Below are 57,671 nucleotides of genomic sequence, written 5' to 3'. Positions count from 1 at the left end.
TGGTAGCCGCCGAAGCGGGTGACCGGGCTCCAGGACGGCGACACCTCGGGCAGCTCGGGGGCCAGCCCCTGGTGCTCCTGGACGGCGTGGACGATGCGGCCGCCGACGACGGTGAGGACGGACTCGATGTGCGGGATGTCGGCCTCGGGGACGGTGAAGTAGTCGGCGCTGAGCAGCGCCAGGTCCGCGTAACTGCCGACCGTCAGACGCCCCTTGACGTCCTCCTCGCCGGTGAGCCGGGCACCGCCCAGGGTGTAGAGCTCCAGGGCCTGCTCGCGGCCGAGCCGGTTGTGCCCGGCCGCCAGGCGCCGACCGCTGACCGCCCGTCCGGAGACCAGCCAGTGCAGGGCGACCCACGGGTTGTAGGAGGAGACCCGGGTGGCGTCGGTGCCCGCCGCGACGGTCAGGCCGCGGTCCAGCATCGCGCGCAGCGGCGGGGCCTCGGCGGCGGCCGGGGCGCCGTAGCGCGAGACGAAGGCCTCGCCCTGGAAGGAGAGGCGGTTCTGCACGGAGACGGCTCCGCCCAGCGCCGCGATCCGGTCGAGGCTGTCCGGGCTGACGGTCTCGGCGTGGTCGAAGAGCCAGCGGTTGCCCTGCGGAAAGAGGCCCTCGGCGGCGAGCTTCTCGAAGACGGCGAGGTCGCGGCGGATGGTCTCGTCGTAGGTGGCGTGCAGCCGGAAGCCCCAGCCGTTCTCCATGAGCAGCCGGACGGCCTTCTCGAACTCCGTCTCGTAGGCGCCCAGTTGCGGCCGGGGTTCGGTGAAGTTCTCGAAGTCGGCGGCGGCCCAGGTGAGGTTCTCCCCCGCACCGTTGAGGCACAGCCACGCGTCGCCCTCGCCGGGGCGCACGGTGTCGACCCACCGGCGGAGGTCGTCCAGTTCCTGCCCGGCGGTCTGCGGGAACAGGTGGTAGGCGATGCGCAGGCTCAGCTCACCGCGGCGGGCGAGTTCCATCACGGTGCCGTAGTTCTCGGGGAAGCTCTGGAAGCCGCCGGCGGCGTCGATCGCGGAGGTGAGGCCGAAGCGGTTCAGCTCGCGCAGGAAGTGCCGGGTGGAGCCGATCCGGTCGGCCTCGTCCAGGGTCGGCGCCTTGGCCAGGGTGGAGTAGAGCAGCAGGGCGCCGGGGGCGGCGATCAGCAGGCCGGTCGGCTCGCCGTCGTGTCCGCGGACGATCTGGCCGCCGGCCGGATCGGGGGTGTCCCGGGTGAAGCCCGCGGCGCGCAGCGCGGCCTTGTTGAGCAGCGCCGACTGGTAGAGGTGCAGCACGAACACCGGGGTGTCGGGCGCGGCGGCGTTGAGCTCGGCCAGGGTGGGCAGGCGCCGCTCGGCGAACTGGTCGGCGGACCAGCCGCCGACCACCCGCACCCACTGGCCGGGCGGGGTGCGCTCGGCCTGCAGCCGGAGCATGGCCAGGGCCTCGCGCAGCGTCCGGACGCCGTCCCAGCGCAGCTCCAGCACGTAGTTGAGGCCCCCGCGGATGACGTGCAGGTGCGCGTCGTTGAGGCCGGGGACGGCCCGGCGGCCGAGCGCGTCCACCACCCGGGTGCCGGGGCCGACCAGCGGGACGACGTCGGCGTCGTCGCCGACCGCCTGGATCAGTCCGTCCCGGACGGCCACGGCGGTGGCCTGCGGGCGACGCGGATCGTTGGTGTACACCTTGGCGTTGCGCACGACGAGGTCGGCGGGCTGGTCGGGGGTCCCGGGGCGGATTCCGGCGACGGGCATGGTGGACAAGGGGGGTCCCTTCGTTCAGTGCTGTTTCGGCGCGGGGCCGCGGGGGCGCTCCGGCGCGGGGGCGCTCCGGCGCGGGGGCGTTCCGGTGCGCGGTCGCGGAGGTGTCTCGGCGCGGGCCGCGGGCCGTTCGGGCGCGGGGCCGTGCGTCGAACCTAGGCAGCGGGCGGCACGGAAGGGACTTCGCAGCGCATGACCGGTTGCCCGGCAGTGCACTCCGGTGAGCGGGGGGCCGGGGCCGGCCGGTGGTGCGTTGTCGGAACAGTCCCGGGCACAGAGCGGGCAGAACCGCCGGAGCGCCGCGGTCTAATGTCGTCAACGTGACGCCGAGCCGATCCGGCCAACGTCTGACGCAGTGTCAACTCCCTGCATTCCCAAGGAAAGAGAACCATCATGGTCGACTTCGCCAACGTCCACGCCGCGCCGAGCCCGGACCTGCTGACCCCGGACAACGCGATGATGCTGTTCGTTGACCACCAGCCGCAGATGTTCTTCGGCACCGGCAGCGGCGACCGCACCGCCATCATCAACTCCACCGTCGGCCTGGCCAAGGCCGCGAAGATCTTCGACGTGCCGGTGGTCCTGTCGACCGTCGCCGCCGAGTCCTTCTCCGGCCCGATCCTGCCGCAGCTGAAGGCCGTCTTCCCCGACCAGGAGGTCATCGACCGCACCAGCATGAACGCCTGGGAGGACGAGGCCCTGGTCGAGGCCGTCAAGGCCACCGGCCGCAAGAAGATCATCCTGTCCGGCCTGTGGACCGAGGTCTGCCTCGTCCTGCCGGCGCTGTCCGCGCTGGACCAGGGCTACGAGGTCTACGTCGTCGCCGACGCCTCCGGCGGCGTCAGCCCGCTGGCCCACGAGCACGCCCTGCAGCGGATGACCGCCGCCGGCGCCGTGCCCGTCACCTGGGTGCAGGTCCTGCTGGAGCTGCAGCGCGACTGGGCCCGCAGCGAGACCTACGTCGCCGTGACGGACCTGGTCAAGGAGCACGCCGGCGCCTACGGCCTGGGCGTCTTCTACGCCCAGTCGATGATCAACCCGCACGCCGCCGGCTGACGGAGCCTCCCATCATGAACACGGGTCTACTCCTGCTGCGCCTGGTCGTCGGCCTGCTGATCGCGGGCCACGGCGTCCAGAAGGTCAGCTTCCACCTCGGCGGCGGCGGACTGGAGGGCGGCAGCGCCGAGTTCCGGGGCGACGGCTTCCGCGGTGGCAGGCTCACCGCGGTGGCCGCCGGCGGCACCCAGATCGGGGCCGGGCTGATGCTGGCCGCCGGCCTGCTCACCCCGCTGGCCGGGGCGGGCGTCATGGGCGTGATGACCGTCGCCCTGACGGTCAAGTGGCCCCACGGACTGTGGGTCCAGCACGACGGGTACGAGTTCCCGTTCGTCCTGATCGTCATCGGCGCGGCGCTGACCGCCACCGGCCCCGGCCAGTGGTCACTCGACGGGGCCCTCGGCCTCGCCGCCTGGCCGCTGTGGTGCCTGCCCGCGGCCGTGGTCGCCGGTGTCGGCGGCGGCCTGGCCACCCGGCTCGCGCTGCACCGCCGCTGACGCGGCGCATCACGGCCGAAACGGCGCACCACGGCCGAAGCGGCCGGGACACAACGGGCTCGGGCCCCTCGGAAGGGACACCTTCCAGGGGGCCCGAGCCCGTTGGGCGCCCCGGTGTCGGCCTCTGGAAGCCGACGTCCCCTGGAAGGCCTTCGGCCCCCTGGAGGAGGGAGCACCCGTGGGCGCTCCCTCCTCCAGGGGGCCGATCCGCGCTCCCCCACCGGATCCGGTCTCAGCGACCGTCCACCAGTCGCCTCGACTCGGCGTCCCAGTCGATCAGTTCGGCCTCGCGACCGCGCGGCACGAGGGCGAAGCTCTCGCGCAGCCAGCCCTGCACCGGCCCGACCGGGACGTCGATCGAGGCGGTGCCGTCGTCCCCCCGCAGCGTGATCCGCAGCCGCCGGCGGCCGTGGCAGCGGCACGGCGGGGAGATCCGCACGTCGCCCGTCCCGGCCGGCCGGTGCAGGCCCTTCCACAGCAGGTCGCGGGAGAACTCCCAGGTGCCGACCGCGGGATCGGAGCCGGGGAACTCCATGACCACGGAGAACGGCTCGGCGCCGCGGTAGCCGAAGCGCACCGGGAGGTCGATGAACTGCCCTTCCCCGATGTGGAGTTGAGCGGCGACGGTGAGCACGGCACAGTCCGCGCCCGCCGTGGGGCCCTGGTCGGGGAACGGCTGGCGTCCGGGCACGGGCACAGGACCTCCGGGGGCTGGGGACGGAAACGGAGAAGTGCCGGGCCCGCCGACGAACGGGCCCGGCACTGTGCGGAGCCGGGCCTGCCGACGAACAGGCCCGGCCCGCGGTCACTCCCCGGTACCGGGGGTGACGACCAGGTGCTCGGCGAGGAACCAGACCTGGGTCTCGCCGGTGCGGATGATCTGCGAGACCAGGAGGTCCTGGGTGCCGTCGTCGCCGAGCTTCGCCGTACGGGCGGCGGCGTCGCGGACGTCGGCCAGGATGGTCTCGTGCGCGTCGAGGAGCCGCGAGAGCATCGACCGCGCCCCCTCGACGCCGTCCGGCGGGCGCGGCACGCCGGTGATCTGGGCGGCGTGCCGGGGGTCGCCCACCGCGACGCCGCCGAGGCTCTGCACCCGTTCGGCGAGCGCGTCGACCAGCTCCAGCTGCTCCTGGGCGTGCTTGTCGAAGAGCAGGTGCAGCTGGTAGGCGGTCGGCCCGCGCATGCCCCAGTGGTACTTCTTGTACAGCGCGTACAGGAACTGGGTGTCCGCGAGGACCCGGTTGAGCCGCTGGCACGAGTACTGCCGGGCGTCGTGGGAGAGCGCGATCGGCAGCTGCGTGACGGTGCCGAACTCCTGGATCTCGGGACCGTGCTGGTGGAGGCGTGGCTGGCTGGTCATGGGTGCTCCTGGGGCTGGGGTGGTTGCGGGGACGGTCAGTTGGCCGTGGACCGGACGGCCTCGCGGATCACGTCGGCGACGCGTCCGGGGTGGGAGAGCATCACCAGGTGCGAGGAGTCCACCTCGACGGTGGTCATGCCGGCCCGCTGGTAGCCGAACCGCTGGACCTCGGGGTTGAGGGTCCGGTCGGCGGTGGCGACGACCCCCCAGGACGGCTTGGTCCGCCACGCGGCGGTGGGCGCGGCCTCGCCGAACGCGGCTGCGGCGAGCGGACGTTGGGAGACGGCGAGGACCCGGGCCAGCCCGGGGTCGACGTCGGCCGCGAAGATCGCCGGAAGGCGGTCGACCTCCACCGACACGTCGGTGCCCTCGCCGTCCCCGCCCTCCAGCGGGAAGGGGGCGTACACCAGGGCGGAGGCGAGGTCGGAGTCCGGGAAGCGGCCCTGCAGCTCGCCGAGGCTCTCGCCCTCCTCCAGCGCGTAACCCGCCAGGTACACCAGCGCCTCGACGTTCTCCTCGGTGCCTGCCACGGTGATCACCGCGCCGCCGTAGGAGTGGCCGACCAGCACCACCGGCCCGGGGATCCGCCGGACCACCGACGCGAGGTACGCGGCGTCCCCGGTCAGGCTGCGGTTGGGCACCGCCGGCGCCACCACCTCCAGCCCGTCGGCCAGCAGTTCCGGGATGACCTCGGCGAAGCTGGAGGCATCGGCGAAGGCGCCGTGCACCAGTACGACGGTGGGCGTGTCTCTGGTCGTCATGAAGGGTCCTCACTGGGGCCTCGCCAGAGGCCTCCGGATCACTGGCGGCTGTCGCCCCCAGGCTAGGAACGCGCGGGCCCGGGGCCTGTTCCGACGGCGCACTGCCTGCGGTCGGCCAGCGCACCGGGCACCGGGGCCGGGGCCGGATCCGGGGCCGGGCCGCCGGTGCGCCCGGCCGCAGCGCTCTCGGACGATTCGGGGTGCTCTCAGAGGCAACCGGCCGGCGGCGGCCGGGCCTAGCGTGGGCCACGTCGCAGCCAGACGCTGCCGCAAGGAAAGGAACACCCCCCATGCCGTACATCACCGTTGGCCAGGAGAACTCCGCCTCCATCGACCTCTACTACGAGGACCACGGCACCGGCCAGCCGGTCGTGCTCATCCACGGCTTCCCGCTGAACGGCGCCTCCTGGGAGCGCCAGAGCGCCGCCCTGCTGGACGCCGGCTACCGGGTCGTCACCTACGACCGCCGCGGCTTCGGCCGGTCCTCGCAGCCGACCACCGGCTACGACTACGACACCTTCACCGCCGACCTCCACACCGTGCTGAAGACCCTCGACCTGCGCGACGCCGTCCTGGTCGGCTTCTCGATGGGCACCGGCGAGACCGCCCGGTACGTCGCCACCTACGGCTCCGAGCGGATCGCCAAGGTCGCCTTCCTGGCCTCGCTGGAGCCCTACCTGCTGAAGACCGACGACAACCCGGAGGGCGCCGCCCCGAAGGAGTTCTTCGACGGCGTCGTCGCGGCGGTGAAGGCCGACCGCTTCGCCTTCTACACCGACTTCTTCAAGGACTTCTACAACCTGGACGAGAACCTCGGCACCCGGATCAGCGAGGAGGCCGTCCGCAACAGCTGGAACGTCGCCGCGTCCGGCGGCGCCTTCGCCGCCTCGGCCGCGCCGGCCACCTGGTACACCGACTTCCGCGCCGACGTCGCCCGCATCGACGTGCCCGCTCTGATCCTGCACGGCACCGGCGACCGCACCCTGCCGATCGAGAACACCGCCCGCGTCTTCCACAAGGCGCTCCCCGCCGCCGACTACGTCGAGATCGAGGGCGCCCCGCACGGTCTGCTCTGGACCCACGCCGAAGAGGTCAACGCCGCGCTGCTGGCCTTCCTCGCCAAGTAGCCCGGACGGCCGCCACACCCCCGAGCGCGGCCGTCCGCACCCACGCCGGTACCGCCGTCGCCGCCCCCCGGGCCCGGGCGACGGCGGTACCGGCCACCCCCGACCCGCGCCAGGCACCGCTCCCAGCGGACGCCGGGCGCGCGCCACGACCAGGAGGTCCCCGTGGAACCCCGCTTAGCCCGTCGTCTGGTCCCACTGGTGGCGGCGCTCGCCGCCCTGACGGCCGCTCCCGCCGCCTCGGCGGCCGGGAACGCCCCCGCCGCGCAACCGCCGGGCGCCCACCGGCAGTTCGCCGTCGGTCCGCAGTACGACTCCACCCACGTCTACGTCGAGCCCGGCACCGAGTAGGCCTTCGTGACCAGCTGGACGTCCACCTTCGGCGGAACCACGATCGGCCCGGTCTCCACCCAGGTGACCCCGACCCCCAGCCGGACCCTGTCGGAGCTGGTGGTGTCCCCGGTCGGCACGCTGTCGGTGTTCGACTTCACCACGCCCGTCCCGTACCCCTTCGGCACCGAACGCACCGGCTGGCTGGTGACCGACCTCGACCAGGCCGTCCGCGCCGCCCGGGCCGACGGCGCGACCGTCACCGTGGCGCCGTTCGCCGACCCGATCGGCCGCGACGCCGTCGTCCAGTTCCCCGGCGGGGTCAGCGCCCAGCTCTACGTGCACACCACGCCGCCGTCCTACCCCGCCCTGGCGAGCGTGCCGGAGAACCGGCTCTACCTCTCACCGGACGCGGTCGGCGCCTTCCTGCACAGCTACCTCTCCTTCACCGGCGGCCGGATCGTCTCCGACGACCGCAGGGCCGACGGCGCCGCCCTGGGCCTGCCCGGCACCACCTACCGGCTGATCCGCCTCACCTCCGGGTTCGGCACCACCACGGTCGCGGTGACCGACGGCCATCTGCCCCACCCGTTCGGCCGGGAGCTCACCGGCTACGGCGTGCCGGACGTCGCCACCACCCTGGAGCGGGCGAAGGCCGCCGGCGCCTCGGTGCTGTCGGGGCCGGTCCGGGCGGACGGCCGGGACAGCGCGATGGTGCGGTTCCCGGGCGGCTACATCGCGGAGATCCACACCGCTCGGTGACCGGCGGGATCGCGGACGAGCGGATGGGCGGCCGGGCACAGACGTCGCCCGGCCGCCCGCCCGCGGGCCTCCGCTCGTCCGCGTCCGCCCCCGTCAGGTAGCGCTCCGCCCCCGTCAGGTAGCGCTCCGCCCCGCCACCCGTCAGGTGCCGTACCCCTCGCCCGCGTTCCTCCCCGGCCGGGCCGAAGCCGACCTGGCGGCGTCGTGGATGAACTCGGCGACCGTGCTCGGCCGGGAGACGGCCACCGCGTGGGAGGCGTCCGGCAGTTCGAGCACGACGGCGCCGGCCCGCTCCGCGGTGAAGCGCTGGATCGACGGCGGCAGCGCCTGGTCGGCCCCCGTCACCAGGGCCCAGGAGGGCGTGGTGCGCCAGGCGGCCACCGTCGGCACGTCGGTCAACACCCGTTCCGCGGCAGGGCGTTGGAGCGCGGCCAGCACCCGGGCCACCTCCGCGTCGAGGTCGGCGGCCACCAGCGGCCGGAAGCAGTCCGCCGGCACGGTGAGCTCCGTCGCCCGGTCGGTGCCCCCGACGGTGAACTCCGAGCGCCGCAGCCGCGGGATCAGCGGCGAGGGGTCGAAGCGGCTCGCGAGCACGTCGTAGCTCTCGCCGACGTCGGGGAGGTAGGCGGCCACGTAGACCAGCGCCACGACGTTCGGGGCGCCCCCGGCCTCCGTGATCACCATGCCGCCGTAGGAGTGGCCGGCCAGGACGACGGGGCCGTCGATGCCCGCGACGACGGAGGCCAGGTAGGCGGCGTCGTGGGCCAGTCCGCGCAGCGGGTTCGCGACGGCGAGGACCGTCAGGCCGCGTCTGTGCAGTTCGGCGATGACGCCGAACCAGGTGGTGGCGTCGGAGCAGCCGTCGTGGACGAGCACGACGGTGGGCCGGGTGGGGTGCATGGCTGCCTTTCGGATGGCACCGGTGCCACGTCCCGCCGGTCGACGGGCGGGGCCCGTCGTCACCGGTCGGCGGTCGGCCCGTCGTCACCGGTCGACGGGACGTGGCGTCGGCTGAACGTGGCGTCGGCGGCGCCGGGCGGAGGGGGTCAGGAGGCCGGACTGCGGCCGTCGGTCTGCGCGGCGTAGGCCTGCCACTCGCGGGGCGAGACCCCGTAGGCGTCGCGGAACGCCCGGCTGAAGTGGGAGTGGCTGACGAAGCCCCACCGGTGCGCGACGGCGGAGACGCTGGTCTGCCGGCGGGACGGGCGCTCCAGCTCCCGGCGGCAGGCGTCCAGCCGCCGCTGCCGGACCCACTGGCCGACGGTCGTCCCGTCCTGCTGGAAGAGCTTGTGGAGGTAGCGCACCGAGATGTGCTGCGAGCGGGCGATCGACTCCGGCGCGAGGTCCGGGTCGGCGAGGTTCTCCTCGATGTGGGCGCGGATCCGCGCCAGCAGTCCGGCCGAGCCGCTCGGGTGCTCCGGGCTCTCCCGTTCGAGCAGTTCGGTCACCAGGATGGCGACGATGTCGGAGACGCTGCGGGCGAGGTGGTCGCCCGGCCGGGCGCGGTGGGTCCGGGTCCGGGTGGCGAGGGTGCGCAGGAACTGGGAGGCGAGCGAGCCGACGCCCTCGCTCCCGCGCGCCATCAGGCCGCCCGTGCGCCGGACGTCGCCGTGCCGGACGCCCAGGTAGAAGCAGGGGACGCGGAAGTGGACCATCCGGCACCCGACCTCCTGCAGCAGGCCCGCCGGGTGGACGGTGGTGCCGATCAGCAGGTCCCCGGGGGCGAGCGCGGTGCTGACGCCCTGGCGGCGGACCGAGGCCGCGCCGCGGACGTGCAGGGCGACGTAGAGGCAGTCCTCGGGATCGGTCCCGGGCGGTGGGGAGAGGACGTCGATGACGCCGTTGCCGCTGTCGTGGGCGACCCCGTCGAGGGGGTGGACTTCGGCTTCGGGCGCGGGGGTTTCGGGCATGGGTGAGGGACCCGACGGGATCACGGGAGGCTCCGACCGGTTTCGAATCGTTCAGGTGCAGGGGAAGTGGCCCGCCGCGCCGCTGGGCCGACGCGGCGGCGGGGCGTTCAGGAGAGGAACTTCTCCACGACGGCGTTGAACTCGCCGGGGTTCTCCAGGAACGGGAAGTGCGAGCTCGCCACGGACTTCGGGAACACGTGGAGGCGGGCGCCGGGGATCCGCTCGGCGATGAAGCGCTGGGAGGCCGGGTCGACGTGGCTCCCCTCGCAGCCGAGCACCAGGGTCGGCACGTCGACGCACTCGAGGACGTCGCGCCAGTCCTGGGCGCAGTGGTCGAAGAGCAGCGGGACGCCCGCGTACGCCGGGGTGGCGCGGATCTGCTCGGCCACGAAGGCCAGCAGGCCCGGGTCGGTGTCCCCGCTGAACATCGAGCGGACGAAGTCCTCGCGGACCTTCTCCCCGTCCGGGCCGGCCAGCGCGGCGCCCAGCTCCAGCAGCCCGGCGACGTCGAAGATGGCGCCGGACTCGCGCTGCTCCCCCTCCGTCATCCAGGGCACCGCCGCCACCGCGGCCGGCTGGTCGACCAGGACGAGCCGGCGGATGCGGCCGGTGCCCTGCTGGTCGATGAGGCTCCACCACACCGAGGCGCCCATCGACCAGCCCAGCGCGTCGAAGGCGTCCAGGCCCAGGTGGTCGACCAGGCCGAGGACGTCGCGGGCCAGCCGCGCGATGCGGTAGCCGTGGCGCGGCTTGCCGGAGCGGCCGTGGCCGCGGAAGTCCACCGTCACGACGCGCCGGCCCGGTGCCAGCCCCCCGACCTGGTGACGGAACATCTCCTGGGTCTGCCCCCAACCGTGGAGCATCACCAGCGGGACTCCGTCGCCGCCGCTGTCGCGGTAGGCCAGGCGCACACCGTCGTTCGTGATCAGTTCGTGCATGGTGCTCGTTCTTGTCCGTTCGTTTCGGCTCGCGGGTCCGGGGAGTCCGGGACCCGCGGGCCGCCGGGGGATGAGCGGCAGCTCGTGGTGACGATTCTCGCGGTGGGCTGAACCCGTTGGCCACCGACCGACGTAGGGATTGCCCGACGAAGCTTCATCGCTCTGTAGCAACCGGGGGTTTCGGCGCCGCTTCCGGACCGGCCTCCAGCAGGTCCCGCAGCCGCAGCCCCATGTGCAGCACCAGGCGGTGCGCGCCGTCGTCCAGGTCCAGGCCCGTGATCTCCTGGATCTGGCGCAGGCGGTAGTACAGCGAGGTGCGGTGGACCTCCAGGGCCTCCGCGGTCTTGGGCACCGAGCCGGCGTTCTCCAGGAAGCAGCGCAGGGTCTCCTCCAGCCGGGCGTTGCCGCCGCCGTCCAGCAGGCGCCGCAGCGGCACCGGCAGGAGGGAGGCGTTGAGCGCGCTGTCGGGCAGCTGGAGGAACACCGCGTACTCCCCGAGCCGCTCCCAGTCGGCGATGCCCTCCAGCCGGGGCAGCCGGCGGGCCGCGCGGGCCGCCACCCGGGCCTGGTCGTGGGAGATCCAGGCGTCGGCGAGCGCCGTCCGGCGTCCGCCCACGCCCACCACGGCGGCCGGCTCCGGGCCCAGGAAGGTCCTCAGGGAGCGGACGACCGCGCGGCACTGCTGCTCCAGGTCCTCCGCCGCCGGTTCGCGCTCGAAGACCTGCACCAGGACCGCCCGGTCCTGCTCGACCGCCGCCAGGCCGCGGGCCGTACGGGTCTGCCGGAACGGCTCCAGCGCACCGCGCAGCGCCACCGCGATCTGCCCGGACGGCCCCCGCTGGTCGGAGACGGCCACGCTGGTCACCACGACGTGCGGGCCGGCCGGCAGCAGCCCGTCGTCCAGCAGCCGCTGGTGCGCCGCGCAGCGCCGCGCCGAGTCCGAGCCGACCAGCTGGTTCACCAGCCGCCGGATCTGCTCCTCGTCGTCGTCCGAGGCCAGCTGCTCGGCGTACATCTCGATCGCCACGGCGCGGGCGACCCGGTCGATGGCGGCGGTCTCGGCCGCGGTGAGGGGCTCCCCCGCGGCCACGACCATCAGGATGCCCAGCATGTGGCCCCGCTCGCGGACCGGGACGCAGTAGCGCGGCTGCAGCCCCAGGTCGTCGCGGCCCGGCAGGACCCCGGGCCTGGTCCACTGGGCGACCCCCTGCGACAGCACGTAGCGGATGGCCTCGTCGTCCGCGATGCCCTGCAGCAGCGTGCGCACGCGCACCCGGTCCTCGTCGCCGAAGTGCCGGCTGGTGCAGACCATCCGCACCAACGGGTCGTCGAGGACGACGGAACGTCCCAGTTCCTCGGCCAGGCCGTCCACCAACGTCTGGAGCGCCTCGCCTCCCGAACGCGAGCGCTGGTTCCACCTCTGCATGATCAAAATCCTCCCGGCGCCCTTCATACAAGGAGCGAAACGGGATGGACAAACCTTCGACAAAGCGAGGAATCGGCGGTTCCACGGACGGCGGCCACGGCCGGACAAGGCCCCGCACGCGCCGCTCCTGGAATTCCATGGTCCGCCAATTCGCCTTTCCTGTAGCCCAGTTGATGACGTGCGCAACAGCAGGACGGCCACCGGCCGCGCCGCCCTCCGACCGCGTCCCCACGCGGACACCACAACGAGGAGCCCCCGCCCGGCCCTCCGCACCGAGCGAACGGTGCGCGGAACGTCAGCTCGCGGTGCACGGCCGGAACATCCGGGCCGACCGCCGCTTCCTAGCCTGGGGAGCGATTCCGCCTCACCCTGCTCCTCGGCAGCTCCCAGGGCCCGAGGCGAGAGCGTCGCGCGCCGCCGCCGGCCCCGGCCGTCCGGCGCGCCCCGCCCCGAACGGGCGGCCCCCACGCGGCCCCGCTCGGCTCTCGACCCCCGCCCCGACACCGCCCCCAGGAGAAACCCGTGCCCACCCACCACCCGCTCCCCAGCCCCCAGCCCCGCCCGGAGGCCACCGGCACCGACCTCGCCCTCGACGCCCGGCTGGTCCTCGGCGAGCACCAGTCCGTCGACATCCCGGTGCGCCTCGGCTACCGCAGCGACGACCCGCTCGCCGTCGCCCTGGAGTTCCTCGGGCCCGCGGCGGACGCGGGCACCTGGCGGTTCTCCCGCGACCTCCTGTGGGAGGGCCTGCAGAAGCCCGCCGGCCTCGGCGACGTCCGCGTCTGGCCGCCCTGCACCTGCCACGGCCGCGCCTCGCTGCGCATCATGCTCCGCGGCGTCCACAGCGTCGTCCTCGTCGACCTCCCCTCCCGCCAGGTCCGACGCTGGCTCCGCCGGGAGACCTTCCCCCTGGTGCCCCAGGGCTCGGAGGGCGCCCTGATCGACTGGACCACCGAATTCGACCACCTCACCCCATGACACCCCGGCCTCCAGGGGAGCGACCGGCAGTAGCTCCGAGCGGGCAGCGCCACAGCACAGCCGCGCACCTCGCCGAAGCCGGCGCCTGCTCCCGGTGGAGCCGTACCGCGGCCCGCGGCCGGCGGCTACTGAAGGTCTCGGCGCCGTTCGGCGAGGCAGCGCGACCACAACGCACAGGCAGAACGGGCCTCCTTCAACGCGGCAGCCGTGAACTCCTCGTCCACGAAGCCTTGTTCCACCATGTCGGCCACCACGGTCGTCAGGTGCCGGGCGACCTGCGCCGCCCGCTCGGCGTGCGCCCGCTCCGGGAGTCTCTCGGCTTTGGCTTCCAGCATGCTTGCGAGATCCTCGTAGTGCGCTCCGTCCTCCTCTTCGTAGAGCGTGGGCACACGGGGAAGCTGCTCCTCGGCCAGGTGCGGCACCGTCCGGGACGCCACCGGCGCTTGCTCGCCCTGACCCAGGATCCGGCTGACCACGGCCCGGATCTCCTCGGACTGTCGGACCCGGTCGGCGAGACCCTGCAAGCGGAAGAGCAGCCTCGGGACCTCGTGCTCGTTCTCGGCGACCAGGCAGCGGCCCAGTTCCTCGGCGATCGACCTCGCCTTCATCGTGGCCCGATCGAGCACCTCATGGCAGGCGTCGAGTGCGTCGAACGCCCTTCCCGCCGTCTCCACCGACTGCCGCAACATGGCTGTGGCGTCGCCGTCGAACCGTCCCGCGGCCCGGAGGAAGTCCCTCCTCGGCATCAGTACCGCGAACGGCCAGTCCCCCTCCGGTGCAACGCCCGTCGACTGTCCGGAACCCATGGCCCACCCCTTACCTCAGTGCCCGCACTCCTTCAGGGGCGATCATGGAGCAGTCCCGTTCGGCGTGCCAACCGACGCCCCGCCCACCGATGCTCACCGACCGCCCTGTCGCACCGTCCGGATACGATCTTCGGCGACACCATGCCATCAGGGGCGGGAAGCAACATGTCCGAGCACTATCCGGCGTTCCAACTGCGCCTACCGAAGGGCGGCCCGGTCGCGCACGGCCGTCTGCTGGCCGACGGGGCCAGTGGGATCCAGAAGTTCGTGATCAGGGCGGGGTCGCCGGCGCGCTCCGAGGTGGTGCCGTCGTTCGCGCTGGGAACGAACACGTACCACCGGATCCGGCAGCAGCTGATCGAGGACGGGACGATCCAGCCGTCCGAACAGTGGCCCGGATGGCTGGAGGTCTCCGAGGACGTCGAGTGCACCTCTCCGTCCGCCGCCGGTTCGATCCTGACCGGCAGCAGCGTCAACGGCTGGGAGGTGTGGAGGACGGCTGGCGGCCGCCCCTTGTCCGACTTCATGGGGCAGGATCTGGGCACCGGATCGCCCGCCGCCGCACTTCGCGAGGCCGAACTGCCCGAGCCCGGGCAGGATCTCGCCGACGAGCTGCACGTGCACGACCGGGCATGGCTCCAGGAGATCCGCGATCTCCTCTGCGACGAACAGCAGCTGGTCCTGTACGGCCCTCCCGGCACAGGGAAGACCCACCTCGCCCTGAAGCTCGCCGAATTCCTGAGCGGCGGCCCCGAACGGGTCAAACTGGTCCAGTTCCACCCCAGTTACACCTACGAGGACTTCTTCGAGGGCTTCCGGCCTCAGGAGGACCCCGACTCCCGGGAGGTCGCGTTCCGCCTGACACCCGGACCGCTGCGCGAGCTGGCCGACCTCGCCTCCCGTGAGGGCAACCAGCACGTACCGCACTTCCTCGTCATCGACGAGATGAACCGGGCCAACCTCGCCAAGGTCTTCGGCGAGCTGTACTTCCTCCTGGAGTACCGGGACAGGTCCGTGCGTCTGACCTACTCCGGGGACGACTTCGCGTTGCCGCCCAACCTGTTCGTGATCGGCACCATGAACACTGCCGACCGGTCGATCGCCCTGGTCGACGCAGCCATGCGTCGCCGTTTCGCCTTCGTCGAACTGTCACCCCGGGTCGAACCCACCCGCGGACTGCTGCGGCGATGGCTCAGGGCGGTCGGCAAGGACGACGAGCCGGCCGACCTCCTGGACGCCCTCAACGCACGGGTCGACGATTCGGAGTTCATGTTCGGCCCCTCGTACCTGATGAAGAAGGGCGTCCACCGCGAGGGCGGGCTCGAACGCACCTGGCGCACCAAGATCCTTCCCCTGCTGGAGGAACACCACTACGGCGAGGGCGTCGACGTCGAAGCCCGCTACGGGCTGGAAACCCTTCGCGCGGCGATACGTCACCGCCGCGGCGCCTCCACCGCATGACCGCCATCGAACTCGTCGAGCACGCCCGCCCGGTTTCCTTCCCCATCGCTTCCGCCGCCGGCCGGGCACTGGCCGCCTCCCGGATCATCACGGCAACACCCGATCCCGATCGTCCCGGCCACTGGCTGCTGAAGGCCGGCAGCAAGGTCGGCGCGGTGACGGTATTCGTGCCGGGTGGCACGCCGACACTGCTGCGCATCACCCCCAAACTGAAGATCACCCGGCTCTTCTTCCTGCTCGGGTACGCCCTCGACCCCAGGGGCTGGAAGGACGACCCGGTGGAGCTGGCCGAGCAGGAGGGACTGCTGCCGGCCATCGCCCACGCATTCGAGCGCCTGCTCCGCGTGGCCCTCCGCACAGGACCGCTCAAGGGCTACCGCGCCACGGACGAGAGCAGCCTGGTCGTGCGGGGCCGCATCCGCGAGGGCGACCAGATCCGCCGCCGCCTCGGCTCGATGCTCCCGGTGGAGGTCACCTACGACCGGTTCACCATCGACACGGCCGAGAACCGCCTGCTCCGCGCCGCCACCGAGCGCGTGCTCCGACTGCCGGGGGTCGCTCCGGCCGTGCGCCGCCGACTGCTGCGCCAGCACGCACGGTTGGCGGACGCGACCCGTCTGGTTCCCGGCCGGGCCCTGCCCGACTGGACGCCGTCACGGCTGAACGCCCACTACCAACCGGCGCTGCGCCTCGCCGCCGCCGTCCTTCGCGGCGGGTCCGTGGACCACCGCGCGGGCGATGTCCGCACCAGCGGATTCCTGTTCGACATGAACAAGCTGTTCGAGGACTTCACCACGGTCGCCCTGCGGGAGGCGCTGCGCGACAGCGACGGCTACTGCCGCCTCCAGCCGCACCACCACCTCGACGATCTCGGCGCCGTCCGGCTGCGGCCCGACCTCGTCCACTACGGCCCCGACGGAACACCCCGCGGCGTCGCCGACGCCAAGTACAAGGCCGAGAAGCCCGCCGGCTATCCGGATGCCGACCTCTACCAGATGCTCGCCTACTGCACCGCACTGAGGCTCACCGAGGGTCACCTCGTGTACGCGAAGGGCAGCGCCCGGCGCACGTCGCACCGGGTGCGCCATGCCGGAGTGACGGTCCACCAGCATGCCCTGGATCTGGAGCGGCCGCCCGCGGAACTCCTGGCCGAGATCGCCGCGATCGCCCGGCACCTGGAGCCCCACTGAACCATCACCGCCGGCTGCCCGGTCGCGTCTCCCGATCCACCCGCTCGACCGGACGGCGTCCACTACGGTGGCCACAGGACGTATCCGATCAGCACCACGACGAGGATGGGCGTGCACACGACTAGTCCCCTGAGCCCCGAGGACCCGCCCGAGATCGGTGGCTTCGAACTCCTTGCCCGGATCGGCCAGGGGGGCATGGGTCAGGTCTACCTCGGCGAGTCCCCCGGTGGGGAACAGGCCGCGGTCAAGGTGATCAAGCCGTCCCTGGTCGACTCGGAGACCCGGCTGCGGTTCGCCCAGGAGATCGAGGTCCTGAAGACCGTCTGGGGGAACCGGGTCGCCGCCTTCCTGGACGCGGATCCCGAGGCGGAGCCACCGTGGCTGGCCACGGAGTACGTGGAGGGCGCCGACCTCCGCAAGCACGTGGCCGCGTACGGGCCGCTCCCGGCCGTCCTGGTCGCCTCGCTCGGCGCGACTCTCGCCGAGGCCCTTGCCCTGGTGCACAAGCAAGGACTGCTGCACCGGGACCTCAAGCCCGCGAACGTCCTGCTGGGACCCAACGGCCCCAAGATCATCGATTTCGGCCTCGCGGTGTTCGCCGAGTCGGGTTCATCGCTCACCGCCCCGAACACGGTCGTCGGCACACCCATGTGCATGGCGCCGGAACAGGCCAACGGCGTGAAGCCGCTCACCGAGGCGGTCGACGCGTACGCGCTGGGCGCGGTCCTCCTCTTCGCGCTGACCGGCCGGTACCCCTACCAGGCCGCCAACGTCCACGTGCTCTTCCACATGGTCACCGATCCGGAAACGCCTCCGGACCTGACCGGCGTCCCTGCCGAACTGTCGCCGGTCCTGGCCTCGATGCTGGCCCACGAGGCCGGGGACCGGCCGTCCCTGCCCTCCGTGGTCCAGCAGTTCCGCTCCGTCATCGAGGCCCAGGGGCTCAAGGTCGCCCAGGCCCGCCGACGGCTGACGGCGCTGACCTCGGCGCCTCCGGCCCCCGCGCCCGGAACGACGGCGCCGGCCGTCCAGGCCCCCTCCCCCACCCCGGCCGACGCGACCACGGTGACGACCCCAGCACCTGGCGGCTCCGTTCCCACGCCTGCCGACGTCCCGCCGCCGGGCCCCGCACCCCACGGCGATCACGACTACACGCCGACGCGCAAGGACGTCCCTGCGGTGCCGGCCCCGCCCGCCGATGCGCCGCCCGCCCCGCCCTCGGCACCGGCGCCCCGCCCGCCCCGACGATCCCCGCAGGCCCGCCGCACCGCTCAACAGCTGCGCGAGGCCTACGCGGCCAAGGCCCCGTTCTGAGTGCGGCCCGCCCTCCCCCGCACTCGCCGTAAGCTCTTCACCTGGTGCGCTGTCCCCAGCGGACGGCCGCCGCCACCGCACGACACGATGACCACAGGAGGCAGCGGGTGACCCCCGAGCTGAGCAGCGCCGAACCGACCGGGACCATGGAGGACCCGTATCCGGCGGGCGCGCAGGTCTTCGTTCGGGACGAAGTGTGGCTCGTACGGAACAGCTCGCTCACCGAGCACGACGGCGCCCGGGTCGAAGTGGTCGGCGTCTCGGACTTCGTCCGCGACCAGGAGGCGGTCTTCTTCACCGCCCTGGACGGGATCGAGCTGGTCGATCCCCGGCAGACGAAGCTCGTCGCCGACGACTCGCCGAACTTCCGCCGCTCCCGCCTCTTCCTCGAAGCCGTCCTGCGCCGGACCGCCCTGCCCCAGTCCGAACGCGGCCTCGCCCTCGCCGACTCCTTCCTGCTGGACCCCCTTCCCTACCAGCAGCGGCCGGCCCAGCTCGCCCTGTCCGGGCGCAACCTGCGGCCCCGGATGCTGATCGCCGACGTGGTGGGCCTCGGCAAGACCCTGGAGATCGGGCTCACCCTCGCCGAACTGATCCGGCGCGGCCGCGGGGACCGCATCCTCGTCGTCACCCCGCAGCACGTGCTGGAGCAGTTCCAGCACGAGCTGTGGACGCGGTTCGCGATTCCGCTGATCCGGCTGGACTCGGTCGGCATCGAACGGATCCAGCGCGAGATCCCCGCCGGCCGCAACCCCTTCACCTACTTCAAGCGCGTCATCGTCTCGATCGACACGCTGAAGAACACCGACCAGTACAAGCACCACCTGGAACGGATCAGCTGGGACGCGGTCGTCATCGACGAATCGCACAACCTGATCAACCGCGGCTCGCTGCGCAACCAACTCGCCCAGATCCTGGCCCCGCGTACGGACGCCCTGATCCTCGCCTCCGCCACCCCGCACAACGGCGACGCGAAGTCCTTCGCCGAGCTCATCGGTCTTCTCGACCCGGCAGCCATCCGCGACCCGGAGAACTACCGGGCCGAGGACATCGAGCACCTCTTCATCCGCCGCACCAAGATCAGCCAGGAGGTGCGCGAACAGATGAAGGGGCAGTGGGCGGACCGCGGCCCCTCCCGATCGGTCCGCTGCGCGGCCACCCCGGCCGAGGAGAAGGTCTTCGAGAAGCTGGCCGAGGTCTGGCTGCCCTCCAACGGCCGGAAGTCGGTCAGCGACGTACCGCTCTTCCCCTACACCCTGCTCAAGTCCTTCCTGTCCTCGCCCGCCGCGCTGAAGGCCACCGTCGAAACGCGGATCAAGACCCTGGAGAAGAAGGAGAGCCAGTCCGCGGTGGCCGCGGAGCGGGAGGCCCTGCTCCGGCTGCGCGACCTCGCGGGCGCGATGTCCGACACGGACTCGGCGAAGTTCACCGCGCTCGTCTCCGAGCTGCGGGCGATCGGGGTGGGGCCTGGCTCCGACACCCGCGTGGTCGTCTTCTCCGAACGCGTGCAGACCCTGGAATGGCTGCACTCCGTCCTCCCCGCAGCACTCGGCTTCAAGGGCCGGGCGGGCGCCGGAGCCGTCCGCCTCATGCACGGCGGCCTCAGCGACGAACAGCAGATGCAGTGCGTCGAGGACTTCGGCCTCGCCGACACCCCTGTACGCGTGCTGCTCACCGGCGACGTCGCCTCCGAAGGCGTCAACCTCCACCGCCAGTGCAGCCAACTGGTGCACTACGACGTGCCGTGGTCGCTGATCCGCATCGAGCAGCGCAACGGCCGCATCGACCGCTACGGCCAGGCCCACGCACCCGAGTTCCGTGCGCTGATCCTCACCAGCGAGATCGAGGGCGCCAAGGACGACACCCTCGTCGCCGAGCGCCTGCTCGACCGCGAACGCGAGACCCACCAGAAGCTCGGCACCGCGGAGGCCGTCACCGGCCTCTACCGCGCGGAGGCCGAGGAGAAGTCGCTCATCCAGGACCTGCTGCGCGGCCGCACGGTGGACGAGTCCCTGGAGGCGCACCGCCCACGGGCCGACCAGGCCGGCGAGGCCGAAGGCATGGACGACTTCCTCGCCGACTTCTTCGGAACGGTCGGCGAGGAGCCCACCGGCGAGGACACCTCCGTGCCGCGCGCCGACGTCCCGCGCCTTTTCGCCTCCACCCGGGAGTTCCTGGACGAGGCCCTGCGCGAGGTCTTCCCGGACGCCCAGAGCACCCTGGAGATGGACCGCGACGAGACCTCCGGCCTGATCTCCTTCCGCCCGCCCGCCGACCTCGTCCACCGGCTCAAGGCGCTCCCGCTCGACTACGTCCGCGAACAACGGCTGCGCGAGCGCCTGCTCGTCACCCTCAACCGCCGCCTCGCCGAACACTCCCTCCAGCGGGCCCGCGAGTCCTCCACCTCCAGTTGGCCGGAGATCTCGCTGCTCACCGACCTCCACCCGGTGGTGGAATGGCTCACCGACAAGGTGCTCGTACGCCTCGGGCGCCAGGAGGCGCTGGTCATCACCGCGGACGTCGCCGAGCCCACGTACCTCATCCAGGGCGTCTACTCCAACGCCCTCGGCCGGCCCACGGTGGTCAAGTGGATGGCGGTCACCCGGGACGGTGCCGTCGACGACGACATGGTGGCGATACTCCGCCGCGCCGGCGTCGGGCCCACCATGGCCAACCCGCTGAAGCACTGGCCCGTCGACCGGCTCCAGGACGGCATCCCCGCCGCGCTGGAGCGTGCGGAGGCGTTCCTGGAGCACCACCGGGAGGCCTGGGACGAACCGCTGCGCGAACCGATCGAAAAGTACCGGCTCCGCCTCGGCGCCTGGGAGCAGCCGACCCTCGCAGGTGAGCGCACCAAGCAGCGGCTCGCCGGCATCGCCGACTCCCTGCTCACCACCGGCCGGCCGCTGCTCCGCGTCCTCGCCGTCCTCGCCCCCACGCCGCCCCAGGCCGTCTGACCTCTGAGAGATACCCGTTATGACGTACGACTCCCTGGTGAACCGCGGCGACTACTTCTCCGCCCACTACCTGGCCGAGGTCCTGCCCAAGGACCTCAAGTCCGGGCTGCTGAGCGTGTGGAAAGAGCGCGAGGAGGCGGCGAAGGCTGCCACTGCGGCCGATGACGCGGAGCAGGACCCGGACGCCCTGCCCGTCACCCCGCGGGCCGGCCTGCGGGCCCTGCGCCGCCCCTACTTCCGCTCGCGGGCCGGCTTCGCCGGGGCGGAGGCGGCGGACGACGGCCAGGCCTCGGCCGATGACGACACCACCACCTACGGCTCCCCCGCCTGGTGCGAGCGCGTGCGTGCGCTCAACGCGCGGGTGCTGCTGGCCCTAGGCTTCGACGCCAAGCCCGGGACGATCACGGTCGAGCGGGCCGACCAGGCCCACCAGGTGCGGGTTGCCCACAGCGAGAAGGGCCTCGTCGCGTTGGACTGCGGCTGGGCCGCCGAGCCGGACGCGGCCCTCGACCCGGACGGGTCGGGGCGCCTGCTCGAACCGCTGGTGCTGGACGGGCAGCACAGCCTCGTCACCGGGTCGAAGCTCGCCTCGTTCCTGTTCGCGTGCGAGGACGCGCCCCGGTACGTGCTGCTGCTGGTGGGCGGTGTCGTCGTCCTCGCCGACCGGATGACCTGGGGTGAGGGCCGCTACCTCGCAGTCTCGCTGGACGGCGCCCTGGAGCGCAACGACACCAAGGCCGGCGGCGAACTCGACACGGTGGCCGCGCTGTTCGGCGCCGACTCGCTGCGCACGCCGGAGGCGGGCGGCGAGAACCCGCTCGCGGAGCTGGTCGACAAGTCCACCAAGCACGCGGTGGGTGTGTCGAGCGACCTGCGCGACGGACTGCGGGCGAGCGTCGAGCTGATCGCCAACGAGGTGCTGGACCGCATCCGTGAGAACGACGGTGTCCGGCCCGAGGACGTCATGGAGCTCCCCGAGCTGGGGAGGCAGCTGACGCGGGAGTCGTTGCGGTATCTGTACCGGATCCTGTTCCTGCTGTACGCGGAGGCCCGTCCGGAGTTGGGCATCCTGCCGGCGGACTACCCGGAGTACCAGCAGGGGTACGGGCTGGGGCGGCTGGGCGAACTCGTCGCCGAGCGGGATTTGGTGGACGAGAAGTCGCGTCGGGGGTTCTACCTGTACGAGTCGCTGGACCTGCTCTTCGGGAAGGTCCAGGAGGGCTACCGGCCGCGCCGGACGCACGGGGTCGTGGAGGAGAAGGCCTCGGAGGACATCGGGCTTCGATTCGAGCCGTTGCACTCCAAGCTGTTCGAGCCCGAGTCCATCAAGCTGATCGGCGCGTCTTCGGTACCCGACCCTCGCTTCGACGCCGACGAGACGGGCGAGGAGCGCTACCTCGACACGCGTTTGCGCAATGCGACGCTGTACAAGGTGCTGCGCCTGCTGATGCTCACCAAGGGGCGGAAGGGCGAGCGCGGCGGGTTCATCTCGTACGCACAGCTGGGCATCAACCAGTTGGGCGCGGTGTACGAGGGGCTGATGTCGTACAACGGCTTCGTCTCGGACAAGGAGCTGTACGAGGTCGCGAAGGGCGGGGACCCGAAGGACGGATCCTGGCTGATCCCGAAGTCGAAGGTCGACGAGTACCCGGACAGCGTGTTCGTGCGGACCCGGGACGAGGACACCGGCGAGGAGGTGCCGGTCCGACACAAGCCGGGCTCCTTCGTCTACCGGCTGTCCGGTCGCGACCGGCAGACCTCCGCGTCGTACTACACGCCGGAGTCGCTGACCAAGGTCACCGTGCAGCTCACCCTCCAGCACCGCCTGGACCAGGACGGGACGACTACGGAAGCCCGCGAGCTGCTGGACTGGAAGATCTGCGAGCCCGCGCTCGGGTCGGGCGCGTTCCTCAACGAGGCGATCAACCAGGTAGCGGCCGAGTACCTGCGGCGGCGCCAGGACGAGCTGGGCGTCGCCATCGACACGGAGAAGTACCCGGTTGAACTGCAGAAGGTGAAGGCGTACATCGCCCTGCACAACTCGTACGGGGTGGACCTCAACGAGACGGCGGTCGAGCTGGCCGAGGTTTCGCTGTGGCTGAACACCATGCACCCCGGTATGGAAGCCCCCTGGTTCGGCCTGCACCTGCGGCGCGGCAACTCGCTGATCGGTGGGCGGCGGGAGGTGTACCCGGCGGAGAAGCTGAAGAAGGGTGGATGGCTGGGGACGACGCCCGAGCGCTTCCCGCTAGCGGATGCAGTGAACGGGGTTCCGCTCCCCGAGGGCTCGGTCCACCACTTCCTGCTGCCGGCGAAGGAGTGGGGCGCGGTCGCTGCCGAGAAGGAGGCGAAGGCGCTGGCCCCTGAGGCTGCGAAGGCGCTGGGCGCGTGGCGCCGAGCGATCACCAAGTCTCCCAACGCCAAGCAGGTCACCCGTCTCCAGGGCCTCGCCCGGCGAGCCGAGTACCTGTGGAGCCTGGTGGTACGACGCCTGGAGATCTCCGAGCGTGATATTTCCAGGCGCATCGACGTATGGGGTACCGAGGAGGAGTGGCTGCGCAGCCCCGAGGTCGCTGTGCAGCGGGAAGAGGTCCTGGCGGACCTACTCGCGGTCGACACCCCGTACTGGCGTCTCAAGACGCTGATGGATGCATGGTGCGCGCTGTGGTTCTGGCCCGTCCAGGAGGCCGCGCTATTGGACGGCAGCGCAGACCGGTACAAGCGCGTGCAGGATCCCCCCGTCTCCGTGGCTGTCGAAGATGGCTCGCCACAGGTCCTCCTGTCCTGGGAGGCGGAGGACCTGTTCGGAGGCTTCGGTGAGTCCGGCGAACTGACTATGCAGGCGCTCGAACGCCGCCGCAGGACAGGCCGCCGCAAGGAGGCAATCCGAGAAGTGCGGCGTTCTGTGATCGCCCTCGCTTCGTTGGACGATTGGCTCGACTTCGCTGAGGCGCTACTCGGTACTCACGAAGTGCCAGCCGAGTCCCTGGTGTCGGCCTTCGAAACCCTTGAGGAGCTGACCCCCTACGAGGACGGGCTGCCCGACCTCATGGGCATGGATCGCGCCCACTGGCTAGAGTCCCGTTTCCCGTGGGCCTCAGTCGCGCGGGACGTGGCCGAAGCGCTGGGATTTTTCCATTGGGAGCTGGAGTTCGCGCAGGTCTTCGCCGTAGGCGGATACGACCTCCAGGTGGGCAACCCTCCGTGGGTTCAGCCTGACTGGCAGGAGGCCCTGATACTGGCCGAGATCGAACCATGGTTCATTCTTTCAGATAATCCCAGCGCAGAAGATTGGAAGACACGGTCGACGAAAACGCTGGAAAATGACCCGCGGGTAGTCAACTTCTTCCTTTCGGAGCGGTCCGCCAACACAGGCACGACCGCCTCGCTGAGCAGCAGATCTACCTATCCACTAATAGAAGGAACCCGAACCGACTTCTATCGCGCTTTTATGTGCCGCGCATGGAACAATCTAGCAGCCTCCGGAACCGCTGGCCTCATTCACCCGGACACGCATTTTGGCGGAGTAAAGGATGGCAGGATTCGCAAGGCCGCATACGCACGCCTGAAGGTTCACGCCGGTTTCGTGAATGGGGCAAACTGGGCATTCCCGAAGCCTGTAGGTGACACCACCTCCTTCGGTATCCACATCTACGGACATGCGGGACGCATCCATTTTGACCACCTGAGCCACCTCTACGCGGCCGAAATCGCAGTCGAATCCTTCACTCATGATGGCTCCGGAGAGCCCCCTGGGATTAAATTCCAAGGGGCATGGGATATTCGCCCACACATTTCCAGAATCATCAACGTCGATGAAACTCGACTTAGCAGCTGGAGCTCCCTGACCCAACAAGGCGCCACCACAGCCAGCGAAGCCGCCATGCTTCACCCAGTGACAATCGTTGAGCAGCCCGCGATCGATGCAATGTCGCGATTTACCGATCGAATTGATTCACTGGAGCCGAGCTTCACTCAGGGCTACAACGAGTCAACCGACCGGCGAAATGGGATAATCCGCAAGATTCTCTCGACCCCAAGCATAGCCGAAGAGGTCATCTTGCAGCCTGCCCATATCGCAGTGGCAACACCCTTTGCCAAACAACCACCGAATTTCGGCAGCTCCGATCGCCCAGTAGACCTATCACTGCTGCCCGAGAACTCTCTATGGGTGACTAATTTTTATCGAGCCTGCGAAGAGACTCGATACACCCAGGAACAAGACACTTGGGATGGAACCCCTTACACAAGCTATTATCGAATTGCATGGCGGAAGAGGACTCCCTCAAATGGCGAGCGAAGTCTATTCGCGAGCATCATTCCCCCTGGACCTGCACACGTTCACTCGGTCTACTCGATGAAGCTTAGGGATTTGAGGTCCACTTCCCTTAACGCGGGGTTCTGGGCATCGCTGCCCTTGGACTATTTCATCCGCATCGCCGGCTGGGGCGACCTTACGCCATCAGGCGTTCGCCAAATGCCCGCAGCGTCCACCAATCACCCTCTCGCTGGGCCACTTCTCCTTCGCACATTGCGCCTAAACTGCCTCACCGCGGCCTATGCGAGCCTATGGCATGATCTTTTCGATCCAATGTGGCCTGAGCGGGAGACATGGGCCACCGATGGTTGGGAAAATCTGGCACCACTGGCCGAGAACCTCACACCTGAGTGGGGATACCACACGCCACTACGCACCGAATATGAGCGCCGAGCAGCACTCACAGAGATGGACGCTCTAGTCGCCGTCTGGCTAGGGATCACAGCAGAGCAGCTAGTTACGATTTACAGGTCCAGATACCCCGTACTCTATGATTACGAGGCTGGCATGTATTTTGATGCCAAGGGTCGCAAAATCGCCAGCAATCACAATGCATTCGGTCACGGCCAGGGTAAGGACGCCTTCTCCACCCTCCTCGATCACGTAAATGACCCAGCATACATCTCGCCACCCGAGGGCTACACCGCGCCGTTCTACAAGGCCGACCGTGAGGCCGAAATGCGCGCCGCCCACGCGCACTTCCAAGCGCGCCTGGATGCGGAGATCGCTGCCGGCCGGTGGACCCCGCTTACGCCCGACGAGGATGGATCATGACCGACAGCAACAACCTCCCGGGCCGGAAGTCCAAGTACCCCGCACCGGACACGCTCTTCGCGTTCGACGAGCGCGGAACCCAACTCCCCGTCGAGTTCGACGACGGCGGCAAGAGTTCCGGCGTCGAGTCCGAGGACATCGGTGAGCGGATCGCCAGCCCCTTCGATCCCAGCAAGATCGAAGTGCAGACCCGCACCCCCACGGTCTCGCTTCTGCTCAACCGCATCCGGCGCGACACCATCGACCTCGCCCCGGATTTCCAGCGCCGTGCCGGCATCTGGACAGCCAAGGCCCAGAGCAGGCTGATCGAGTCGCTGCTGCTCCGGATCACCCTTCCGACGCTTTACGCCGCCGAGGTGGACGAGGAGTCCTGGGCGATCGTGGACGGCGTGCAGCGGCTCTCCACCATCGCCCGCTTCGTCGACCCCGCCGCCATCGAGGCCGAACCTCTCCGCCTCACCGGCCTGGAGTACCTCACCGAGTTCAACGGGTGCTCCTTCGCCGACCTCCCGGGCCGCCTCCAGACCCGGCTCGAAGAGACCGAACTCGTCGTTCTCCTCATCCGTCGCGGCACGCCGGAGGAGGTCAAGTTCAACATCTTCGCCCGCATCAACACCGGTGGCCGCCCGCTGACCCGCCAGGAACTGCGCCACGCACTGATCCCGGGCCGGGCCCGCTCCTTCCTGTACGAGCTCGCCAACACTGAACCGTTCCTCAGCGCGACGTCCTACAGCGTCTCCCCGGAGCGCATGTCGGACCGCGAGATGTGCCTTCGCTTCCTGGCGTTCAGCCTCAACTCGCCCGAGTCCTACGCCTCACAGGACTTCGACGGATTCCTCCGGTCCGCCATGCACGGGATCAACTCCCTTTCGCCCGAAGAACTCGCCACCTTGAAAGGCCAGTTCGCCCACTCGATGAGGGCGGCGGAGCGAATCTTCGGCGCACACGCCTTCCGGAAGAGGTTCCCGGGGTACAACCGCCGTTCTCCGGTCAACAAGGCCCTGTTCGAGATCGAGTCGGTCAGCCTGGCTGCCATGCTCCCTGACGAGGTCGACCTCCTCGAAGACCGCCGGTCGGTCGTGGAGGAGAAGTTCATGGAGCTGATGGACGACCCCACCTTCATGGGTGCCGTATCGGCCGGCACCGGCGACGTCGGCAAGGTAAGGCACCGCTTCCGCGAGATGAACCGGATCCTCCAGGAGACCCTTGATGCTTGAGCGCCTCGGTATCACCAACTTCAAGGCCTTCGCACGCCAGGACATCGCCCTGGCCCCCTTCACGCTCCTCACCGGCCTGAACTCCTCCGGCAAGAGCACCGTTCTCCAGTCCCTCGCACTCCTCCGCCAGTCCCACGAGGCCGGGCTCCTCCACCTCTACGAGGACGGCGGCGGCTTCCTCCTCAACGGCGAACTCGTCGAGCTCGGCACCGGCCAGGACGTACGACACGACACCTACGTACGCCACGAGTCGGACACCGTGGACGACCGCAGCATCACACTCTCCGTGACGTCCGGCGGAACCCGCCACGACTGGTCCGCGGCGTACGGCCGGGAGGACGACCTGCTGAGGTTGACCGACTGTCCGATGGGCCCGGACGCCCACGAAGCGGACGAGTGCTCGCTCTTCCAGCCCGGCTTCCAGTACCTCAAGGCTGACCGGATCGTCCCGGCCGTCAGCTACCCGCGCTCCCACCAAGCGGCCGTGGGCCGTGGATTCCTGGGTTCCCGGGGAGAGCACACCGTCAACTTCCTCCGCTCCCACCAGGACGACCCCATTGCGGCCGGCCCCCTCCGGCTGGACGACACCCAGTCCGCGTCGCTCCTCTCCCAGACCGAGGCCTGGATGCAGCGGCTCTGCCCCGGCGTCAACCTCCAGGCCGTGGGCATCGACGGGACCGACACCGTACGCCTCAGCTACGGCTTCGGCTCGGGCATCTCCGCCTCCAACCGCTACCGCCCGACCAACGTCGGCTTCGGGCTGACCTACGCCCTGCCGATCGTCGTCGCCTGCCTGTCGGCCCAACCGGGGTCCCTGATCCTCCTGGAGAACCCCGAGGCGCACCTTCACCCGCAGGGTCAGACCTGGCTCGCCTACCTGGCCGTGGCCGCCGTCGCCGCCGGGGCGCAGGTCCTGCTGGAGACCCACTCCGACCACGTCCTCAACGGCCTGCGCATCGCCGTGAAGGACGGACGCATCCCTGCCGCGTCCACCGCCGTCCACTTCTTCCGACGCCACGAGCAGACCGCCGAGGTGATCAGCCCCGTCATGGGCGAGGACGGCATGCTCTCCGAGTGGCCGACCGGGTTCTTCGACGAGTGGGAGAACTCCTTGGAGAAGCTCCTCGACTGACCTCCGCACCACGTTCCGCAAGTCGATCCTCAACAGAACCCCAGGGGTGGGAGTGTCACTGACACTGTTTCTCAACGAGCTGTCCTGCGAGTCCGACTCCGGTCCCAGGGAGGTGGACGCCGCGATGGCCGGATTCGTAAACACCTTGCGGCACGTCAAGAAGTGGCAGTCCATCGAGCTGGTCACCAAGAGCCCCCTGCCGGCGACCGAGTTGGCGCGCGGCTACCTCTACCAGCAGTGGGTGAACGCGAGCGGACAGAATCGAGATCGGCACCGGTACCTTCTCGCCCTGCGCAGTCGCTCACCGTTCAGGGGTTCCGTCCAGTTGACGCTCGATCCGGACGAGGTCGAGTACCAGCACGACGGCCGCACCGTCGAAGGCATCGCCTTCGCGCACCTCACCGACGGGCTTGCCGTCAGTCTCCCGGTGTCGCCCACGTGGGCAACTTCCTGGCTCGACGTCGGCATCCAGCACCTCACCGAGGACGGCATCGAGAGCAGCCGCGACCGTACGCGGCACTGCTCCAGCCCGGACGAGGCCGACGAGCACAAGGCTTGGGCGCACGACACGGCGACGGCCTCGCTCACCTCCCCCGCCGCGATCCTCGACGCCTGGGACGAGTTCTTCCCGCATCTCCAGAAGATCCCCCGCTTCGAACGCTGCCTCCGCCGCCTCGACATGAAGTGGCTCCGGCCGGTGCGGAAGCTGCTGATCGACCTGGAGGCGACCGCCGCCACCTGGGACCCCGCGACCTCACCCGAGCCCGACTGGCAGCACCCGCACATCACTCCGGAGTCCCAGAGCCGCCAGAGCTTGTGCACCTTCACCGATCTCGACGGCGAGAGTCGCTGCTTCTCCTGGCACGGCCGCTTCACCCCGGGGGCCGGGCGGCTGCATTTCCGTCTCGTCCCCGAGGAACGGAAGTTCAGGCTCGGGCACGTCGGAGACAAGCTCGGCAGTGACGCGGACTCCTGAGAGACGGCGGTACGCAGACCGGCGCGTTCGCCTGCGGCGCAGCGGGCGAACTCACGCCCACTACGCCGCCGATGCACCGCCCACCGCACCGCGCAACAAGCCGCGCGCGCGTTCGGCGCCGCGCCGGTTGCGTGCCACAGCCACCGCATCCGGCCCGGTTTCAGGAGGCGCAACTCCCGCACAGCGTCGGCAGACGGCGCGTCCCCCCGTCACCGGGTCCGCGCACGTCGCACATTCGTCTACGCCACCGGCGGTGTCGCCACCAGCGATGACCACTGCCACCGGCATCCGCCGTTCCAGCCGCGTCCGCACGAAGCCCGCCGGTGCCAGCACATGCGAGGGCAGGTTGCCCAACAGCGCTTCCCGCAGCCGCCCCTCATCCGGATCCCGGGCGAGCCAGTCCGCCACCAGCGGTGCGAGGTCCAGGACTTCGGGCGCCCCCAGCCGCACGCGACCGTCCCTGGCAGTCAGCCGACCGAGGAGCCCAGCCGCAGCCGCCCGCGCCTCCCCGCCGTTGTCGTCACCCTCGACCGCGCCCGCGCGGGAGGAGGTGTTCTCCTCGTTCTTCTCCCCCTTGGGGGAAGTGCCGACCTCCCGGCCCTCCCCCTCACCGACTGCCGGGTTTCGGACCGCAGTGCGCCAGGCCGCCTCGATCTCGTCCGCCTCCGTCAACGGCACGCTGCTGACGAGGACGCGCGTCGTCCACGTCCCCTTCGTCGGGTGCTGGGAGCGCCGGACGTGCAGGAAGCCCTCCTCGATCAGTTGGGCCCGCGCCCGGGCAACGGCCGTGCGCCCCTCGGGCATCCGCCTGCCGATGGTGAGGACGGTGTCCCGGCTGCCGGGCGGCAGCGACAGCGCCCACAGCAGTAGCGTCTTCGCCGTGGCCCGCAGACGCGGGTGGCGGACGATCTCATGTGACGCCCGCACGTAGCGTTCGGGCGCGATAAAGTGCACGTGCATGAGGAGGTCCAACTCCCTGTGCCTGGCCCCGGGGTGTTCCCGCACCGCCGGGGTCACCTATTGATCTGTAGTCGGACGGTAGCACGCGGTGACCACTTCCCGCCTCCGAATCCGCGATCCATGTCCCCTGGCCGACGCGCTCGTTGTCCCCAGCGTGGAGCAGCCATCGTGCCCGCATGCTCCGCTCCCGCTCGGACTTGAGGAAGCCCATGGCCGTGTCCCCTCCTCTCACCGAAACGCAGGTGCCATCGGCCGCGCCGGAGAGTCAGTTCACCACCAAGGACTTCCTGCAGTTCGGAGCGAGTCTGCTCGCCCTGCTGAGCCTGCTTCTCTTCGCCATGGCCTATTGGGCGGTCACCGAGTATTTCGGCGTTTTCGGCCTGACGCCGGAGCAAGTCGGAATCGACAAGCAGACGCTGCTCACACGTCGGCGTCATCGCCGCGTTCCTCGCCGCGTTCGGCGTACCGATCCTGACCACAGGCGCAGTCGTCATCAAACGGGTGACCCCGTCCGCTTGGCATGAAGCGCTACGGGGGTTTCCTCTCGTGACGAGTCTTGCTCTCGGCATTGTGCTCGGGGTGTCGGTCATGGCTCCGGGCTGGAACCCCCTCCGGGCCTCCGGCGTCATCACTCTTGGTGGCCTCCTCGGCGCCGCCGTCTACGCTCCGTTCATTCACCACCTGCGCAAGAGGGGCTGCTCAACTGCCGTCCTCTGCCTGGTCGCCCTTGCCATCCTCGGTCTGACCTTGACGCCATGGATCGGCGACAAAGCCCGCGACCGTGCCGAAGACCTCCGTAACCACGGCAGCGTGTCAGGGCTCGCCACGTTCATCGGCGTTCGACCCGCATTTGCCGAGGCGTCGTGGACCGACCCGGACAGCCAGCCACAGCGCCGACTGATCATCTTGCTCGGAGAGGGGAACGGTATGACCGCATTCCTGCCCTGCGGACAGGAGGCCGTCCAGCGCGTACCGTCCCCACAGGTGCGATTGTCGTATACCGGTATGTTCTCGCGGTCCCGCACGCTGTGCAGCCCTTGAGCGCAATCTGCCGCGTGTACACCGCCGTACAGGACTGGCCGTACGCGCGGGTCGCTGGTCGCCGTCTCATCTCCCACCGCCTCGCCGGCTGATGTACGGCTACGACTCCCCGCTCAACGACGCCCCGACGCTGATCACCGCCGAACTCGCCGCCAACGCCGTCCGCCAGCGCACAGCTTCCGAGCTTTGATGTGCCTGTGCTCCCGCAACTTTCACGCTAACCTGCTGCTGCCTTCGCGCCGTAGTGCCAGTCCGAACGCATGGTTCTGGGCTACGCTCGTCACTCCGCGTGCGAAGCAGCACAGGCCCGATGCAAGGGGGAGTTGTGGCAACGTTCCAGGAAACGCACCACCGGATCGAATTCCTGGACAGCGACCTGCTGCGCGCCAGGCGGGAGGCCCGCGAGCTGGCCGCCCTGCTCGCCACAGCCAAGTCCGAAGCGACCCTCCGCCTGCCCACCGCGCAGCCGACGGGCGGCACTGACAAGGGCGCGGACGTGACGGCGTTGGTCGGCCTCCTGATCTCCGGCGGGTCCCTAGCCGTCTCACTGGTGCAGACCTGGCTCGCACGGGTGCCCCATCGCACGATCAGCGTCACGCGGCGTTCGGACGGTGCGACGCTCACGATCTCGGGGAGGCAGGCGCGCGAGGACGCTGCCCTCTTGGAGGCCTTCCTGTCCGAGGGCTCCGGTGCCCCGGAGGAACCGGACGGTTCCGCCGAGTCCGAGGGCTGATCCCGCCGATGGACAACGACCGCTACGCGCTCCTCCTCGGCGTCTCGGCCTACGACAGTGCCACGTACCACGATCTCCCCTCCGTCCGGGCCGACCTGCACTACATGCGGGCCGTCCTGGAGAGCACGGAGATCGGGATGTACAACGAGTGCGCCGTCGTCGCCGAACCCACCCGCACAGAGATGCTGCGTTCCATCGAGGACTTCCTCGGCGAACGGCAGCAGAGCGAGACGGCGCTGCTCTATTTCAGCGGTCACGGGGAGTTCTGCGAGGAGGACAACCAGCTTTACTTCCTGACACGGGACTCGGATCCTTCCAACCTGCCGGGCACGGCGGTACCCGCAGAATTCCTGGAGCGAATGCTGCAGGAATGCCGGGCCGCCTCGAAGATCGTCCTGCTGGACTGCTGCTCCAGCGGGTCCGTGGTGCAGGGGTGGACCGCCAAGGGCGCCGATCCGAGCCATCCCACCGAAGCGGAGCAGGAGTCCTCGAATGCCCTGCGAAGCACCGTCCTGCACCCGACCGGCGTGTACTTCATCACCGCCTCGGACGCACTCCAGACCGCCTCGGCAATGGCACCGCCAGGTTCGACTCTGGGAACGTCCCGCTTCACCGGCGAGATCGTCGAAGGACTGCGCACTGGCCGGATCAAGGACAGCGGTTGGATCACTCCCGACGACCTCTTCACCTACCTGACCCAGCAGATGGCGCGCAACGGGGTGCCGGAGGAACAGCGGCCCACCAAGTCCACGATCCGGGCCACCCGCAACCTCCCGTTCGCCCGTACCGTGGCGCAGCCCGTCTTCCTGCCGCCCGTCCCCGGAGCGGGAACGCCGGCCGCGGCTCCCTCCTCCGCACTGCTCAAGGCCCGGGGCAGGGCTGCGGCCGAGACGAGTGCCGGCATCGACTGGCAGCGGCTCATCAGCTACTACGTCAGCTGCATCGCCGCCGAGACCGCTGCGGAAATGACCCCCCTGCGGGAAGGCGAAGAACGGCACAGCTACTTCCTTCTCGGCTCCGGCCCGGAGCAGGTCCAGAGCGGTCTGGAGCGCTCGTTCCCCGCGCCGCAGCAACCGGCGCGCGCGGATGGCCGGGAGAACGAGTTCTGGTACGGCTACCCGGCCATCACCCTGCCGACCGACGGCGGCGCCGACCGCAGCCGGGTGTCCGTGCGACTGGCACCGCTCCTCATCCAGCAAATGGAGATCGCGCCGGACGAATCCGGCCGGCTGACGCTCCGGCCGAGCGGAGTACCGTCCCTACACACCGGGGTGCTCACCCAGCTCATGACTCCGGAGGAGGCAGCAGACCTCGTTGCTCGCTGGCAGCCGAGCTGGCAGGAGGGCAACGGGGCCCAGATGCTCCGGGCGATCCGGGAGCTGCTGACGGAGCTCGGACTGCCGGAGCTGGAGCCGCTGGACATCTCGGCGCTGAGCAGGGGGAGCGTCGACACCGCTCTGCGGCCCGGTGCCCACAATACCGCCGTGCTACTGGTCACCTCCGGTTCCGACAGGGCGACGCAGGGGCTGGTGGACAATCTCCTGCACATGTCCCATCACCCGCAGGTGATCTCCGGTACGGCGCTGGACGCCCTGCTGTCCGGCGGCAGCCGGTCGGGCGCCGCCGGGCCGATCACGATGGTGGCCTCGGGGCCGTCCAACGAGAGCCAGGAGCTGGTGATCCGCTCGGCGATGGAGAACACCGTCACCGTGGCCACCGGTCCCCCGGGCACGGGTAAGAGCGAGGTGGTGACCGCGCTCGTCGAGACATGTGTTCAGGCAGGACAATCGGTCATCGTCGCCTCCACCAACAACGAGGCGGTCAACGTCGTCTCGACCCGCTGCGAGACCATCGCACCCGGACTGCTGGTCCGTACCGGCAACGCCATGGCACTCGCCCATGAGGCCGAAAAGCTGGAGAGGCTTCTCCGTCGTCCCCCGGAACCGCCAGGACGGGGCTCGGCCACCGTCGCGGGCGAGCTCCGCAACACCCGTGCCCAGTTCCTCCACCGGCGCCAAGCCGTGGAACAGCACGTGCTGGAGGAGGTGCGCCTGGCAGAGATCCATCGCCTGCGGGAGTCCCAGGCAGAGGTTCTCGGCGTACCGAGGCGTGTCCTCGCAGCCGCGTGGAGCGGCGACGACCAGGCTCTTCGACGTTGGGAAAGCCGGGCGCGCAAGGCCCTGAAGGTCCGGTGGCTGGCCCCGGGGTGGCGCCGGTCGCTCGCGGCGGCCGCGTTCGTCAAGGCGGCGACCGCGGGTGCCGGCGTGCCCTGGCCCAGTGCCGGACCCGCGGCGCGTGACAGCCTGGGCGTGCTGGCCGACTTCGCCGCCACCGAGGCCGAACTGAGGGGGCTCCTGCCCGGGCACGGTGCCGGGGACGACGAGACCGACCGGACCGGTCTGCCCGCGATCGCCGCACGTCTCTCCGCGCTGTCCGCGGAGGCTTCGCGGGCCAGGTCCTCGGAGGTCCTGCGCACGGCGCGGGAGGCAATGAACCAACGCCTCCAGGCGCTGCGCCAGCGGAAGGGCTTTCAGAAGAGCCAGAAGCAACTGCTGGCGCACGTCAAGGGCTGGGCGATCAGCACCCATTCGGTGCGCCAGCTGGACCAGTCACCCAAGCTCTTCGACCTCGTCGTCATCGACGAGGCGAGCCAGTGCTCCGTCCCGTCGGTCCTGCCGTTGCTCTTCCGCGCCAAGCGGGTGCTGATCATCGGCGATCCCATGCAGCTTGGGCACATCGCCTCGATCTCTCCCCAGCAGGAGAGGGCGGCCAGGGAGCGTGCCGGGCTCAGCGCTGCCTGGCTGGAGGAACGCCGGCTCTCCTACCGGACCCACTCCTCCTACGATGTGGCCCGGTCCGGTGTGGCGTCGGCGCTGCTTCTCGACGAGCACTACCGGTGTCACCCCGAGATCGCGGACGTCGTCAACGGCTACTGCTACGCAGGGCGGTTGAAGGTGCTAACCGACGTCCGGCGGCAGGTGCCCGCCGTGGATCTCACCGGCGGCTCCGGGCCCGGAGCGGTGCTCTCGTGGCTGGATGTACCGACCGGTCTGTCCGCCCGTGGCGAGCGGGGCGGCTCCTGGCGCAACGACGAGGAGGTGTCCACGGTCGAGCAGGTGGTCGCCGAACTGCTGGATCGCCTGCCCGCCGACGCGACGATCGGTGTGGTGACGCCATTCCGTGCGCAGAAGCAACTCCTGGAACGGACCCTACGTGACGACCGTATCCTGGTCGGAACGGTGCACGCCTTCCAGGGCGGTCAGCGCGACGTCATGGTGCTCACGCTCGTCGCCACCGAAAATGCTCCGCAGAGCACCGTCCATTGGGTGGCGGGTCAGGTGAACCTCTGGAACGTCGCCATCACCCGCGCCAAGTCGCAGCTGGTCACGGTCGGCCATCACGCCTTCTGGCAGCAGCACCCCGGCTTGCCCGCCCAGCTGGCGAACCGCTCGACTCTGGTGACGGTCGGCCGGACGGCCGGCTCCGCAACGCGCCTCACCGACGTGCCCCGGCCGCCGGCCACCGCGTCGGTCACGCGCACCGACCTCGCCGACCGGCTCCAGGCGCACCTCGGTGACCACGGCGTCCACGCTCTGGAGCGCTCGGCCGTCGTCGGCGGCCACGCGGTCGACTTCGTACTCACGATGCACAACGTGGCCACGGGAGACGAGGAGAACGTCGCGGTCCTGATCGACGAAGGCCCGTCGGAGGGCGAGGACCCAAGTCGCCACCGACGGCTGATGCACGTCCGCTGCGATCTTCTCGTAGGGCTCCCCTCGGGCGGCCGGGGCGCCAAAACAGCTGCGGTCGCCCGGGCGGTTCGCGTCCCGGCGTGGCGGATCACGGCGGAAGCAGCGGTTCCCGGCCTCACCTGCTGAGCTCGGCGCGCCGTGTACGAAGACGATCCCGTCCACCGATTCCGGGGGACGGGATCAATTCGTCGGTGGTCCCCGCTAGGTTGGTGGTGATCACCGGTCACTGCACGAAGTAAGGAGTCCGCCGTGAGGCCTACCCTGGCCGCCGCGCAGCTGCGCGGCAGTCTGACGCAGTACCTCACGACGACGTACGCCCTCGCGGACGAGGACACCCGCGGCGCACTCGAACGCTTCCTCGGTCACCCGGAGACCGGGATCTTCCGCGGGCCCTACCTGCGGATCAGGACGCCGTTCCACGTCGCGGACGAGGGCTGGCAGCGGCACCTGGAGTGGCGGCCCGGCTTCCCGCCGTACCGCCACCAGGCCAGGGCGTGGGAGCGGCTGAGCACCCTGCACGGCCCGGCCCTGCCGACGCTGGTGACGACGGGCACCGGCTCGGGCAAGACCGAGTCGTTCCTCGTCCCCGTCCTCGACCACTGCCGCCGGGAGAAGGCGCGCGGGCGGCGAGGGGTCAAGGCCGTCCTGCTGTACCCGATGAACGCCCTGGCGACCGACCAGGCCGGGCGCATCGGGGACTACCTGGCGCAGCCGGAGCTGGCGGAGGTCACAGCCGGGCTCTACATCGGCGACCGTCCGGACACCGACTTCCGCCGGGTGATGACGCGCCGTGAGGAGATGCGGGTCTCGCCGCCGGACGTGCTGATCACCAACTACAAGATGCTCGACCTGCTCCTCCAGCGCGGCGAGGACCGCCCGCTGTGGGAGGGCGCCCAGATCACCCACGTGGTCCTGGACGAGTTCCACACCTACGACGGGGCGCAGGGCACCGATGTCGCCATGCTGCTGCGTCGCTTGGCCGCCACCGTCGGGGCCACCCGCCCGGGCAGCCCGCTCGGGTCGATCTGCCCGGTGGCCACCTCGGCCACCCTCGGCGAAGGCCGTCCCGGTGCGCAGGCCGGCGGCATCCTTGACGTCGCCGCCCAGGTGTTCGGGATGCCGTTCACACCGGACACGCTCATCGGCGAGGAACGGATGACGGCCGACGAGTTCACCGGAGCGGTGGACTACGAGCTTCCCGAGCCTCCGACCCCCCAGGAGGTCATCACGGCCTCGGGCGGTCCGGGCGTGGAGTCGAATCCCGGGCTGCTCGACCTGAACGGCCTCGCCGCCCGGATGCTGGGACGCTCCGGGCTCGACGCCTTCCAGGTCGGCCGGATGCTCCGGCGCCACGACTTCACTCACGGGGTCCTGAACCTGCTCAACGGCGAACCCCTCGACGAGTGGGGTCTGCGGGACCGCTTGGCGCGCTTCGGCTACGCCTGGGGCCGCACCGCGCGGGAGAACCCCCGGCTGGTGCTGCAGGCGCTCTCCCGCTTCGTCGCCCTGCTGTCCGCCGCACGGGACCCGGACTCCGACGAGCGACGACCGCGCCCGCTGCTGCACGTGGAGGCCCACCTGTGGGTCCGGCCGGTGACCAGGGTGCTGCGCGGCCTGGGCGGTACGCCGGAGTTCCGCTGGTACGAGGACGACCGGACGGCCGCCCGCAGGAGCGCGGCCGCCGCCCTGCCGGTGGACAGTGAGGACGGCGAGTCCTCGTCCGGCGGCTGGCCGTCCGGCGGATCGCTGCGGCCCGCGCCGCTCCCCGGCTCGGACACCGCGGTTCGCCCGGCCCAGGTGCACCTCCCGGCCGTCTACTGCCGCAACTGCGGTCGCTCCGGGTGGGCCGCGCTCTCCCCGGAGGCCGATCCGCAGCGGCTCGTGACGGCCCACGACAAGATCTGGCGTGCGGGCCTCGGGCGGGACAAGCGGCGCATCCGCTACTTCATCTCCGCCACCAGGGCGGAGAAGCAGGAGGCGCTCGCCGCCCTCACCGGCTCCCGGCCGGCGAGCGGTGGTGTCGACCCGCTCTCCGTCGTCGTGCTCGACGGGGCCCAGGGCACCTACCGCATGCCGGTCGCCGCCGACGACGGCGACCTGCTGGACGCCTGGTTCGCGCTGGCGATCCTGGAGAAGAAGACCGCCGACAAGGCGGCCACGGACGACCGCTGTCCGGCGTGCAACACCGACAACGGCATCCGCTTCCTCGGTACGGCCCTGGCGGCGCTCGCCTCGGCGACCGTCACCCAGCTGTTCACCGGCGGCGACATCGCCCTCGTCCCCGAGGAGCGGAAGACGCTGGTCTTCAACGACTCCACCCAGGACGCGGCGCACCGGGCCGGGTACATCGCCAACGCCTCCTACAAGTTCTCCCTACGGTCGCTGCTGGCGCACAACCTGGAGGACTCCGGTACGCCGCTCCCGCTCAACGACTTGATCGGGAACGTCCTGGACTCGGTGGACGACCCCGGCACGCTCGCCGCGGTCGTCCCGCCGGACCTGCACGACGAGGCCGGCGTGGACCGGCTGCTGTCCGGTCGCGGCACCGGTGACGCACGCACCTGGAAGCTGATCGGCGAACGCCTGGCGTTCGCCACCGTCATGGAGTTCGGCCTGCGCTCGCGGCTCGGGCGCACCCTGGAGCTGACGCGGACAGCCGCCGCCGAGGTCGTCGTGGACGATCCCGAACGCGTCGCCGCTCTCGCACGTGACCTGCACCTCGCCCTGCCGGGCCAGCTGGTCGCCGCGGAATCGATGCCGACGCCCGAGCGCTACGTCGCCTACGTGCGCGGCCTGCTGGAACGCATCCGCCAGCGCGGCGGCGTGCGGCACCGCTGGCTGGAGCCGTGGATGAAGGACGCGGGCGTGACCCGGTTCAAGATCTCGGGCCGCCGCCCGGACGGCATGCCGGCCTTCCCCGACGGAGTGGCACCGCCCCGGTTCCTCCTCGACGGGCAGAAGGACAAATCCTGCTTCGACACGGTGTCGGGCCGCGGCGGCTGGTACCCGGACTGGACCAGGCGGTGCCTCGGACTCGACCCCGCCGGGGCCACCGAGTACCTGCGCCGGCTGCTTCCCGCGCTCGCCGACGAGGGGGTCCTGGCCGTCCGCACGGCCCCGGACCGCACCACGCGCGTCTACGGACTCCAGCCCGGCCACATCGAGGTGCGGCTGCTCGACGACTCGGTCGTCAACAAGGCCTTCGTCAGCTGCGAGGACTGCGGCTGGCAGCAGGTCGTACCGCCCGAGCGGCGCACGCGCTGGTACGGGCATCCGTGCCCGCGCTACCGCTGCAAGGGATTCCTGACCCCGCCGCAGTACGGCGCCTCCCGCACCGGTGGCACCACGTCCGGCTTCGGCAGCGTCCAGGAGCGCGACTACACCGACGACTACTACCGGCGCCTCTACCTGACCGGCGGCACCTTCCGCGTGGTCACCGCCGAGCACACCGGTATGCTCACCCGCCCCGAACGGGAGCGGGTCGAGCGGGCTTTCCGGTCAGGTACCCACTACACCGACCCCAACGTGCTGTCCTGCACACCGACCCTCGAACTCGGCATCGACATCGGTGACCTGTCCGCCGTTCTGCTCGGGTCCCTGCCAGACGGGCCGGCGAACTACGTCCAACGGGCCGGCCGCGCCGGCCGGAAGACGGGCAACGCCCTGGTCGTCGCCTTCGGTGGCCGCCAGGCCCGCGACCTGTACTACCTCGACGATCCGCGCGAGATGATCGCCGGCGACATCGTGCCGCCAGGCTGCTACCTGTCGGCCGTCGAGATCCTCCGCCGCCAGTACACGGCACGACTGCTCGACCTGGCCGCCGCCGGCGAACTGACCACCGCTGACGGCGAACAGCTGCAGCCCGTGCCCAGGCTGGTGTCCGCCCTGTTCGGCACAACCGGCTGGTGCCAGGACCTGGCCGACGCGGCCCTCACCCACGGCAAGACCCTGGTGGAGGACTTTCTGGCGCTCTTCCCGCGCGGGACCGGGCCGGACGACGACTCCGGCGTGTCCGGCCACGCCGCCGACGAGCTGCGCTCCTACGCCACCGAGGGCATCGCCCGCTCCCTTCAGGAGGCCGAGGAGGCCTGGGTACTCCGCCGCGAGGAGCTGAAACGACGCCTCGCGGTCATCAACAAGGCCGTCGACACCCTGGTTCCGACCGACCAGGAGCAGGACCGCGAACGGCGGCAGCTGCGCGCCGAACTGCGCAGCACCGCCGATCTCCTGGGCACCCTGAACCGGGCGAGCGCCCACGGCACGCTGGTCGAGCTCGGGCTGCTGCCGAACTACAGCCTCGCCGACACGACCACCACGCTCGAAGCCACCCTCTACTGGCGGGAGGACCCCTCCGAGCCGGATGGAGCCGCCGCGGACCCGGGGGACTCGGCGGGCGGCGACCCCCGGGTCTACCGCAGCGAGGTCCGCAGCTACGACCGCTCCCGCCGACTCGCCCTCACCGAACTCGCGCCCGGCAGCAGCTTCTACGTCAACGGCTACCGGCACGTGGTGCGCGCCCTGGACATCGGCAGCCCGGAGCGACGGGCCTGGTCCGTCTGGCGGCTCTGCCCGTCCTGCGGGTTCGTCCGCACCGAAGACGCACTCACCGACACCGCTCCGTGCCCGCGCTGCGGCGGTCGTGCGATCGCGGACGCCGGGTGCGTGCAGTACGTGCTCCAACCGCGGCAGGTGGTGGCCCGCGACAAGCGGGACGACGCCAGGGTCCGTGACGACAGGGACGAACGGGGCTACCGGCGCCACTCGATCCTCACCACCGTCGACATCGACCCGGACCAGCTCGCCCCCGGCTCGTGGCGCCACGACAAGGCGACCTTCGGGGTGGACTTCGCCCGCCGCGCGGTCGTGAGAACCCTCAATCTGGGCATCGACCGCCAGGACGGCAGCAGCACCGTGCCCGTGGCGGGTGAGGACGTCCGTCTCAATCCCTTCTTCGTCTGCACGAGTTGCGGAGGGGCGACGGCAGACGGTCGCCCCGTTGTGGACACTCCGGCTGACGCGCTCACCCAGTCGCTCAGCGCTCCTTCCAAGGCCGGCGCCCATCACCTGATCTGGTGCCCCCGTCGGCGGGCGCCGCAGGACGCCGGACCCGGCCGGACCGAGCCGCAGGACGTACCCCTGCTGCTCGCCCACGAGTTGACCACCGAGACCGTGCGGATCCTGCTGCCCGCCTCCGTCGCACGGGCGAAGGAGCGCCTGGCGTCCTTCACCGCCGCGCTGTTCGTCGGCATAGCCGCACGATACGGCGGCGATCCGGACCACATCGACATCGCGACCGCCTCCATGCCCGACGGAACCGACTCCGACTGGCCCCGGCGCTTCCTGGTCGTCTACGACCGCCTGCCGGGCGGTACCGGCTACCTGCACCGGCTGGCCGCGGCGAAGGGCTTCAAGGAAGTCCTGCTCAGGGCGCGTGAGGTCATCGAGAGCTGCGCCTGCTTGGAGAAGGGGCAGGACGGCTGCCACCGCTGCCTGCTGCGCCGCGTGCCGGCCACGGACTACGACAAGGTCAGCCGCAGTGAGGTCCGCCAGATGCTCGACGACCTGCTCGGTGCGGACGGGGAGCGCTGGCAGGTCTCGTCAGTCCCGAACACCCGTCACATCTCCCTGGAGCAGCAGGCCGAGAGCGATCTCGAGATCATGTTCGTCGACACCCTCAGGGAGTGGGCCCGGTTGCCCGAGTCCCGCGCGAGCGCGGACGCCTACACGACCTCGGCGGGCACCTACTCGCTCGAACTCCGCCTGACCGGCCAGGACGGTTCCACCGTGAGCTGGCGGGTCTCCCAGCAGAGGACTCTGGACGGTACCCGCCCGGACGTCCTCTTCGAGCGGCTCGACGCCCCCGGCCCGCGCCTCGCGGTGTACCTCGACGGCTACGAGTACCACGCCGGCCCGCGGCACAACCGGCTGGCGGACGACGCCGTGAAGCGCGCCCGGCTCCGGGCGGACGGCCTGCGCGTCTTCCAGCTGACCTACTTCGACGTCAAGGACTGGCGCCGCCTCGTCACCGACAACGGCCACGCCGGCGGCGGGCCGGCTGCCCCGGTCTGGCGTCCCTACGGTTCGGGCGGCGACGGGGAGGAGCGGGCCCGGAAGTACTACGCCAACGTTCGCGGCAGCCTCCCGGGCGAGCTCTCCGAGACCGTCTGGGTCAACCCGGCGCACCTGCTGCTCGCCTACCTGCGCTCGCCGGACGCAGCCCGCTGGCAGTGGCGCGCGGAGGCCGCCGTGGCAGGGCTGACCGGTGTCACGGGAGCATGCGCCGCCGCGCTCGCGGTCGACACGGTCGGATCGCAGGTACGCGCGGCCCTGTCCGGCGGAGCACCTGCCGGTCCCCGGGGACCGGTGCAGGTCATCACCGTGCCGGACGGCTCGGGCCTCCGGCTGGTCCTGGCCGCCGACGGGCGCCGCAAGCCGCCGGTCTGGAGCGCGCTCGCCGTCCTCGACGACGGCGCACACGTCCACGACGACGAACCGGCGCACAAGCGGCGCTGGCGTTCGTGGCTGTTCTGGACCAACCTGCTGCAGTTCCTGGAACACGGCGGCGGTGACAGCGTCCAGCTCACGACCAATCTCCTCGACGGTTTCTCCGTCGAGGTTCTGGCGGTGAGCGGCGGCAGGGGGTGGCTGGAGTCGAGCCGGCAGACCCCGGCGAAGCAGCCGCCTGGTCCGACGGAGGAACCCGAGATTCCGATCGCCGAGCGCCCGGCCCCCGTCGCACCCCCCGTCGACCCGGTGCCGTCGACCGAGGCACCGGCCTCCGCCGCGATCTCCGAACCCGACGCGGGATGGGCCCGGGTGATCGAGTACCTCGACGAGGACGAGGCCGGGCTGGCCGAGCTCGTACGCTTCCTCGCCGAGGCCGGTGCCCCCGTCCCGAAGGCCGGCTACGAACTCGACGGCAACAACTGGCAGGCTGAACTCGCTTGGCCGGAGCGGCGGATCGGCATCGTCCTCGCCCCGCGCGAGCCCGCCGGAGAGCAGGACTACGAAGCCCAGGACCGGGACAGGGCCTTCCGCGCTGCCGGCTGGGACGTCCGCCCGGCCGTCAGCTGGGACGCCCGGGAACTCACCGAGCGGCTCGGCCCGTAGACCAGCGGCCGAACCACAGCACCGACGACACGGCACGACCACCGACGGAGAGTCAGAGCGATGAAGACCCCGGGAATCACCCTTCGTCTGCTGGACAAGGCGGACAAGGAGATCCTCAAACTCCCCCGCTCGGTCAAGGGCACCCTCTACGACTTCCAGCACAAGTTCAAGGCGAACCCCAACGCCACCGGCCTCAAGCTCCAGCAGCTGAAGGGCGACAGCAGGCTCTGGTCCGCCCGGGTCAACGACGACCATCGCGCCCTGCTGCTGCGCCTGGCCGACGACGACTGGCTTATCGTCGCGGTCAAGCACCGCAAGGACGTCTACGAGAACCTCGACCGGCTCGCCTACGGGATCAACCACATCACCGGCGGTATCGAGTACGTCGACCTCCAGGTGGTGGAGGAGAGCATCCTTCGCGGCCTCGCCCCGGTCCGGCCCGCGACAGCTCCCCGCACCGAACCGGCCGCGCCCCAGGGTCTCTTCGCGAACTGGTCCGACGAGCAGCTGAGCGACCTCGGGGTCGCCGCGCCGCTCCTCCCCGTCATCCGCACGCTCACCACCGAGGACCAACTGCTCGGTCTCGTCGAGTACGCCCCTCAGCTCACCGGGGAAGTGCTCCTCGCCATCGTCGACGGCAAGGACTTCGACAGCATCCTCGACCACGTCACCACGCCGGTCGCGGCGCCGGAGCCGGTCGACCCGGAGGACTTCCAGGCCGCTGCCGAACGACCCGCCACTATGGTCACCACCTCCGACGCGGCGCTGGAGGAGGTCCTGAAGGACGGCGACTTCGGGCGGTGGAAGGTCTTCCTCCACCCCACCCAGGCCAAGTTGGTCGAACGCACCTACTCCGGGCCCGCCCGGGTGAGCGGCGGCCCGGGCACGGGAAAGACGATCGTCGCTCTCCACCGCGTCAAGCACCTGGTCGACCGGCTGCCCCCGGGGCACACCAAGCCCGTCCTCCTCACCACCTACAACAAGAACCTCGCCGCGGACCTGCGCTCGCGACTCCTCGAACTCGGTGGCGAGGAGCTCCTGGCCAGGGTCGACATCAGCCACGTCGACCAGCTCGCACTCCGGATCGTCCGGGAGGCCGAGCCCGGCAACTCCAAGCAGACGATCGACGACAACCAGGCCGTACGGGAGTGGCAGGCGCTGCTGGACGAGCTCGGTGAGACCGCGTGGGACGCCGAGTTCCTCCACGAGGAGTGGGCCCAGGTGATCCTCGGGCAGGTGATCGGATCGCGCGCGGACTACTTCAGGGCACGCCGGGCCGGCCGCGGCACCATCGGTCGTGCCGAACGCGCCGAGATCTGGCAGCTCGCCGAGCGCTTCACCCAGCGGCTGGAGCGTTCCCGACGGCAGACCTGGGACCAGGTGACCGAGCGGGCGGCCCGTCTGGAGATGGAGCGCGAACAGCGGATCGCGACGATCGAAGCCCAGCGCGACGAGGCCGGCGGTCTGGACAACATCCACCTCCAGGCCGGTTCTGCGGGCTGGCTGCGGTACCGCTACCGGCACATCGTGGTCGACGAGGCACAGGACCTGCGGCCGGCCCACTGGAAGATGCTCCGGGCGATGGTCCCCAGCGGCCAGGACGACATCTTCCTGGTCGGCGACACCCACCAGCGCATCTACCGGAACCAGGTGACCCTCGGCAGCCTGGGTGTCCACATCCGGGGCCGCTCGTCGAAGCTCACGCTCAGCTATCGCACCACCCGCCAGATCCTGCGCTCGGCCCTGGACGTCCTCACGGGGGAGTCCTACGACGACCTCGACGGCGGCGAGGAGACCCTGGCCGGGTTCCGTTCCGTCCTCAACGGCGCTGCTCCCCAGTTGCACCCCTGTGGCGACTGGAACGCGGAGCGCAGCGCCGTCGCCGCACACATCGCGGCTTGGAGCGCCCACCCGGACGAGCGGATCCCCCTCGAACAGATCGCGGTCTGCGTCCCCACCAACCACATGGCGGGAGAAGTCGCCTACACCCTGGCACAGCACGGAATCCCCGCCGTGGAGATCGGCCCCGACGGCCCCAGGAGCGACAGCGGGGTGCACATCGGCACAATGTTCCGGTTCAAGGGCCTCGAGTACCAGCGGATGATCATCGCCGGGGTCCGCGACGGGCTGGTGCCGCGCGAGAACGTGAACCGTCTGAAGGGCACCGACCTGGCCCGGTACCGCCGGGAGATGCAGCGAGCCCGATCGTTGCTCTTCGTCGCCGTGACCCGGGCGAGGGACAGTGTCGACATCTTCTGGCACGGCGCGCCGAGCCCCTTCCTCAAGCCCGTCCTCCTGTCCTGATACGCCTCACGACACGGGGCGGGGTCGGCGGCCGCGTGCCGGGGCCGCCGACCCCGCTCATCGACCTGACGAACCACCGACCACGCGAACGACCGACCGCTCTGCCCACTCGCACAGGCGAAGCAGCCGCGGGGGGCAGGGGCGGGTCGGCGGGCGAAGCTCCAGAATCCGATGAGCGGGCGGCGCCGGCGGCGAGGCAGAGGAGGACGGCGGCCGCCCAGGTGCCCGGACCCGCCGGAGCGGTGGGGTGCTCGTCGTGCGTTGCGGGCCCGGGCGGCGGCAGCGGGGCTGAGCGGTGAGGCGGGCGGGCGTGCGTGGTGGGTCCTTCCGGGGCGTGTCCGTGCCGACCCGCCGTGATTGGCACGGCTGTCGCCGGGACCGCGGCCGGAGCCGCGGTGGCCGCAGGGCCGGGGTACGGCGCCCTGGGTGAATGCAGAAGCGCCTTACATATGATGACAATAGTTGCAGACGCTGGATATGCAAGGAACGCCCACGGTCCGCACGGGTTCCGCCGTCGGCGGATGCCTGCGGTAGTCGCCCGGGGGCACGCCCAGGGTGCGCTTGAACGCGACGCTCAGGGCGCTCTCGGAGCCGTAGCCGACGGCGCGGGCGACGGCCGCGAGGCTGACCTGGCCCTCGCGCAGTCGCCGGGCGACGGCTTCGATGCGCCACCGGGTGAGGTATGCAGCGGCCCCTGGCCCACGGTGTCCTTGTAGCGCGCGGGGTGTCGGCCGGGATGGGGATGACCGGGGGCAGCCGGTCCAGGAGCAGTTCCTGCGCCCGGGGCCCGAAGGAGAACCGGCCGCCGAGCTGGAGGGGGTCGTTCCCGGCGCCCACCCGGCGACGCCGTTCCGGGCCCGGGCGAACAGCGGGGCGGCCGGCACGGGCTCTGCCCGCGGGGTCGCTGCGCAGGGTGAAGGCGCGCCGGTGGGCGAGGAGGTAGCAGTCGCCCTCCGCCAATGCCACCAGTGGGTCGAGGCCGTCGACCTCCAGCAGGCAGGAGCCGCGCCGCACCGCGTTGAACTTGACGCCCTCCGGGGCGGCGAACCGGACGTCGGCGACGCCCGGCGCTGGGCGGCCGACGGGAGCACCGCGAACGCGCTCGACCCCGGGTTCATCCTCACCTGCCTCCAGCAACAACTCGACGACGACACCCTTCGGGCGTTCGGGGTGATGGACGAGGCGGGAACCTGCCAGGTCGGGCTCCTGGTCTTCAAGGAGGGGCTGCTGCTGACCAACAAGGGCCGCCGCAGGCAATGGCAGGTCCCCACCGGCCTGACGGACTCGCCGTCCTGACCCCGATCACAGTGGCCTCTCGGTGAACGAGGCCGGGTCCCGCCACGAGCCCGGCGGGACCCGGCCCTCGAACCGAGGCCTTCGTGGACAGCCGGTGCCGACATGAGCGCCACGCACCCACCCGGCCGCCGGGGCGCCCACAGGAGCGCGCGGGCGCCCCGGCCACCAGCGCCTGACACGCTCCTTCGCAGGGTCCGGCCGAGGTGGGTGGACAGCTGCGGTCCGCTTCCATGCGCGGTGCAGCACTGGTCCCGGTCGTGGCCCGGACGGCCCCGGCTCGCAGCCGTCCTCGACGCCGCGCTTCGGCGCCCCGACGACGACTTCCGCGCCGGCGTGCTCTCCGTCCTCCTGAGCGCCGACCCGAGCCCGTGCCCGGCGGCAGACTCGGCGGGAGGGCACGGCGACGTACCGGCGGCCGACGGACGGCCGACCACCGTCGGCGAGCATTGACGCGAACCAGGCGCTTCCACGAGGGGGCACCGGAGCGCATCGGCGCGCAAGCGCCGGACGCGACCCGTGGGCGGCAGCCCCCCAGGTCAGCGCTCGCGCCCCCGGGCCTTCAGCGGCACCGCGGGCAGCTCCGGGGCGGGCAGCCGGTCGCCCGCGTAGCCGTGGACGTCGCCGAAGCGGGTGCCGGTCATCCAGTCGGTGCGGGCCCGGGCGATGTCCTCACCGGATCGGCCGATGAAGTTCCACCACATGACGATCTTCTCGTCGAAGGGCACGCCGCCGAGGAGGAGGACGGCGGTGTCGCCGTGGGCGCGGAGCGGGAGGTCGGGGCGGCCGCAGCCGAGGTAGAGCAGGGAGCCGGGCTCGACCGGGACGCCGTCGACGTCGGCGCGGCCGGACATGGCGAGGACGGCGTACTCGAAGTCGGGGACGAGCGGGAGGCGGAGGTCCGCGCCGTCGGTGAGGGCGAGGTCGGCGCCGACCAGCGGGGTGTGGGTGGTGCCGGGCGAGGTGGCGGTGTCGAGGGTGCCGAGGATGACGGTGGCGCGCAGCCCCGGGGCGGTGACCACGGGCAGCTCGGGGTGGTGCTCGAAGGCGGGGGCGCCGTGCCGGCCGGCCTCCGGCAGGGCGACCCAGAGCTGGGCGCCGTGCAGGTGGCGGGCGTGCGGGCGCGGGGACTCCTCGGAGTGCGAGATCGCCCGGCCGGAGGTCATCAGGCCCAGCTCGTACGGCCGGACGGTCTGGAGGCTGCCGAGGCTGTCGCGGTGCAGCACCTCGCCCTGGTGGAGCCAGCTGACCGTCTGCAGCCCCATGTGCGGGTGCGGCGGGACCTGCATGCCCGGTTCGTCGGCGATGTCGTCGGGCCCGTAGTGGTCGACGAAGCACCAGGCGCCGGCCATCCGGCGGCCGAGGTTGGGCAGCAGCCGGCGGACCACGGTGCTTTCACCGAGCGGAAACTGACGGGCCGTCAGCAGGTCCTTCACCGGGCCGGTGCCGGCCTCGCGGCCGCAGCTGGTCGGGGTGGGCCTGGTGTCGAGGTTGCTCATCGCGGTTCCACCACCGTACGGGGAGACGGAGCGGGGTCGGCGCCGCACGGGGCGGGCGGGGCCGGGCGGGGTCCTCGGGGACGCCGTCACCGATCATCCGCCACGGTGCGGCGTTCCTCCACCCGTGCCCGGCCTTCCGGCGGTCGGACCGGTGAGCGGCGGGGCTCAGTGCCCGCAGGCCCACCAGGCGTCGGCCGACGCCTTACCGGCGAGCTCCCGCAGGTTGCGGACCGCCTCGGCCGGGTCCTCGGCGCCGTACACCGCGGAGCCGGCCACGAACACGTCCGCGCCCGCCTCCGCGCAGCGCTCGACGGTGTCGGCCGCGACGCCGCCGTCCACCTGGAGCCACAGCTCCAGGTCGTGCTTGGCGATCAGCTCCCGGGTGCGGCGGATCTTCGGCAGCATGATGTCCAGGAAGGCCTGGCCGCCGAAACCGGGCTCGACGGTCATGATCAGCACCATGTCGAGCTCGGGCAGCAGGTCCTCGTACGGCTCGATCGGGGTGCCCGGCTTGAGCGCCATCGAGGCGCGGGCGCCCTTGGCGCGGATCTCGCGGGCGAGCCGGACGGGCGCGGCGGCGGCCTCGACGTGGAAGGTGACCGAGCCGGCGCCGGCCTCGACGTACTGCGGGGCCCAGCGGTCCGGGTCCTCGATCATCAGGTGGAGGTCGAGCGGGATGTCGGTGGCGCGGGCGAGCGACTCGACCACCGGCACGCCGAGGGTCAGGTTGGGCACGAAGTGGTTGTCCATGACGTCCACGTGCAGCCAGTCGGAACCCCGGACGGCCTCGGCCTCGTCGGCGAGCCGGGCGAAGTCCGCGGACAGGATGCTGGGGTTGATCTGGGCCATGACCGACTACCTTCGTACGAGGGCTTGCGAGGGCTGGGCGGCGCCCGGGAGCGGGCACCTCATCCCATCATCCCGCGCGCCGGCGCCGCCGACCGCACACGGCGGCCTCCGCGTGACCGTCATCACATCCGCTCCGGGATTACCGGCACCCTCGCCGTGGTCATCAGCCCTGGAACGGTCCACAGCCCTGAACACGTCCGAGGAAGGTCTCCCGATGACCGATTCCGTCCACCCCGCCCGCGCCCTGTGGTGGCTCTTCGAGCCGGTGCACGCCGTCACCTACTTCCTTCCCGAGGGCGCGGCCGCCTTCGAGGAGGCGGGTCTGCAGGGCCGCCTGCACGGCTACTTCGGCACCCGCGCGGCCCCGCTCGGCGCGGTGGACGCCCCGCCGGTGACCGCCGCGTTCTTCACCTTCGCCCCGGCGATGGTCGAGCGCGCCCTGCCGGAGGTGTGGAGCCGCACGAGCCCGGAGGAGGCGCTGGCCGCCCGGCTGAAGGCCTCGGCGGCGATCCTGGGCCAGCTGCTGGAGCACGTGGACAGGGAGCAGGTCGAGCTGGTCGCCGAGACCCTGGAGCAGGCCGCCACCCGGCTGGACTGCGCCGGCCGGGTGCTGGCCGCCGCCAACGCCGCGCTCCCCCGCCCCAGCGGTCTGTACGAGCGGCTCTGGCAGGCCGCCACCCTGATGCGCGAGCACCGCGGCGACGGCCACGTGGCCGCCCTGGTGGCGGCCGGGCTGGACGGCTGCGAGGCGTTGGTGGTCCGCTGCGCGATGGACATGCGGCGCGAGATGATCCAGCCGCTGCGCGGGTGGACGGACGCCGAGTGGGAGGCGGCCGCCGCGCGCCTGGTCGAGCGCGGCTGGCTGACCGCCGAGGGGGCGCTGACCGAGCTCGGCCGGATCCGCCACCAGAGCCTGGAGGCCGCCACCGACCTGGCCGCCGCCCGGGTCTGGGACGGCTACCCGCGCGCCGAACTCGACCGGCTGGCCGCGGCGTTGAAGCCGGTTTCGGCGCTCTGTCGCGGCCGGCTGCCGATCAACCCGATGGGACTGCCGGACAACAACCAGTGACGGCCGGTCGGTTGCGCCCGGACGACGGCGGCGCCCCGGGCGGGCCCAGGACGATCCCCCGCCCGGCGTAGAACCGCCCGAACGTCCGCCACGGCACGCGCGCGAAGGCCTGCGACTCCCCCGCGAACCCGGAGGGGTTGTGGATCAGCAGCGCCGTGTCCGTGGCGCCCACCGCCAGCACCAGGTGCCCGCCGCGCCGCACCGGATCCGGCCCGTACGGATCGCGGATCGACGGGTGCACCGACACCATCACCAGTCGGCCACCGGCCACCTCGGCGGACACCTGGCCCGGCGTCAACTCCTCTGCCCGCGCCGCCAGTCCCCAGCGGCGCTCGACGTACTCGGCGAACGGCGCGTGGATCAGCCCGCGCAGGCTCTCGCCGTCCCGCAGGTACGCGCCGGCCGCCACGCACTCGCCCGCGAGCGCCATCGCCGTCGGGGTCACGCCCCACCAGTGCGCCAGCGCCATCCGCAGGCAGGCCACCCCGCACAGCCGCCAGGACCACCAGGCGTACTCCTCCGAGGTGGCCGCGCCGGACTGCCCCCAGCGCGGGTCGGCGGAGGCGTCCAGCCGCCCGTCGACGATCTCCCGCACCAGCTCCGCCGACTCCCACTGCGCGTGATACGGCACCTCGTGCACCACCCGCAGCGGCCGCGCCGGCGCCTGCGGCCGCGCGTCACCCCGATCCACCATCCCCCGACGCTCTCACGGCGCGGCGACCGCACGGCCGGCGACACTCCCGGCGCGCCCGCACTCCCGACGTGCCCGCACTCAGGCGCCGGTCCCCCCGGCCACGTCGGATCCGCCCGCGCCACCGACCCTGCCGACCCTGCCCGCCCCGCCGACCCCGCCGGCCGTGCCCGCCCCGCCGGCCGCCGGCTCCCGGTAGGCCAGCCGCTGGGCCGCGTTCCGCCCCCGCGCCTCCACCGGCAGCGAACCGGTGGCGGCGGCCAGGCCGAACGGTGGCATGTCGAAGTAGATCGACTCGTACCCGCCCGGCGGCACGATGTACGACTCGTGCCAGAGCCCGACGTGCCCGCGCACCTTGCCCTCCCGCTGCTTGCGGTTGGCGACGCCCCACACGGTGTGGTGAAAGCCGTCCGGCGCGTGGGCGTAGCCGTACAGCTTCTCCTTCGACTCCCAGTACTGGACGACGTAGTAGGTGCGCGGCGAGGCGGTCAGCAGGATGCGGCCGCGCAGGCCGCGCTCGGGGGCGCGGCGCAGCTCGTACAGCATCCGGAGCATCGCGTACATCACCGGGCCCCAGTGGTGCACGGCCCAGAACCGGTTGATCCGCATGCCGATCAGCAGCACCACGGTGTCGCCGGTGGCGGCGGCGGTGGTGAAGCCCGGCTGCGGTCTGGCGAACAAGGACAAATCTGCCTCCCCGTACCCTTGCCCATGTAGGCCGTGAGCACATCAGCGCCGGGTGCCCCGGTCAAGGCTCGCCACGGGCACAATTCGGCTACGGCGAAGGCGGGTTGGCGATACGCCGACCCGGCCGCGCCCCCGGCCCCCGCCGGGCCGGGGGCGCGGCCGGGGCGGGGCCGGGGTCGAGCGGGGCGCCCTACCAGGCGTAGTCCTCCGGAGCGGGGCCGGAACGGCCGGAGCGGGTCCGGGACGCGGCCGGGGTCGAGCGGGGCGCCCTACCAGGCGTAGTCCTCCGGAGCGGGCCGGTGGCCCGGGAAGAGCTCGTCGAGGCGGTCGAGGGTCTCCTGGTCCAGCTTGAGGTCGAGCGCCCCGAGGGCCGCGTCGAGGTGGGCCGGGGTGCGGGGGCCGATGATCGGGGCGGTGACGGCGGGGCGGGACAGCAGCCAGGCGAGGGCGAGGTCGGCGGGGTCGGCTCCGAGTTCGGCGGCGAAGTCCTCGTAGGCCTGGATGCGGTCGCGGTGCTTGGCGAGGAGTTCGCTCGCGTAGGGCATCGCACTGCGGTCGCGGGTGCCCTCGCGCTCCTTGCGCAGGATGCCGCCGAGCAGGCCGCTGCGCAGCGGGGACCACGGGATCAGCCCGACGCCGTAGTGCTGCAGAGCGGGGACGACCTCCAGCTCGACGGCGCGGTCGAGCAGGTTGTAGAGGGACTGCTCGCTGACCAGGCCGAGGAAGCGGCGGGCGCGGGCGGTCTCCTGGGCCTGGGCGATGTGCCAGCCGGCGAAGTTGCTGGAGCCGACATAGACGATCTTGCCCTGGGCGACCAGGACCTCCATCGCCTGCCAGATCTCCTCCCAGGGCGTGGCCCGGTCGATGTGGTGCATCTGGTACAGGTCGATGTGGTCGGTCTGCAGCCGGCGCAGGCTGGCCTCGACGGCCTTGCGGACGGCGAGCGCGGAGAGCCTGCTCTCGTTCGGCCAGTCGCCCATGTCGGCGTAGACCTTGGTGGCGAGGACGGTGCGCTCGCGGCGGCCGCCGCCCTTGGCGAACCACCGGCCGATGATCTCCTCGGTACGGCCCCGCTGGCCGCCCGCGCTGTCGCGGCCGTAACTGTTCGCGGTGTCGAAGAAGTTGATGCCGCGCTCGTGGGCGGTGTCCATGAGGCGGTGGGCCTCGGCCTCCTCGGTGTGGGGGCCGAAGTTCATGGTGCCGAGGCAGAGTCGGGAGACGGTCAGGCCGGTGCGGCCGAGGTGGGTGTACTCCATGGCGCCCCACCCAAGACCACACCGGCTCCGCTGTCCAGCGCATTAGGGGTGCGCCGGAGCCCCGCGGATCACCGCCCGTGGCCGGCGAACTTCCGTACGGCCAGCGGCACGCAGGTCACGAGCAGCACGGCGCTCCAGAGCAGCGCTGCGGGGACGGCGTGCTGCGTCGGCCAGGCGGTGCCGGCCGCCGAGGGGTTGCCGAACAGCTCCCGACAGGCCTGGACGACGGAGCTGACCGGGTTCCAGTCGGCGAGGAAGCGCAGCCAGCCGGGCATGCCGCCGGTCGGCACGTAGGCGTTGGTGACCATCGCCAGCGGGAAGACCGCGACGGACAGCTGACCGGCCGCCTCCTCCTTGCCGACGGCCAGGCCGAGCACGGTGCCGACCCAGGTCATCACGAACCGGAAGAGCAGCAGCAGGGCGAACGCCCCGGCCGCGTCGGCGAGTCCGTGCCGGGCGCGCCAGCCGACGGCGAGGCCGACCAGGGCCAGCAGCGCCAGGACGACCACGCTGACCAGCAGGTCGGCGAGGGTCTGCCCGAGCAGCAGTCCGGTGCGGGAGAGCGGCATGGAGCGCAGCCGGTCGGTGACCCCGCGCCCGACGTCGCGGGCGGCGCCGACCATGGTGGTCATGACGCCGTTGGTGGCGACCATGGCGAACATGCCGGGCATCAGGAACTCCCGGTAGTCACCGCCGCCGGGCACCCGCATGGCGCTGCCGAAGACGTACCCGAAGACCACCACCATCACCACCGGCACGCCCAGCGAGGCGGCCAACAGCCCTGGTGAGTTGCGGTAGTTGAGCAGGACGCGGAGCATCGAGGTCCAGGTGTCGGACACCAGCCGGGCGGCCGCGGACGGTCGCGGAGCGGCATGGACGGCGACGGCCATCAGGCGGCCCTCCCGGCGTCGGCGGACTCGGCGGCGAGGGTCTCGTGGGCGACGGTCTCGTGGGTGAGGGTGAGGAACACGTCGTCCAGCGAGGGCGTGCGCACCGCGACGTCCTCGGCGACGACGCCGGCGCCGTCCAACTCGCGCACCAGCGAGGGCAGCAGGACGGGCATGCCCGGGACGGTCAGCACGGTGACCGTCCGCTCGGCGACGTCCACCTGTGCGTCGCCGCCGGTCATCGAGGACAACACCACCGCGGTGGCGGCGAGTTGGGCCGGGTCGGCCAGGGTGACGGAGACCTGGCTGCCGATCGCCGCCTTGAGCCGGTGCGGTGGGCCGGTGGCGATGGCGGCGCCGTGGTCGACCACCACGATGTCGTCGGCGAGACGGTCGGCCTCCTCCAGGTACTGGGTGGTGAGCAGCACGGTGGTGCCGCCGTCCGCCAACTCCTTGACGGTGTCCCAGATCGCCTGCCGGCTGCGCGGGTCGAGCCCGGTGGTGGGCTCGTCCAGGAAGAGCACCGGCGGGCTGGTGACCAGGCTGGCGACGAGGTCGAGGCGTCGGCGCATGCCGCCGGAGTAGGTGCGCACGAGCCGGTCGGCGGCCTCGGTGAGGTCGAAACGGGTGAGCAGTTCGTCGGCGCGCTCCCGGGCCCGGCGGGCGCCGAGGTGGTGCAGCCGGCCGAGCAGCCGCAGGTTGTCGCGGCCGGTGACGCCCTCGTCGACGGCGGCGTGCTGCCCGGCGAGGCCGATGGCGCGCCGGACGTCCTCGGCGCCCCGGACGACGTCGTGCCCGGCGACCCTGGCGGTGCCGCGGTCAGGGGCGACCAGGGTGGCGAGAACACGGACGGCGGTGGTCTTGCCGGCGCCGTTGGGGCCGAGCAGGCCGCAGACCGTGCCGGCCGGGACGGTGAGGTCGAGGCCGCGCAGGGCCTCGGTGGCGCCGAATCGTTTTTCCACGCCCGCCATCTCGATGGCGGGCCGGGTGGTGTCGGACATGGCTCTGCCCCTTCTCCAGGTACAGCGTACGTAGAAGCGCGCGCCAGCGCATCCTACTACGTACGACGTACGTATCTACGATGAGGAGAGCGAGGTGATCTTCCAGTGCCGTCCAGCGAACCGACTCCGTCCAGCAAACCCACGCCACCCGACGCCCCCGAGGTGATCTGGCTGCGCCCCGAGCGCACCGGCCGCGGCCCGCGCCCGGCCCACAGCCGCGCCTCGATCGCCGCCGCGGCCATCGGGATCGCCGACGCCGAGGGCCTGGACGCGGTCTCCATGCGGCGGGTCGCGGCGGCGCTCGGCGCGGGCACCATGTCGCTCTACAACTACGTGCCGAAGAAGGAGCACCTGCTCGACCTGATGCTCGACGCGGCCGCCGCCGAGTACCGGCTCCCGCCCGCGCCCAGCGGTGACGTCCGGGCCGACCTCACCGACCTCGCCCACCAGCAGCTGGCCGTCTTCCGCCGCCACCCCTGGCTGCCCGCCCTGGTACTGGCCCGCCCGAGCATCGGCCCCAACGCCCTGCGCTACACCGACCACTTCCTCGCCGCCACCGCCCCCACCGGCCTCGGCGGCGGCGACCGGATGGAGGCGATGGCGCTGTTCAACGGCTTCGTCGGCCAGTTCGCGCAGTACGAGCACACGGCGGCCGCGGGCGCCAAGTGGCAGGCGGAGCTGGTCGGTTACCTCGGCCGGGCGGCGGCGAGCGGTGAATTCCCGCACCTGGCCCAGGCCTTCGCCACCGCCGGCCCGCCCGCCGATCCGGACCGGGCGTTCGACCGCGCCCTGGACCGGGTGATCACCGCCATCCTGGCGCCGGCGGACGGGAGTTAGCCCAGCGCCTCCCTCGGCAGCAGCCCCGCCACCCGGCCGTCCACCAGCACCAGCACCGCGGGCCGCCCGCCCGCCAGCGCCGCCCGCGCCTCGGCCGCCGACTGCCCGACGCCGACCGTCGGCAGCGCCGGCCCGACCAGCGCGCCCAGCGGGTCCCCCGGCTTGACCGCGCCGTCCCCGAGCGCGGCCGTCAGCACCTCCCGGGACACCGCGCCGACCACCTCCGTCGCGGCCACCCCGTACGGGCGCGCCGCCCGCGCCAGCACCGCCGGGGCGACGCCACCGGGTGCGGTGCGCAGTGCCTCCAGCGCCCCGCCCACGGTCTCGTCGGCGGCGACCACGACCAGCGGCCCGGCGGCGTCGAGCAGCGGCCGCAGTCCCTCCCCGTCCTCCTCCAGGAAGCCCCACTCCCGCATCCACGCGTCGCTGTGCACCTTGGACAGGTAGGAGCGCCCCGAGTCCGGCAGCACCACCACGACCAGGTCGTCCGGCCCGAGCCGCCGCGCCACCCGCAGGGCCGCCGCGACCGCCGCGCCGGAGGACGGCCCGACCAGCAGACCCTCCTCCCGCGAGAGCCGGCGGGCGGTCAGCAGCGACTCGCGGTCCGGGATCCGCTCGTAGGAGTCGATCACCTCCGACCCCAGTGCCTGCGGCCAGCGGTCCTCGACGGTCTCGGGGTGCAGGTAGTGACCGATCGACTCGACGAACCACGGGCTGCCGTCCCCGCCCCCGTACGAAGAGGACTCCGGGTCCGCGCCGACCACGGTCACCCTGCCGCCGGAGGCCTCCTTCAGGAAGCGCCCGTTGCCGGTGACGGTGCCGCCGGTGCCGACGCCCGCCACGAAGTGGGTCACCCGGCCACCCGTCTGCTCCCAGATCTCGGGGCCGGTGGTCCGGATGTGGGCGTCGGGGTTGGCCGGGTTGTCGTACTGGTTGGCGAGCCAGGCGCCCGGGATCTCCTCGACCAGCCGCCGGACCACGTTGAACAGGTGCCTCGGATCCTCCTGCGGCACCGAGGTCGGCGCGAGCACCACCTCCGCGCCGTACGCCCGCAGGATGTCGGACTTCTCGGCCGACGCCTTGTCGGCCACCCCGGCGATCACCCGGTACCCGCGCTGCCGTCCGACGATGGCCAGGCCGATGCCGGTGTTCCCGGAGGTCGCCTCGACGATCGTCCCGCCCGGCCCCAGCAGCCCGTCCCGCTCGGCGGCGAGGACCATGGACAGCGCGGCCCGGTCCTTGACGCTGCCGCCGATGTTGAGGAACTCGGCCTTGGCGTAGATCGGCGCGGCGATCCCGGCGCCGAGCCGGGCCAGGCGGATCAGCGGCGTGCCGCCGATCGCGTCGAGGACGGATTCGTGAACTGCGGCCATGGTCGGCCCCTTTCGCTGGCACTGTCTCAGCCCGAGCCTGCCCAGGCCAGGGGCTGGATAGACGGTAGCGACGCCGCACCCCGTCCGGCCGAAACAATGTGCGGCGGTCGCCGGCGAGTTCGGGCGGGGGCTGGCCGGGGCGGCCGCGTCCGCCGTCGTGCCGGGGCGTGAAGCGGGCGCGCGGCCGGGAGTTCACGTCCTCGGGTTCTGCCGCACTGCCGGTGGCCGAGCCGGCGACCGTGGTGGACGGCAGTTCCTCGCCCTCCGTGGACTCGTACGGGAGGAGCACGCCGGGGCCGCGGCGGAATGTTGCGGGCGTTTGGACGGGTCAGGGCGTAATACTTCGAGTATGTCTCGTGGTTTCGAAGAACTTGTCGCCGAAGCCGAGTCGGCTTCCGTGGAAGGCTGGGACTTCTCCTGGCTGGATGGCCGGGCGACCGAGCAGCGCCCGTCGTGGGGTTATCAGCGGGCGATGAGTCGGCGGCTCGCGGTGGTGTCGGCGGCGCTCGACATCCAGACCGGTGGCGGGGAGGTTCTGGCCGGGGCGGAGAAGCTGCCGCCGACGATGGTCGCTACGGAGTCCTGGCCGCCGAACGTGGCCAAGGCGACCAGGCTGCTGCACCCGCTCGGGGCGGCGGTCGTGGCCGACCCGGACGAGCCGCCGTTGCCGTTCGCCGATGAGGCGTTCGACCTGGTGACCAGTCGGCATCCCGCGACGGTGTGGTGGTCCGAGATCGCGCGGGTGCTGCGACCGGGTGGGACGTACTTCGCCCAGCACGTCGGGCCTGCGAGCGTGTGGGAGCTGGTGGAGTACTTCCTGGGGCCGCAACCCGAGGCACGCCGGAAGCGGCACCCCGACGACGAGACCGCGGCGGCGAAGGCCGCCGGGCTGGAGATCGTCGATGTGCGCACCGAGCGGCTGAGGATGGAGTTCTTCGACGTCGGCGCCGTGATCTACTTCCTGCGCAAGGTGATCTGGACGGTGCCCGGTTTCACGGTCGAGCAGTACCGCGGCCGCCTGCACGAGCTGCACGAGAAGATCCAGGCTGAGGGCCTCTTCCTCGCCCACTCCTCCAGGACCCTCATCGAGGCACGCAAGGCCTGAGCAGGCACAGGAGTCGGCGGCCGCGGAGGCCGGCGCCCCCCGTCTGCGCTACCTCCTGGCCAGCCAAGCGGTCAAAGCGGCCCAGAGGCCCCTGCGTCGGGGGGGGGGGGGGGGCGGGGCCGGCGGCCCCCCCCCCCCCGGCCCCCCGCCCCCCCCCCCCGGGGGGGGGGCGCGGGGGGGGGGGGGCGGCGCGGCCCCCCCCCCCCC

At 71.6% G+C, this 57,671-nt stretch carries 43 protein-coding genes and 1 pseudogene (1 of these 44 cut by a window edge); 24 read left to right on the top strand and 20 right to left on the bottom strand.

Annotated features, from left to right (window positions below; genetic code table 11):
- On the bottom strand, positions 1–1,724 hold the 5' portion of the coding sequence (locus tag ACIQI7_RS04805; protein ID WP_401105682.1) for an amidohydrolase. The gene continues 157 nt to the left of window position 1, outside the view; 1,724 of the gene's 1,881 nt are visible here — the first part of the coding sequence; the start codon lies at positions 1,722–1,724; the stop codon falls past the left edge of the window.
- A gap of 399 nt (positions 1,725–2,123) precedes the next feature.
- Between ACIQI7_RS04805 and ACIQI7_RS04800 the strand changes: the two genes are divergently transcribed.
- Positions 2,124–2,786: a hydrolase gene (locus ACIQI7_RS04800; protein ID WP_387751146.1), complete on the top strand. Its 663-nt coding sequence runs from the start codon at positions 2,124–2,126 to the stop codon at positions 2,784–2,786.
- A gap of 14 nt (positions 2,787–2,800) precedes the next feature.
- Positions 2,801–3,283, top strand: coding sequence for a DoxX family protein (locus tag ACIQI7_RS04795; protein ID WP_387751144.1), 483 nt, complete (start codon positions 2,801–2,803; stop codon positions 3,281–3,283).
- 232 nt (positions 3,284–3,515) lie between these two features.
- On the opposite strand, the gene ACIQI7_RS04790 is transcribed toward ACIQI7_RS04795, so the two are convergent.
- The 3 genes from ACIQI7_RS04790 to ACIQI7_RS04780 all read right to left on the bottom strand — a co-directional run bounded on the left by ACIQI7_RS04790 (position 3,516) and on the right by ACIQI7_RS04780 (position 5,404).
- Entirely contained in the window at positions 3,516–3,974 is a 459-nt protein-coding gene (locus ACIQI7_RS04790) for an SsgA family sporulation/cell division regulator (RefSeq protein ID WP_401105149.1), read from the bottom strand.
- 114 nt (positions 3,975–4,088) lie between these two features.
- On the bottom strand, positions 4,089–4,643 hold the full coding sequence (locus ACIQI7_RS04785; protein WP_387751139.1) for a Dps family protein: 555 nt from the start codon (positions 4,641–4,643) through the stop codon (positions 4,089–4,091).
- Positions 4,644–4,678: 35 nt separating this feature from the next.
- A complete protein-coding gene (locus ACIQI7_RS04780) occupies positions 4,679–5,404 on the bottom strand; it encodes an alpha/beta fold hydrolase (RefSeq protein WP_401105147.1) in 726 nt (241 codons plus the stop codon).
- 290 nt (positions 5,405–5,694) lie between these two features.
- Between ACIQI7_RS04780 and ACIQI7_RS04775 the strand changes: the two genes are divergently transcribed.
- From ACIQI7_RS04775 to ACIQI7_RS04765, 3 genes are all read left to right on the top strand, one after another.
- Positions 5,695–6,531, top strand: a complete 837-nt coding sequence (locus ACIQI7_RS04775; protein WP_401105145.1) for an alpha/beta fold hydrolase — start codon at positions 5,695–5,697, stop codon at positions 6,529–6,531.
- A gap of 162 nt (positions 6,532–6,693) precedes the next feature.
- Positions 6,694–6,879: a hypothetical protein gene (locus ACIQI7_RS04770; RefSeq protein ID WP_401105143.1), complete on the top strand. Its 186-nt coding sequence runs from the start codon at positions 6,694–6,696 to the stop codon at positions 6,877–6,879.
- Between the two features lie 6 nt (positions 6,880–6,885).
- Positions 6,886–7,620: a VOC family protein gene (locus ACIQI7_RS04765; protein WP_401105141.1), complete on the top strand. Its 735-nt coding sequence runs from the start codon at positions 6,886–6,888 to the stop codon at positions 7,618–7,620.
- A gap of 141 nt (positions 7,621–7,761) precedes the next feature.
- Here the strand turns inward: ACIQI7_RS04765 and ACIQI7_RS04760 are convergent, their stop codons facing one another.
- The 4 genes from ACIQI7_RS04760 to ACIQI7_RS04745 form a co-directional block, all read right to left on the bottom strand.
- On the bottom strand, positions 7,762–8,520 hold the full coding sequence (locus ACIQI7_RS04760) for an alpha/beta fold hydrolase (RefSeq protein WP_401105139.1): 759 nt from the start codon (positions 8,518–8,520) through the stop codon (positions 7,762–7,764).
- A 146-nt stretch (positions 8,521–8,666) separates the two neighbouring features.
- Positions 8,667–9,530, bottom strand: coding sequence for a helix-turn-helix domain-containing protein (locus ACIQI7_RS04755; RefSeq protein ID WP_401105137.1), 864 nt, complete (start codon positions 9,528–9,530; stop codon positions 8,667–8,669).
- A 107-nt stretch (positions 9,531–9,637) separates the two neighbouring features.
- Complete coding sequence (locus ACIQI7_RS04750; protein WP_401105135.1) at positions 9,638–10,468, bottom strand: alpha/beta fold hydrolase; 831 nt, start codon at positions 10,466–10,468, stop codon at positions 9,638–9,640.
- Positions 10,469–10,622: 154 nt separating this feature from the next.
- The gene (locus ACIQI7_RS04745; RefSeq protein WP_401105133.1) at positions 10,623–11,894 is read right to left on the bottom strand and encodes a PucR family transcriptional regulator; all 1,272 of its coding nucleotides are present in this window, start codon (positions 11,892–11,894) and stop codon (positions 10,623–10,625) included.
- A 522-nt stretch (positions 11,895–12,416) separates the two neighbouring features.
- Between ACIQI7_RS04745 and ACIQI7_RS04740 the strand changes: the two genes are divergently transcribed.
- Positions 12,417–12,872 (top strand): SsgA family sporulation/cell division regulator, encoded by a 456-nt coding sequence (locus tag ACIQI7_RS04740; protein ID WP_401105131.1) that lies wholly within the window; start codon positions 12,417–12,419, stop codon positions 12,870–12,872.
- A 125-nt stretch (positions 12,873–12,997) separates the two neighbouring features.
- On the opposite strand, the gene ACIQI7_RS04735 is transcribed toward ACIQI7_RS04740, so the two are convergent.
- Entirely contained in the window at positions 12,998–13,678 is a 681-nt protein-coding gene (locus ACIQI7_RS04735) for a hypothetical protein (protein WP_401105129.1), read from the bottom strand.
- A 165-nt stretch (positions 13,679–13,843) separates the two neighbouring features.
- Here ACIQI7_RS04735 and ACIQI7_RS04730 point away from each other — a divergent pair, with 165 nt between their 5' ends.
- The 8 genes from ACIQI7_RS04730 (at position 13,844) to ACIQI7_RS04695 (ending at position 29,017) form a co-directional block, all read left to right on the top strand.
- Positions 13,844–15,139: a DUF4357 domain-containing protein gene (locus ACIQI7_RS04730; RefSeq protein WP_401105127.1), complete on the top strand. Its 1,296-nt coding sequence runs from the start codon at positions 13,844–13,846 to the stop codon at positions 15,137–15,139.
- Positions 15,136–16,329 (top strand): McrC family protein, encoded by a 1,194-nt coding sequence (locus tag ACIQI7_RS04725; protein WP_401105125.1) that lies wholly within the window; start codon positions 15,136–15,138, stop codon positions 16,327–16,329. Before ACIQI7_RS04730 ends, ACIQI7_RS04725 begins: the two co-directional genes overlap by 4 nt.
- 111 nt (positions 16,330–16,440) lie before the next feature.
- Entirely contained in the window at positions 16,441–17,643 is a 1,203-nt protein-coding gene (locus tag ACIQI7_RS04720) for a protein kinase (RefSeq protein ID WP_401105123.1), read from the top strand.
- 146 nt (positions 17,644–17,789) lie between these two features.
- Positions 17,790–20,600: a DEAD/DEAH box helicase gene (locus tag ACIQI7_RS04715; protein ID WP_401105681.1), complete on the top strand. Its 2,811-nt coding sequence runs from the start codon at positions 17,790–17,792 to the stop codon at positions 20,598–20,600.
- Between the two features lie 19 nt (positions 20,601–20,619).
- Complete coding sequence (locus ACIQI7_RS04710; RefSeq protein ID WP_401105121.1) at positions 20,620–25,692, top strand: class I SAM-dependent DNA methyltransferase; 5,073 nt, start codon at positions 20,620–20,622, stop codon at positions 25,690–25,692.
- Positions 25,689–26,909 (top strand): DUF262 domain-containing protein, encoded by a 1,221-nt coding sequence (locus ACIQI7_RS04705; protein WP_401105119.1) that lies wholly within the window; start codon positions 25,689–25,691, stop codon positions 26,907–26,909. The genes ACIQI7_RS04710 and ACIQI7_RS04705 overlap by 4 nt, the downstream gene beginning before the upstream one ends.
- Positions 26,902–28,041 carry a DUF3696 domain-containing protein gene (locus tag ACIQI7_RS04700; RefSeq protein ID WP_401105117.1) on the top strand — a complete coding sequence of 380 codons (1,140 nt, stop codon included), beginning with the start codon at positions 26,902–26,904 and terminating at the stop codon, positions 28,039–28,041. Before ACIQI7_RS04705 ends, ACIQI7_RS04700 begins: the two co-directional genes overlap by 8 nt.
- A gap of 52 nt (positions 28,042–28,093) precedes the next feature.
- The gene (locus ACIQI7_RS04695; protein ID WP_401105115.1) at positions 28,094–29,017 is read left to right on the top strand and encodes a hypothetical protein; all 924 of its coding nucleotides are present in this window, start codon (positions 28,094–28,096) and stop codon (positions 29,015–29,017) included.
- Between the two features lie 60 nt (positions 29,018–29,077).
- On the opposite strand, the gene ACIQI7_RS04690 is transcribed toward ACIQI7_RS04695, so the two are convergent.
- Positions 29,078–29,977: a hypothetical protein gene (locus ACIQI7_RS04690; protein WP_401105113.1), complete on the bottom strand. Its 900-nt coding sequence runs from the start codon at positions 29,975–29,977 to the stop codon at positions 29,078–29,080.
- 209 nt (positions 29,978–30,186) lie between these two features.
- Between ACIQI7_RS04690 and ACIQI7_RS04685 the strand changes: the two genes are divergently transcribed.
- From ACIQI7_RS04685 to ACIQI7_RS04660, 6 genes are all read left to right on the top strand, one after another.
- Entirely contained in the window at positions 30,187–30,501 is a 315-nt protein-coding gene (locus tag ACIQI7_RS04685) for a hypothetical protein (protein WP_401105111.1), read from the top strand.
- Between the two features lie 22 nt (positions 30,502–30,523).
- Complete coding sequence (locus ACIQI7_RS04680; RefSeq protein ID WP_401105109.1) at positions 30,524–31,018, top strand: hypothetical protein; 495 nt, start codon at positions 30,524–30,526, stop codon at positions 31,016–31,018.
- Between the two features lie 325 nt (positions 31,019–31,343).
- Positions 31,344–31,751 carry a hypothetical protein gene (locus ACIQI7_RS04675; RefSeq protein WP_401105107.1) on the top strand — a complete coding sequence of 136 codons (408 nt, stop codon included), beginning with the start codon at positions 31,344–31,346 and terminating at the stop codon, positions 31,749–31,751.
- A gap of 8 nt (positions 31,752–31,759) precedes the next feature.
- Positions 31,760–35,629, top strand: coding sequence for an AAA domain-containing protein (locus ACIQI7_RS04670; protein ID WP_401105105.1), 3,870 nt, complete (start codon positions 31,760–31,762; stop codon positions 35,627–35,629).
- A gap of 123 nt (positions 35,630–35,752) precedes the next feature.
- Positions 35,753–42,613, top strand: coding sequence for a DEAD/DEAH box helicase (locus tag ACIQI7_RS04665; protein WP_401105103.1), 6,861 nt, complete (start codon positions 35,753–35,755; stop codon positions 42,611–42,613).
- Between the two features lie 60 nt (positions 42,614–42,673).
- Positions 42,674–44,917, top strand: coding sequence for a UvrD-helicase domain-containing protein (locus tag ACIQI7_RS04660; RefSeq protein WP_401105101.1), 2,244 nt, complete (start codon positions 42,674–42,676; stop codon positions 44,915–44,917).
- Positions 44,918–45,360: 443 nt separating this feature from the next.
- Here ACIQI7_RS04660 and ACIQI7_RS04655 read toward each other — a convergent pair whose 3' ends face one another.
- Together ACIQI7_RS04655 and ACIQI7_RS04650 are read right to left on the bottom strand one after the other, a co-directional pair.
- Entirely contained in the window at positions 45,361–45,801 is a 441-nt protein-coding gene (locus ACIQI7_RS04655; protein WP_401105099.1) for a helix-turn-helix transcriptional regulator, read from the bottom strand.
- Positions 45,689–45,931, bottom strand: a pseudogene (locus ACIQI7_RS04650) (cupin domain-containing protein); the annotation flags it as partial. The pseudogene ACIQI7_RS04650 and the gene ACIQI7_RS04655, both read right to left, overlap by 113 nt.
- Here ACIQI7_RS04650 and ACIQI7_RS04645 point away from each other — a divergent pair.
- Positions 45,845–46,213 (top strand): hypothetical protein, encoded by a 369-nt coding sequence (locus ACIQI7_RS04645; RefSeq protein ID WP_401105097.1) that lies wholly within the window; start codon positions 45,845–45,847, stop codon positions 46,211–46,213. The pseudogene ACIQI7_RS04650 and the gene ACIQI7_RS04645 sit on opposite strands and share 87 nt — an antisense overlap.
- Positions 46,214–46,749: 536 nt before the next feature.
- On the opposite strand, the gene ACIQI7_RS04640 is transcribed toward ACIQI7_RS04645, so the two are convergent.
- Both ACIQI7_RS04640 and rpe read right to left on the bottom strand, forming a co-directional pair.
- Positions 46,750–47,709, bottom strand: a complete 960-nt coding sequence (locus ACIQI7_RS04640; protein WP_401105095.1) for a pirin family protein — start codon at positions 47,707–47,709, stop codon at positions 46,750–46,752.
- 165 nt (positions 47,710–47,874) lie between these two features.
- A complete protein-coding gene (rpe, locus tag ACIQI7_RS04635) occupies positions 47,875–48,558 on the bottom strand; it encodes a ribulose-phosphate 3-epimerase (protein WP_387751062.1) in 684 nt (227 codons plus the stop codon).
- 214 nt (positions 48,559–48,772) lie between these two features.
- On the opposite strand from rpe, the gene ACIQI7_RS04630 reads away from it, so the two are divergent.
- Positions 48,773–49,627, top strand: a complete 855-nt coding sequence (locus tag ACIQI7_RS04630) for a hypothetical protein (protein WP_401105092.1) — start codon at positions 48,773–48,775, stop codon at positions 49,625–49,627.
- Here the strand turns inward: ACIQI7_RS04630 and ACIQI7_RS04625 are convergent.
- The 5 genes from ACIQI7_RS04625 to ACIQI7_RS04605 all read right to left on the bottom strand — a co-directional run bounded on the left by ACIQI7_RS04625 (position 49,593) and on the right by ACIQI7_RS04605 (position 54,149).
- A complete protein-coding gene (locus ACIQI7_RS04625) occupies positions 49,593–50,321 on the bottom strand; it encodes a C39 family peptidase (RefSeq protein WP_401105090.1) in 729 nt (242 codons plus the stop codon). The two genes, ACIQI7_RS04630 and ACIQI7_RS04625, sit on opposite strands and share 35 nt — an antisense overlap.
- 78 nt (positions 50,322–50,399) lie before the next feature.
- The gene (locus ACIQI7_RS04620; protein ID WP_401105087.1) at positions 50,400–50,999 is read right to left on the bottom strand and encodes a DUF4188 domain-containing protein; all 600 of its coding nucleotides are present in this window, start codon (positions 50,997–50,999) and stop codon (positions 50,400–50,402) included.
- Between the two features lie 275 nt (positions 51,000–51,274).
- Entirely contained in the window at positions 51,275–52,261 is a 987-nt protein-coding gene (locus ACIQI7_RS04615) for an aldo/keto reductase (RefSeq protein WP_401105085.1), read from the bottom strand.
- 68 nt (positions 52,262–52,329) lie between these two features.
- Positions 52,330–53,151, bottom strand: a complete 822-nt coding sequence (locus ACIQI7_RS04610; protein ID WP_401105084.1) for an ABC transporter permease — start codon at positions 53,149–53,151, stop codon at positions 52,330–52,332.
- Complete coding sequence (locus ACIQI7_RS04605; protein WP_401105082.1) at positions 53,151–54,149, bottom strand: ATP-binding cassette domain-containing protein; 999 nt, start codon at positions 54,147–54,149, stop codon at positions 53,151–53,153. Before ACIQI7_RS04605 ends, ACIQI7_RS04610 begins: the two co-directional genes overlap by 1 nt.
- 105 nt (positions 54,150–54,254) lie before the next feature.
- On the opposite strand from ACIQI7_RS04605, the gene ACIQI7_RS04600 reads away from it, so the two are divergent.
- Positions 54,255–54,986: a TetR/AcrR family transcriptional regulator gene (locus ACIQI7_RS04600; protein ID WP_387751045.1), complete on the top strand. Its 732-nt coding sequence runs from the start codon at positions 54,255–54,257 to the stop codon at positions 54,984–54,986.
- Here ACIQI7_RS04600 and ACIQI7_RS04595 read toward each other — a convergent pair.
- On the bottom strand, positions 54,983–56,359 hold the full coding sequence (locus ACIQI7_RS04595; RefSeq protein ID WP_401105079.1) for a pyridoxal-phosphate dependent enzyme: 1,377 nt from the start codon (positions 56,357–56,359) through the stop codon (positions 54,983–54,985). The two genes, ACIQI7_RS04600 and ACIQI7_RS04595, sit on opposite strands and share 4 nt — an antisense overlap.
- A 349-nt stretch (positions 56,360–56,708) precedes the next feature.
- On the opposite strand from ACIQI7_RS04595, the gene ACIQI7_RS04590 reads away from it, so the two are divergent.
- Entirely contained in the window at positions 56,709–57,464 is a 756-nt protein-coding gene (locus ACIQI7_RS04590) for a class I SAM-dependent methyltransferase (protein WP_401105077.1), read from the top strand.
- The last annotated feature ends 207 nt before the right edge of the window (positions 57,465–57,671 follow it).

It is taken from the genome of Kitasatospora sp. NPDC092039, assembly GCF_044756065.1.
Classification (GTDB): domain Bacteria; phylum Actinomycetota; class Actinomycetes; order Streptomycetales; family Streptomycetaceae; genus Kitasatospora.
Note: the sequence above shows the minus strand (reverse complement) of the source record. Positions and strands in the feature narration are given on the sequence as shown.

Coding starts and splice junctions, on each gene's coding strand:
- ACIQI7_RS04595 (WP_401105079.1), bottom strand. CDS start 56,359: ATGGCCGCAGTTCACGAATCCGTCCTCGACGCGATCGGCGGCACGCCG.
- ACIQI7_RS04640 (WP_401105095.1), bottom strand. CDS start 47,709: ATGAGCAACCTCGACACCAGGCCCACCCCGACCAGCTGCGGCCGCGAG.
- ACIQI7_RS04785 (WP_387751139.1), bottom strand. CDS start 4,643: ATGACCAGCCAGCCACGCCTCCACCAGCACGGTCCCGAGATCCAGGAG.
- ACIQI7_RS04690 (WP_401105113.1), bottom strand. CDS start 29,977: ATGCACGTGCACTTTATCGCGCCCGAACGCTACGTGCGGGCGTCACAT.
- ACIQI7_RS04760 (WP_401105139.1), bottom strand. CDS start 8,520: ATGCACCCCACCCGGCCCACCGTCGTGCTCGTCCACGACGGCTGCTCC.
- ACIQI7_RS04755 (WP_401105137.1), bottom strand. CDS start 9,530: ATGCCCGAAACCCCCGCGCCCGAAGCCGAAGTCCACCCCCTCGACGGG.
- ACIQI7_RS04710 (WP_401105121.1), top strand. CDS start 20,620: ATGACGTACGACTCCCTGGTGAACCGCGGCGACTACTTCTCCGCCCAC.
- ACIQI7_RS04615 (WP_401105085.1), bottom strand. CDS start 52,261: ATGGAGTACACCCACCTCGGCCGCACCGGCCTGACCGTCTCCCGACTC.
- ACIQI7_RS04750 (WP_401105135.1), bottom strand. CDS start 10,468: ATGCACGAACTGATCACGAACGACGGTGTGCGCCTGGCCTACCGCGAC.
- ACIQI7_RS04775 (WP_401105145.1), top strand. CDS start 5,695: ATGCCGTACATCACCGTTGGCCAGGAGAACTCCGCCTCCATCGACCTC.
- ACIQI7_RS04590 (WP_401105077.1), top strand. CDS start 56,709: ATGTCTCGTGGTTTCGAAGAACTTGTCGCCGAAGCCGAGTCGGCTTCC.
- ACIQI7_RS04625 (WP_401105090.1), bottom strand. CDS start 50,321: ATGGTGGATCGGGGTGACGCGCGGCCGCAGGCGCCGGCGCGGCCGCTG.
- ACIQI7_RS04660 (WP_401105101.1), top strand. CDS start 42,674: ATGAAGACCCCGGGAATCACCCTTCGTCTGCTGGACAAGGCGGACAAG.
- rpe (WP_387751062.1), bottom strand. CDS start 48,558: ATGGCCCAGATCAACCCCAGCATCCTGTCCGCGGACTTCGCCCGGCTC.
- ACIQI7_RS04730 (WP_401105127.1), top strand. CDS start 13,844: ATGTCCGAGCACTATCCGGCGTTCCAACTGCGCCTACCGAAGGGCGGC.
- ACIQI7_RS04630 (WP_401105092.1), top strand. CDS start 48,773: ATGACCGATTCCGTCCACCCCGCCCGCGCCCTGTGGTGGCTCTTCGAG.
- ACIQI7_RS04610 (WP_401105084.1), bottom strand. CDS start 53,151: ATGGCCGTCGCCGTCCATGCCGCTCCGCGACCGTCCGCGGCCGCCCGG.
- ACIQI7_RS04735 (WP_401105129.1), bottom strand. CDS start 13,678: ATGGGTTCCGGACAGTCGACGGGCGTTGCACCGGAGGGGGACTGGCCG.
- ACIQI7_RS04685 (WP_401105111.1), top strand. CDS start 30,187: ATGGCCGTGTCCCCTCCTCTCACCGAAACGCAGGTGCCATCGGCCGCG.
- ACIQI7_RS04715 (WP_401105681.1), top strand. CDS start 17,790: ATGGAGGACCCGTATCCGGCGGGCGCGCAGGTCTTCGTTCGGGACGAA.
- ACIQI7_RS04745 (WP_401105133.1), bottom strand. CDS start 11,894: ATGCAGAGGTGGAACCAGCGCTCGCGTTCGGGAGGCGAGGCGCTCCAG.
- ACIQI7_RS04725 (WP_401105125.1), top strand. CDS start 15,136: ATGACCGCCATCGAACTCGTCGAGCACGCCCGCCCGGTTTCCTTCCCC.
- ACIQI7_RS04795 (WP_387751144.1), top strand. CDS start 2,801: ATGAACACGGGTCTACTCCTGCTGCGCCTGGTCGTCGGCCTGCTGATC.
- ACIQI7_RS04705 (WP_401105119.1), top strand. CDS start 25,689: ATGACCGACAGCAACAACCTCCCGGGCCGGAAGTCCAAGTACCCCGCA.
- ACIQI7_RS04670 (WP_401105105.1), top strand. CDS start 31,760: ATGGACAACGACCGCTACGCGCTCCTCCTCGGCGTCTCGGCCTACGAC.
- ACIQI7_RS04605 (WP_401105082.1), bottom strand. CDS start 54,149: ATGTCCGACACCACCCGGCCCGCCATCGAGATGGCGGGCGTGGAAAAA.
- ACIQI7_RS04800 (WP_387751146.1), top strand. CDS start 2,124: ATGGTCGACTTCGCCAACGTCCACGCCGCGCCGAGCCCGGACCTGCTG.
- ACIQI7_RS04700 (WP_401105117.1), top strand. CDS start 26,902: ATGCTTGAGCGCCTCGGTATCACCAACTTCAAGGCCTTCGCACGCCAG.
- ACIQI7_RS04780 (WP_401105147.1), bottom strand. CDS start 5,404: ATGACGACCAGAGACACGCCCACCGTCGTACTGGTGCACGGCGCCTTC.